This is a genomic window from Lewinella sp. IMCC34191 (assembly GCF_003390935.1).
In the GTDB taxonomy this organism is placed as follows: domain Bacteria; phylum Bacteroidota; class Bacteroidia; order Chitinophagales; family Saprospiraceae; genus Neolewinella.
Genome location: NZ_QNQZ01000001.1, coordinates 461,372 through 519,042, shown reverse-complemented (window position 1 = coordinate 519,042; position 57,671 = coordinate 461,372). Strand labels below are relative to the sequence as shown.

Here is a 57,671-nt window from a genome sequence, read left to right as displayed (position 1 = left end):
GGACCCCCTCAACCCTGCCCTCCTCTACGTAGGCACCGATCACGGATTGTACGTCAGCCTGGATACGGGAAGCACCTTCTCGGCCGTAACCGATTTACCGGCGGTAGCCGTGCACGATGTCGTGGTGCAGACGCAGGCGAAGGATCTGATCGTCGGCACCCACGGGCGCAGCCTCTACCGGGCAAACGTGGAGATGCTGCAGTCTTTGGCCGGAAAAACCGATCCCGTCCTGACCGTTGCCGCCGTCGAACCCCAACGGTACTCTTCCCGCTACGGATCGGCTAGCTGGTTCCGGGAAGATACCGGCCCGGAAGTACGGGTGCAGATTTATAGTCCGAAAGCGGACGACGACGCCACGCTGTCCGTACGGAGTAAGGATGGAAAGGAATGGTCGCAGCAGGAGATCAAGCTTCAACGGGGATTAAACACCGTGACCTACGACCTAACCTTCCCGGCGGGCAAAGCCGGCGAAATGGAGGCTCGACTAAATGACGATCGCAAAGACGATGAGAAGCCCGTCGTAGTGGAAGCCGCCGAAAACGGAGCATATTACCTGCGCCCCGGCAGCTACCAGCTTTCGGTAGAAGCCAACGGGGAAACCGTCTCCACCGATCTGGAGGTCAAATAGGCCGGGTTACGTGCGGTGAACCGCGGCGAAATCCTCCCTACCCATTCCGGCGGCTTTGGCCCGACCGTAGATCTCGCGTGCAAGGGCGGCCAGGAGAGCGGGTTGGTCTTTTTCGTAAGCGGTTTCCACGATGAGGTTGAGATCCTTATGCATCAGTTCCAATGGGAAGGAGGCATCCCCGAAATCATCGCTCTTCATCATGGAGACTTTACCCTGCACGAAGGGTGCGATTACCGGCAGACCGGGCAGGGTGTCGTAAAGGAAGTCCCGGTCCATACCCATGGCCTCCCCCATTTTTATGGCCTCGGAGAAAACCAGCATCGACTGCGCCAGCATACCGTTGACCAGAATTTTGAGCGCCGCTCCCCTATCGGCTTCCGGGCCTACGTGTACGATGGCCGAGGAGTAGGTTTCCAGTACGGACCGTACTTCGTCCAGTGTGGATTTAGCTCCCCCCACCAGGACACGTAATGTTCCGGCGGCGGCAGGCTCCCGGGTTCCAGCTACCGGAATGCCGAGGTAGCGGCATCCGTGAGTTTGCGCCCACTCCGAGGACTGGCGCGCAAAAGCCGGACTAACCGTTGAAGAATCGGCCCAGATGGAGTCTTCGGGCATTGCCTGTAGTACGCCTCCGTCGATCATAACTTCCCGAACCGCTGCGGGGGTGGCCAGCATGGTGATGACCAAGTCGGCAGAAGCGACGGCCTGCTCGGGCGAGTCGGCCACGGTGACTCCGGCCTCCTCAAATTCCCTGGCTGGACCGGGCGAGCGGTTCCATACGGTAAGGGAAAATCCACCGTCCAATATGTGGCGGGCCATGCGGCTGCCCATGATTCCGAGACCTAAAAATGTAACTTTCATCTGAAGCTGATTTTCCACGAATACTCGCTGATTGCTGCTTAAATACAGGAATCAGCGTTCCCGCTAAAGAACGCTGATTTCTGGCACGCTAGAATATAGCAGGCCTGTCACAGACCCGCAGGCGATCAGGGCTTAAGCACCACCTTGATACAACCGTCCTCCTTGGCGCGGAACTTCTTGTACATCTCCGGTGCGTTTTCGAGCGGTTCGGTGTGGGTGATGAGGAAGCTCGGATCGATCTCCCCGGCCTCGATCTTGTCGAGGAGGGGCTGCAGGTAGCGCTGTACGTGGGTTTGACCCATTTTGAAGGTAAGTCCCTTATTCATCGCCGGTCCCATAGGGATGGTTGCCGTAGAGCCGTACACGCCGGGAATGGAAAGGGTACCTCCTTTCCGGCATGCGATGATGGCTTGCTGTAGTACGTAGGGGTGGTCGGATTGCAGGTGCGCCGTCTGCTTGAGCTTGTCGGCGGCGGCACTGACCATGTTCGACGCATGCGATTCCGCACCCACGGCATCAATACAACGATCGGGGCCACGGCCACCGGTCATTTCAATGAGTTCCTGGGCGACATCGTCCACTTTAGAAAAATCGATGATCTCCACGTTGCACTGCTCCTTGGCCATCTTGAGACGCTCGGGTACCTGATCGATCGCGATCACCCGGCCGGCACCCATCATCCAGGCACTCTTCATGGTAAACAGTCCTACGGGACCGCATCCCCAAATAGCGACGGTATCGCCTTCCTGGATCTGCGCATTCTCGGCGGCCATGTAGCCGGTCGGGAAAATATCCGAAAGGAAAAGGACCTTTTCATCTGGCAGGTCGCTTTCAATCTTCACGGTTCCCAGGTCGGCGTAGGGAACCCGGAGGAATTCGGCCTGGCCGCCGGGAATGCCACCCAGTAAGTGGGAATAGCCATACACGGCCGCGGGCGAATGTCCCATAACGGCCGCTGCATTTTCGGGTTTTGGATTGGAGTTGTCGCAGAGGCTGTACAGTTTTTCCTCGCAGAACCAGCAGTGCCCGCAGGAGATCGTAAAGGACACGACCACGCGGTCTCCCTTCTTGATATTCTTAACGTCGGACCCGACTTCTTCCACGATGCCCATCGGCTCGTGGCCGATGATATCGCCGGCTTTCATTTTGGCGATGAAACCATCGTATAGGTGGAGATCCGAACCGCAGATGGCGGTAGAGGTGATGCGAATGATCGCGTCGGTAGGTTTTTCAATGCGGGGATCGGGATGGGTGTCAACGCGGACGTCGCCCTGTCCGTGATAAGTCAATGCTCTCATAGTACTTGCTTTCCTACCTTACCAGGTAGGACCCGAAGTAGTTCGTCAGCCAGTATTGTTAGGTGAAAATTCAAATTCGCCGAACGCAAATCGGCTAGCTAAGCCTTCCGGAAAAGGATTAAAAGGGATATCCGAAACCGATCACCAGGCGCCAGCTGTCATCCACGGGGTCACCCACGAATTTGCGCGGGATCCGGAAATCGGCTACCGTTTCCTCGTAGGGGATCTGGAATGGTTTGGCAAAGTCCAATCGGAAGATGAGGAAGGTCAGGTCGAAACGGAACCCAAATCCATAGTCCATGGCTAACTCCTTGATAAAGGTCGTGCTTCGGAAATCGGTGTTGAGGGGTTCGGCTTCCGTCTTGTACGTCCACACGTTGCCCGCGTCCAGGAAGGCGGCGACCTCGATCAGGGAATTCAGTTTTTGGCGCCACTCAATACTTGACTCCAGCATCAGGTTACCAAAGCCACCGAAGGTCAGCAGGTTATTGTTGACGGGCGCGGTACGGCCGGGGCCGAGCTGACGCGGCACGAAACCGCGCAGGCTGTTAGGTCCGCCCACCGTATAGAGATCGAAGTAAGGAACGATCGCACGGTCGGTAATGGGATAGGCTACTCCCCCGTGCAGTCGCATGGCCAATTGGGAGGAGGCGCTGAAGTTGTGGTAATAGCGCAAATCGGTCTCGACCTGCGGGTAAATACTGGTGATACGCGACGCGTCGACGGCATCGGTGACCGGAAAGATGTTATTCCAGTTCATCGACAGATACTGCTGCCAGAAGAAGTTACTGACGTCTTCTCCATCCAGTCGGGTGTCGTAAGTAAGCGTATAGTTAGGTGAGTACACGAGCATACGGTCGAACCGGCTCGCGCCGGCGGTGGCATCGTCCTGCCCGGGGGCGAGGCCCAGATTGCGGGCGATGTCCAACACTTCGGAATTTCCTACGACGGGATTCTGAAACCGAAAAGAAAATGGATTGAGGATGTGGGATTTCTTAACCCTACGTTGCCAGGTGTAGCCATACTCAGCGCGCAGTTGCAGGAGGCTCACCGTCTCCGAAGCCTCCGGATCTGCTTCCAGGAGAGCCGGAAGTTCGGTCAGCGCCAACTGATCGATCTCCTGGCTGAATTTACTCAGGGTCAGGTCGAGCCGTTCCACTTTTGCTCCCAGCGAAATGCGGGTTCCGCTGGTCATGACCCGGGGGATCAGCTTCCGACGTTTCGGCAACCAGAGCCGCGGGACGTCAAGCGTTGCGGTCAGGCCGTAGATTCCCGAACGGGGTACCCGGATATCGTCGCTGTTGCCCAAGAAAACCGCATAACTGAAGTCACCCTCGAGGCGCAGCAACTCCGCCCCCCGCAGGAGGTTACGGTTGGTGTAGGCCAGCCGGACGTTCGGTCCGATATACTGCGCGTTGTTGTAGGTCAGCCCCAGTTCGCCCTCAAAGCGGCGGCGGGGAAGCGGCTGCATGTAAGCATTGAGAATCAGTAAACTGTCGGAATTGGGTACGGGGTTGTAATCCAGGCTGATGTACCGGAAGGTATTGTAACTGGCCAGCCGCCGCAGCGTTTTGCGGTGTAAATCCGGGCTGTAGAGGAAGCCGGCCTCGGTGGCGAACCCTTCGTCCAAAATCGACGGGCGGAGCGGGCATTCATCGCAGTAAATGTTGAGCCCGCCGACCTGCTGAAGAGGTAGCCGGCTTCGGTTAGAAGTGTCCTGGACGTCAAAATCGGGGTAGACGTTGATCTCCAAGATCCGCTGGCGGATAAGGTGTTCTTCCGGAATTTCCGTTTTCAGCTTGGCCAGCAGGTTGACGTCGTGATTGCCGGCCACCGTATCGGCCAGGAAAATGTAATCGTCCTCGCTGGCGTAAAAATATCCGTTATCCAAGAGAGCCTGCCTCCAGCGTTGCCGCTCCGCCTTCAGCCGATCGAGATCGTACTGCTGGCCTTGCTCCAGAACGGATTCCTCCTGTTGCTCCGTAAGGATTCTCGCTACGGAAGTGTCCAACCACACATGCTGTACGCTATCCAACAAATAGGGACCGCCGACTTCTACATCGTAATGGACTTCGATCTCCCTGGATTCGTAAGCGGTATCGATTGTGTAGGTGACATCATTCTGGAAATATCCGTTGTTTGCCGCGCGGTTCGCCATCAGATTGGTCAGGCCCTCCGCGACCGTAGCGTCGAAAAAGATGGGCTCCTCGCCACGTTCCTCGGTGGGGTCCTCCTCGTACTTTTCGGGCTTGGCCTCCTTCTTAGCCTCAAACTTGTACCACCGCCACACATTCCGGTAGCCGATCACCGGAATTTTGGCGTTGGTACGCTGGTTAGCCGCGGACTCTAATTCTGTGGTCAGCTGGCTGGCGTCTACCGAATCCGGTGCCGTCACGTCAACCGTCGCCCCTGCGTAGAGATATTCATCCGGTGGAAGAAACTGCGTCACGTTACACCCCATCGCGCTAAGCGCGATCAGGGCAAGCCATACTCTACCGATCATTTACCGCTGTTTTTACTGCTCCAAAAGAACCGGTCGAATTCTTTGCTGAAGGTAAGCCGACCACCGTACCGGAGTACGTTTCCGCCGATGAGGACATCGCGGTCGCGGTCGTTGAAAAATTTAAGCCGGAAAGTTCCGTCGTCGTTGATGAGGTACTCCGCGGTGATGTTGTCCAGGTACGTCTGGGAAGTGCCGGCTACTTCGTCGGCATCGTTCCCGGCTACTCCGTCTACGCTTACGATGACCCGGTCGTCAAACAGGGTTTTCTGAAGACTGATGCGCAGATTCGTATTGGTGGTTCCATCGGTATCTTGGTAGCTATCGAGGCCAAAATCCAGGTCGACAAAACCGACATACTGGTCGGCCAGGTTATTCAGGTACCCGCCGAGGGCATTATTGAGCGTGGTGTTGGCGAGGCTCGTACCATCTCCCCCACCCTGGTCGATGAGGGGCACGTTGAAGCCACCAAAGGCCAGCAACCGGAATGCCGTACCGGTGAGGCGACTATCGTCCTGACGTAACTGACCTAATGCGTCGTCCACCGAGCTGATACCCAAGTTACCATATTCGTCTTCCGGATAGGTCACGTCGGTTGTGAGATCACTGGATTGCAGATCACCCTTCAGTCCGATAACCACGAAGAACGTTTGCTTGCGTCGCAGGGCCCCCGCGTCCTGTACATTACCATTCATCGTCTCCACCAAGGGAAGTGCTGAGGTCACTACCCGGTGGCGAATCGTCAGGTCGAGCGTTGGGTTCGCGATGTCACCGTTGAAGGTGACCGTCGAGCCGGGCACGACGGTGAATTCTTTATTGATTACTTGGTAGACGAAGTCGTACGTACCCTCCACCAGCTCTACCCTGCCGGTTGCTTCCTGGCTGCCGTCGGGATTGATCTTCAGGGTCATATCGCCCTCCGCGCGGCCGGTAAAGGTTTGGCCGGTGACCGGGTCGACCACTACGGTCACCTCCAGGTTCGGATCAATGGCCAGATTGAGCGTCAGGTCGAGGCCCGCGCGGCTGACCCCTAGACTGTCGTCCGTGGTGATCGTGTCGCGCCGCAGGATCTCGGCCCACTGGTAGCGTTCCTCGAAATCCACGATTCCCTCGACGTCCACCAGTCCCTGCGAGGGCACGGTGTACACATAGGTGATATCCGATCCTTCGTTCGTGGTAGCATCCACCTCAACGACTGGGAGGGTGGCCGTTCCGCCGATTTCCACGCGGGCATCCACGGACATGTTGCCGTAGTAATCCGGATTCTGGTCCTTGGTAGAATTAATGGCCGTAAAGTCTTCGGCCACTACCAGCAGATCGAGTTGAATGTCATTCAATCCATTAAGCGAGATGTTACCCGAAATTTCCGCGTCGTTTCCTTTCGAGTCAAAGATTTGGAGGCCATTGCTGAAGGTGATGCGGTCACCCTCGAAGATGATGGGGTTCGTACCGAGTTGGAAGCGTTCGCCAAGCAGGCTGATGATCAGACTGGCGTCGTTAAAGGAAAGGCGCCCGTCGAGGCTCGGATCGAGTGCGGTGCCACTGACGGCGATCTGCCCCTCCATGAACCCGCGCGTATCTTGCAGGTAGCCCAGACTAAAGGGTTCGGCGCTCTTCATCTGCAGGGCATTGACGTCGACCATGATGTCCATCGGTCCGTTGAGTTCGTAGGTACCGTCGATGCTTACGTCGTTGCCGCCACCCTGAAGACCGATGTCCAGATCGTAGGTCTGTTCGTTCCCGGAGGTGACGTCCGCCGTAAGATCCCCGAGAAGCGTGCCGGACCAGGCGAGGCTGTCAATGCTGAGGTCCGTACGGATGCCCAGGTTGGTCAGCACGTTATCGAGCCCTACCGTTCCGTTCAGGATACCCGCGGCGGTCTCCTCCTCGGAAAAAATGAGCCGGCTGGGCGTGCGCAGGTTGAAGTCGTTGAAGGTGATCATGACGTCATTCAACTCGGTCGTTTCCGCCTCCAGTGACTGCCCCTGATGACGGAGCGCTAGATCCCGGATCAGTAGGGTCGAATCGACCATCGTGATCTGGTTCGTGGCCGGAACCATCCAGCTTTCGAAGTTGATGATCTGCTCCTCATCCAGCCGGACCAGCAGCGTGTCGCTTGCCTGGTCGATATAGGTGCCCAGGTAGTGCCTTAGGCTGTCGTTTTCGCTGTAGAGCTTGAGCTCCACCAGTAGTTCATTGTCGATCGTTTCACCGGATATTACCGTGCGTCCCAATTCGATCTGCTCATTGTAACTCACGTCGTCCCAGTTGGCATCGAAATTCATCGACACGGTATCGCCGACGGCCGTAAAGTCCAGGCTGCGGGCTTCCAGTCCGGCAAAAACGATTTCAGGAACGGACAACTTCATTAATAGTTCCGGATTCGCGTCGCGGTAGAGGAAGCTAAACTCCAAGGGCGAAAGCTGGGTCAGGCCGGGGACCAAACCGCTGGTCAGTACCTGCGGACGCTTCAGCTGAAAGGCCACGTCTACCCTATCCCCATTCTCCACCGGGTCGGGCTGCCGAAGGCTTTCGTCCCAATAGGCCATGATAAATTGCACGATCTTTTCCGGGGTGACCAGGGGATCGAAGTAACCGAGTACCTCCCCGTCCATCACGTCCGAGCGTAGATAGATTTCATTGTCCCAATCGTGGAGCGAGGCGGTCAGGCGCAGGCTGTCGACAAAGACACTTCCCTCCGGCCCGAGTAGGATAATATCGTCCAGATCGACGAAGGCGTCCATGCCGTATACATCTATGCCTTCGGTCCGCGCCACCACGTCACCCTCGATGACCAGATCGTTCATCAGGTTCCACCGGCCCAGATCGATGCGCTGGATGTCGACGATCGCTTCCGCGAATACGGTGCTGTCCGCGGCGATGATGTACCGGGCACTGCCCTCCGCCAGCATGTCGGGGTGCATCAGGTCGAAGGTGGCCTGGTATCGGCTGTCGGTAATGGAGGCGGCCACGTCAGCCAGCGAATCCCCCTCGAATTGCATCACCGTAGCATCCAGTTCGAGATCCATGGCCGGTTCCAATTGTCCATTCACCTGGGCACGGAAATCGAGCGGACCCAAATCAAGCGACAGAAGAGAATCGCGCATAGGCCCAGTGAATAGGTCGGGCAGATTGACATTGCTCAGATCGGCGTTTACGTCGAGGTCCTGGGGATTATACCGGCCGTTCAGGTTCCAGTCCCCGTTGGTGGTTTCGAGCGGAACGTTGAAGGTCAGATCGGTCAGGGAACCGGAGATGCTGGCGTTACGTACGCGCAGGCTCGGCAGATTGATGTTATCCGGGATAAGGCTATCCGGTAAAATAGACCGTACGTCCGCAATGTTGATCCCCAGATCGGTAACCTCCATATTGAGCGCCAGATTATCCGGATCCAGGGCATTCCGAATGTTGCCGTTGATGCGGGCGTAGGTGCTGTCACCGGGCAGGTTAAGCTGCAGGTTTACGTCCAGGTTGTCCATGGGACCGGTGACCGATCCGCTTCCGCGCACGAAATTGGGAATGGTATAGTCTTCCGGCAGCGTCCCGGGGGGGATGTAGGCCAATATCGTGGCCCGGGTAGCGAGCAGGGTATCGAGCCGTACGTTGAGACGGGTATTGGGGAAGTTCTGCGGTCCGTTGATAACTCCGCTGGTGCGTACCCGGCTGTTGAGCCCGTTACCGAAGGTGCGGTTTTCGATGGCGTACAGGTCCAGTTCGAGGCGCTCGCCCTGGTAGGTGGCGGTTCCTTCGGCTACGATGCGCTGCGGCCAGTCGATATCGGGGGGCAGCGTACCGCTGGGTAGCAGTGGCAGCAGCGGGCCGGGGGTGAGACTGAATTCGCGCAGGTAGAGACGCCCTCCCACTTGTTCGGGATCAAGGACATCCGTAGCGTTACCACTGGCGCGGACCTTGATGCCGGGCCCGTCAATCTGGATACGGCCGATGTCCAGCGCGCGTGTCGTACCGTTAGCCCGCACGGAAAAGGTCACTCGTTGCTCCGTATTGTTACCGACTACGGGCACCTCGGCCAGATCGGGGGCAAGCAGGGCTACGTCCTGCAGACCGAGGTAGCCGTCCAACTGGGCACGGGCTACCATCTCTTCGATATTCGCCGAGGCGAAGTCGTATTTAATGGCGGTGTTGTCGCTGGTGAGCTCACTGTTGTTGGTCCGCAGCAGAAAGCCTTCTAGCCCCAGGTAAGTGGGATCGTATTCTACAATCCCCTCGGTCCGCAGGATCTCGAGCCCGCTACGCTCTTTAGCCTGCAGCTGGCGCAGGTTGAGGTGAAGGGAATCGACGATGTAGGCGATATCGGTTGCTTCGACCTCGACATCGGTAAGCGCCAGGTGGTTATAGTCGATCCCGGGCCCTTCCAGTTCCGGTAGCGGGGTATCCATCCGGAACCCGAATTCGCGCATCTGGAACAACTCGCCGTTGAAGGCCAGGCTATCGCCCAGCAACAGGTCGGCACCTTCAAGGTTGACGTAAGGCAGACCCGTCGTAATATCGAGCGAATCCATACGAATGGAGAAATTGCTCTCGGATATCGTTACCCGGCCCGCGGCCAGGGCCATGGGCGCCGACTCCGCCGTCGTATCGGTGGGCGTACTGCTTTCGCCGATCGCAATGGCGGCATCCGCGCTTTCCAGTTCCAGGTAATCAATGGCGAAATCCATCGTTTCCAGATCGGCTTCGTCGATCTCGCCCTCCAGGCGCTGGGCGGTCACGTCGGCCAGGATCCCCATCGGGTCGTCCTGGTAGTATATGTCCGCATTGGTTAGCAGGAGTTTGGCCCCGTTCAGGTTGATCGTAAAGCCCCCGCCTGCCGTGGTATCGACGGGAGCCGCAGCGGGAGTGGCCGTGGAATCCGTAGCAAACGCCTCCATCAGAAAGGCGATGTTGCTGGTCGAGTCCGTGGTGACCACGTTAGCGTACACGTCATTGATCTCGACGGTAGTGATATCCACCGTGGAGCGCAGCAGCGCGAACATATCCAGCCCCACGCCGAGGTGCCCCAGCCGGGCGATGGTATCGCCGTCGGGGTGATTGACGTAGACGTCGTTGACCGAAAGATTGGAGGGGAATTGCAGGTCGATCTCGCCGATGCCCACGTCGGTTCCCAGGGTACTCGCCGCGATCTTCTCCACCTCCCGTGTCAGCCGGTCCTGAACAAACGGAAGTTGAATGAGCAGGAAAACCAGGACCAGCAGTCCCATTACGGAAACGACCAGCCAGAATATAAACCTGCCTATTTTTTTACCTATGCTTGCAGCCAATTGGGGTATGCTTGTAAAAGTAGTATTGTACCGTAACGGTTAGCCAAAAGGGGTGTTCGTTGGGTCGGGGCAAGGAAAATGCAAAGGCTTACGTCCTGTCATCCCGCTGCCAATACTGGCCTCCGGTTGACCCCGAGTGCCTATCCGATACCGGCAACCTCCCCAAAGCCCCGGGCCCGAGAAGGTTTGGCGGCGGAGCGCAGGTAAAGGGCATTTCCCCGAAGCGGTCAGTCAACTTGCAGGACCAATCCCTTCAGATACTCCCCCTCCGCATGGTATAGGTTCACGGGGTGGTCTGGCCCCTGGCCCAGTCGGTGCAGCACCCGGGCGGAACGGCCGGTCTCCAGGCCGGCGGCCACGATGGTGTCGTAAAATAACTGCCGGTCCACTACCCTACTGCAGCTGAAGGTAAATAGCAGGCCGCCGGGTTTGAGGGCCTGCATGGCCCGTGCATTCAGGCGTTTGTAGGCCTGGACGGCCTTGTGGCGACGGTGTTTGTTTTTCGCGAAGGCGGGGGGATCCACGACGACGATATCGTATTTCGGCTCGCGGCCGTGTTCCTTTAGCCAGTCCATCACGTCGGCGGTATACCCCGCGTGTCGGTCGGCCAAATCCCCGTTGAGGTGGACGTTGGTAGAGGTGAGTTCCATGGCATTCCCACTCAGGTCGACGCTATCTACCTGCGCCGCGCCGCCCAAAAGGGCGTATACGGAGAAGCCACCCGTGTAGCAGAAGGTATTGAGAACGACCTTATCCTGCGCGTAGCCGCCGAGCAACCAGCGGTTCTCGCGCTGGTCCAGGAAGAAACCGGTCTTCTGCCCTCCGGCGATGTCAATGCGGAATCGGCGACCGTTTTCCCGCACGGTTAGCTCCGTCACGGTTTCGCCTCCGAGCATCCCGTCGGAAATCGTATGGGCGTAGCGCTCCGGAAGCACGGCCGCGCTTTTGTCGTATACGGCGGTGATTTGCGGAACCCGCTCCAACAGCGTATCGGCGATCAGCTGCCGCTGGTGGTGCATGCCGATGCTGTGGCACTGGACGACGGCCACCGGCCCGTAGCGATCGACGATAAGGCCCGGAAGCTGATCGCCCGCCGCGTGGACCAGGCGATAGGCATCCGTGAGGGGGTCCGCCGCCAGGCCCAGCCGGGCCCGCAATTCCAGGGCGCGTTCCAGCCGAGAAGCCAGTAGGTCGGCGGGCGCATTGTCGGCACCGAAGTGCAGCATACGTACGCGGATACTGCCCGCCTGGTAGTGGCCCACTCCCAGGGAATTACCCGCGGAGTCGACTACCCGTACGGTGTCGCCATCCTCGATGCCCTCGTCCTCGTGGGCTACCGATCCGGAAAACAGCCAGGGGGAAAAGCGTTGCAGGGCTCCCTCGCGTCCCTTCTTAAGCGTAATGGTTGGATAGGTCATGGCGGCAAGGTAAGGCGCGATGGGTCCGTCGGTGCCAGGGGATCTATTAAGACATACTCCATCGGGCGGACTTCCCGTTATGAGGTACATATTCGCGTAGGTCATTATATGTGACCCGACGAACTCGAATAGATTACCCATATACCATCCGGTGCCTGATGCATTCGGATTGTAAAAATTACTTTATGCGACTCAGTAACCTGAGCGGCGTGGTAACCCTCGCCCTAACCCTTCCTCTCCTGACCTTTAGCTGTAAAGAAGACCCCGCGACGCCCTCCACCGAAAGAGAGGGCGACTTCCGGGTCGAAATGACCGATGCGCCCATCGATGATGCCTACGTAAAGGCCGTCGTCGTAACCGTGGCCGACATTAAAGTAGACGGCGAATCCCTCGAAGGTTTCAACCGCAGTACCGTGGAAGTGTCCGCCCTGGTCAACGGGGAAACCGACCTGCTCTACAGCGGGCAGTTGGCCGCCAAGAACTACAATAAGATCGAGCTGGTACTCGACGACGATCCCAAAGCGGTGAATAACGGCCCCGGCTGCTACTACATCAACCCCGACAACCAGAAGAAAGCCCTCCAGGTAGCCAACGATGGCGTCATCACCATCCAGGAATCCAAGTTCTCCATGGCGGCTGACGCTGCCGTCACCGCGGTCATCGACTTTGACCTAAGGAAGGCGTTCGTACGCACCCAGGACGAAACCGAGCCCTATGCACTGGCCGCGGGCACCCGGCTGAATCAGTCACTGCGTTTCGTCGAAAAGGACCGTACCGGCATGCTGACCGGCACCGTTACCAACAACTCCGAATCGGAGGGGGAAATCGTAGTCTATGCCTACAAGCAAGGCACCTATACCTCCACGGAAGCTTCCGCGGATCGGGACGACGAGCTGTTCCTGAATGCCGTGTCGAGCAGCAAGGTGAACGCGAATAACGAATACACCCTGTCTTTCCTCGAGGCCGGTGCTTACGAACTGATTGCCGTGTCTTACAAAGACCAGGATTCTGACGGTGACCTCGAGATCGAGGCGCAGTTCAAAGTGACCGCCACGGGCGGCCTCGACCTCGGTCTGTTGCAGGTCAAGGCGGAGTCCACGACCACTGCGGACTTCAATCTCTCCTTCCCGGTCGGTTAAAAACGGACCGGGGCGGACGCCAGCCCCACCGTCTTACGTTTTATACCTACTAACTTGTTTCTTTCCAATAAGCGTGAGTCCCCCGCCGGTTTCGACCGGTGGGGGCTCCCTATTTTTGGCCGGGCGGCGGGCGGCGGCTTACCTTGCGGGCAAAACCATCGACTACCTAATCGTCGGACAGGGACTGGCCGGCACCCTCATTGGATTTCGGCTCGAACGGGCGGGGCATTCGGTACACTACCTTGACGCGCCTCACCAGCAATCGGCCAGCCGCGTGGCCGCCGGAATCGTTAATCCCATCACCGGACTCCGCTTCGTGAAAAGCTGGCGTATCGACGAGCTCCTTCCCGAAGCCCGGTCCCTGTACGCGGATCTGGAACGGGAACTGGACGTCCAACTCTGGTATGACCTGCCGCTGGTCCGGACGCTCTTTAACCGGGGCGAGCAGAACGACTGGCTGGCCCGCTCCGGCGACGAGGGATACGCGGACTACCTCGATGACCACCCCGCCCTGGGAGCGATCCCGGAAGTCACCGACCCGGCCTTCGCCTACGCCGGGGTACGGCACTCCGCCCGGGTGGACGTGCGGACGCTGGTCACCCGCTACCGGGAACGGCTCCTCCGCCAGGATCGACTCAGCGAGATCGCCTTCGATTACGATGACCTGGAAACGGAGGGCGACAGCATCAACTGGACCGAAAACGGCCGACAACGGAGTTTCGATCGGGTGATCTTCTGCGAGGGCTGGCGTTCGCGCTTCAACCCCTGGTTCGGCGACCTCCCGTACGGCGGCAACAAGGGCGAGGTGCTGATCGTGAAAACCCAGGCACCTCTCCTCGACCGACTTTTCAAGCACCGCATCTTCCTCGTGCCCCAGGCCGACGGCACCTACTGGGTGGGGGCCACGAGCCACAACCAGTGGGCGGAAGAGGGCCCCAGCCCGGAAAGTCGCCAGTACCTGGAGGACCGTTTACGCGAACTGATGACCGTTCCCTACGAAATCGTGGACCATCGCGCCGCCGTTCGCCCCACCGTGCGCGACCGCCGACCGATCATCGGTCCGCACCCCCGGCAGGATGGACTTTGGATCTTCAACGGCTTGGGAACCAAAGGGGCTTCATTAGCCCCCTTGGTGAGCCGGTGGCTGGAAGCCTGGCTGGCCGGTAACGACAATATTCCCGGGGAGGTAAAGCTCAGTCGCTTTCCGGATCGGAAGTAGAGCCGTAAACGATCTCGTAGTAAAAGGTCCGGTGCCGCCGGCCGTCCAGCAAGAATGCACCATCGATCTCGGGTATCGTGGTTCCCGTCCGGCGGCCGTCCTGGTGTAGGACGTGGACGGTAGCGCCCCGCCGCCACAGCTTCAGGCGTACGACTACCGGCTCGAGCAGCGCGGGAGGACTTCCGGTGTTCGTCAGTATCGATGAATCCTGCCGGTACGTCATGCCCCTATTGCGGGCCCGGGCGATGGTCGTGACCAGACTTCGCTTAGCCGTGCGGATTCCCCTCACGGAATCCAGACTGGTGACCAGCACTACGGAGAATGGATTATCCGTCCTTAAAGTCACGTCGTCCAACGTAATTTCCTCCGCGGGGTAGCATCCTACGACCCCCTGGGTACCGGAAGTATTGATGGTCACGGATCCGCCATCCCCGGGGCTTCGCCTCCAGGTGAGTTGCCCGGTCCTCGATCGGATCGTGTCCGCGGACCGATCGAATCGCCGCTCCCCGTAGACGCCGGTGCTATCGGCAAAACTGACCACTACCCTACCCTCCAGCAGGGCGGAAGGATCCACGAGTCCGGAGATCGATTTTCGGTCGTAGTCCTGTACGACGGTTTCCCGGAAGGGCAGTACACCCTCGTCCAGCGCTTGCAAACTTATGGTTCGGCGGGACACTACCTCCGCCTCGGTCACATCGCCCCGGTGAATCATGGCCACGAGCGCCGGATACAGCGGCAGGTGGGTAGGCCCCGAGACGTTGTAGATCCCGCCGCGGGCATCCACGCCTTCCGTTAACCGGGGAAAATCCATCGCAAAGGCGAAGGAGGCGTCCCACCCCTGCAGCCCCATTCCGTAGGCCGCGATGAGCGGGGCGGCTTCGGCGGTCCACTCGTTAGGGATCAGCGCCATCCACTCCGAAAACTGGAAGGGACGATCGGCCACCTGTTGCAGCCCCGTACTCAGTAGTCCCGAGCCCGGTTCGGCGAGCATCGACCGGTTATCGAACTCCCCCGCGTGCAGGCGGTGTCCGCCACCTGCCCCCCAGTAGTTGTGGCGGTCGATGGGCCCCGTATCGTAGTCGGCGTACAGATTATAGTAGTGGGTGATTCCCGAGCCCGCCTGCCAGCAGCTTCCGATGATCACCCCCAGGTAGCCGGTCTTTCGAATGGCCGCCACCGCTCGCCGGTAGTACGCCAATTGCTCCTCGAAGAGGAAGCGGGCCCGGTCGCTGACGTGCGGCGGCACGGGCCTTCCTTCCGCCGTGGCCCGGCGGTAATGCCCGGAAAACCAACCGTGGTCAGGATTAGGAAATATCGTGTTTGACTCCAGGCTATTGCCATCCGCGATCCCCTGCCCGCCCCACGCTGCTTCCAGTGCGTCGGCCGAGCCGTACTTCTCCCGCAACCAATCGCTGAATTTCGCGCACAGCAGCTTCCGGTAGCTGGGAGCCTGCTCCAGCGCCCGCAGGATGGCACTCCAGAAAATATCATCTTCGTTCTGCAATTCCACGAAAGCCAGGGCGGGATCGTCGGCGTAGCGTAGCCCCGTCACGGGATTCCGGTGCTCGAGCATGTTTACCGTCAGGGCAATGTTGAGGACCTGCAGGTCCTCGGCGAAGTTGACCAGGCCGGAGGTGGATCCGTTCAGGTGCGCCCACGGGTAGTTCAGGTCCCGCACTTCCTGGTAGGCGACCATGCCCGCGCTATCGGCGGCAGCTACGGGGTGCCCGTAGATGTGCGACCACCCGTAGTAGATGCCGGCCGTACGTAGTTGATTTGAAAATCCATCGAGCCGCCGCCAGTGATCGGACGTCAGTTCCGTGGAACGTTCGCCGTCCGTTGCCTCCCAGGTGAATTTGTGGAAGCGTACGGCATTGATGCCGTAGCGGCTCAGGCTTTCGACCCATTCCGCGGCTTCCTCCGGCTCCGGGAAGACGCGGTGGTTAGCCACATTTACCCCCCAGAATTTAACCGGCGTTCCGTCCTCGAAGACATAATCTTTTCCCTCCGCGGTCAGAAAGCCGTGCTTCCCGGCGGGTGCATCCAACCAGTGTCGCATATCGACCGCCGTTCCGGCACGGCTTCTTTCCACCCGTAGTTGGAACCAATCGGCCGTTGGCCGGTCCGGGCTTATTTGGGCGGCGGAGCGCAGGTAAGGTGCTATTCCCAAAACGAAAACCAGCCAATACACCCTCCGTCCCATACCAACCGTTCTTCCCATCACCTCGATAAATTGGTGTGCACCGGCAAGGCCAGGCTACGCAGGGTATCTCCGTAGGTGCCCACCAGTAGATAGCGGCCCTTATCGGTGTTTGTCGTCACTAGCGCGCTCACCTGCCCGGGCAAGTGAGGTCGCGCAATGTGGTGGTCCGCCGAAACCCATTTACCGGCGGGATCGCGGGTAAGCAGGGTTCCGTAATCACCGTCGTACTTGCCAAGCTGGGTGGTCTCGGTTTGGTGCAAATTCCCCGTTACCACTAGATCCGCTTGTCCGTCACCCGTAAAGTCAGCCAGTAGGGAATGACGCAGGGGCCCAAACTGGGCGACCGTCGGTAGCGGGTGCGGGCGATACCGGCCCTGCCCGGTGTTCTCCAGGTAGTAAGAGGTGAAATCCGTCACTTCCAGCTGCCTGCTTCCCTCCCGGTCGGATTCGGTCAGCACTTCGGACAGCGTGGCATTGGCGTAGGTATGGTAATCCGGAAACCGGCGTTTCATGGAAGGGATCTGGCGCAGCAGCAAATCGCGCTCGTGCAGAGGCACGAGCTCATCTCCCGCAAAGTGAAAAAGCAGTGGATCGACGGCCCCGTTTCCGTCGAAATCTTTTGCAAAGAGCGTGACGGGTTGTTCCGCGGAAGCCCGTAGGAAGCTGTTGTGTCCCAGGTTTCCGGCAATCAGGTCCGTGTCCCCGTCGCCGTCCACGTCCGCGGCGTTCAGGTGAAACCACCAGCCGGTTGGGGGCGGAATGGAATGCCCCCCACCGTTGACCAAATTTAGCGGTTCGACTCGCCACCGGCTATCACTCCACCTGAGCTGACGAATAGCTTCCCATTCCGCGGCTACCACCAAAACCGGTTTATTCTCCCCCGGCTCCCGTACCCATCGCGCATCGTGAACCATCCCCAACTCCGCCGACTCCAGTATCGAAAACACCCCATTGTCATTGCGTAACAGCACGCTCGGCGGGGCATCAGGATAATTACCCGGTATAGTCCGGTTACCTACAAATAGGTCGATGTCCCCATCGCCATCAAAATCTGCCGGTCGCACGCAGCTTCCACTGTAGGCAAGTTCGGGAACGGCGCCTGTCCGTAGCCTAAACCGCCCATTTCCTTCATTGCGGTAAAGACGATCCCGGTAACCGGGGGCACCGTCGACGAGATGCGTCCCCCCCAAAACGACGTAAATATCCTTGTCGCCGTCATTGTCGGCATCGAACAGGGCTAGGTCGGCTACGAGCCCTTCCGTCGAATCGATCCGCAAAGCTTGGTAGCCGCCCTCCCCCCGGCATCGTAACCAGCTCAGTCCCTGACCGGGCCCGCCCCCCACAACGACATCGTCCAACCCGTCCAGGTCCAGATCTCCGGAGGCTAGCGTGGGGCCCTGCTGGCCGAAGCCGTGGGGCAACGTAAAGGTGTTTCGGAACTCGTCAAAGTTTACCGCCTCGTGCCTAAAGGAGATGTTGGTTACCGGAGCGATGCCCGCCAATTCCGGGAAGGACGGTGCCGGTTTGGCAAAAGCAGGTGGCGTCTTTCTATCGTACGTTATCGTCAGGACAGTGTCGGCTGCGATGTTGCTGAGACGCTGGCGGTGTCCGTCGTTCCAGACCGTTACCACGCTGTCTATACTGGCCTCTTTTCCCAGGCCAAAGAATAGCCGGGGCTCGACGGATGACAGATACCCCCGGACCGGGAACAGTTCCTGCACCTGCATTTTACCTCCGGCGTACACATACACTTTGCTATGAAAAGGGTGGACGGCATGCGGGCGTCCCGCTAAGTTCACGCTTAGATAGTGCCGTGACGGGCCATTGGCTACCCGATTTTCTAAAATGGTGACCGGCTCATCTATATTACTGACTACCAGATCGATATCCCCATCGAGGTCAAAATCGCCGTAAGCCGCTCCGGTCGAGTAGGTCGGGACGGCTTGCTGCCACTCCTCGCTTACATCGAGATAACGGTGATCGCCCTCGCCACGGAAAAAGTAATTCGGCAGGGGCACCTCTTCGATGGACGCGAGTTGCTTCATCGACCGCAGCTCCTTTTGCCGGGCGTCCCCGAAAATGGCATTGTAGGGGCCATAGCTGATAAAGTCCAGGTTGGTGACGTCCTTCCGGTAGCCATTGGTAACGTAGATGTCCTTTTGCCCGTCGAGATCGTAGTCCGCCAGCAGCACGGCCCAGCTCCAGTCCGTTGCGTTGACGCCGGCGAGTGGGCCGATGTCCGTGAACCGCGGGTGGCCGTCCGCCCGCTTGCCCCTGTTCAGCTGTAGGGTATTGCGCATGTACTGATCCTGGTAACCGAAGTCCGCCTTCAGGGTAAAGCGGTCCCGATTGACGTAGGGGGTCATCATCTTGCGGCGGTAGTTGTCCGCGGGTAACATGTCCAGTTCGAGCACGTCGGGCAGCCCGTCGTTGTTTAGATCGGCCACGTCGACGCCCATTCCATTGTGGCTGGTATGCCGGAAGTATTCCTGGCTTCGGTCGGTGAACGTTCCATCTTGATTATTCACCCAGACCAGGTCATTGGACAGAAAGTCGTTGGCCACGTACAGGTCCGGCCAGCCATCCCCGTTCAGATCGGAAACGGTAACCCCCAGCCCGTAGCCTTCCGCTCCGAGGCCGGCAAGCTGACTGACGTCCGTAAAGGTCCCATCCCCTCCGTTGCGGTACAGCCGGTCGGCGGAAGGTGCCCCTCCGTCCGTCCGGATCGGTCGTAGTCGATTGCGGTTGTATGCTTCCAGGGCATTATTCAGCACGTAGGCATCTAGATCGCCGTCGAGGTCGTAATCCAGAAAGGCGGTCTGCGAGGTATAGGCGGTGTCCGCAAGGCCGGCCGCATGTGCCGACTCAACGAAGCGGGGAATTCCGTTGGGATCGTTCCCCTGATTGAGGAAAAGCAAATTCGCCCGTTCCGTCGGAGGTATCCCAAAGCCCGCTACGGATACGTGAATATCATTCCGTCCGTCTCCGTTGACGTCCGCGATCGAGACCCCGGTACACCAACGTGTGGTTTCCGTTCCACTGGCCTGGGTGACGTCCTCGAAAGCGAGTGACCCCTTATTGAGATACAGCCTGCTACTAACTTGGTTACCAGCAAAATATATGTCCGGCGATCCATCACCGTTTAAGTCAGCAATACCGACGCCCGCGCCGTTGTAAATGTATTCGTACGTGAGCGCGTTGAAGGTGTCGTTTGCTTCGATCCGGTTCACGAATTCAATGCCGGTAGCTGCCGATGGTAGGGAACGGAACGTCATCGCCGGTTGGTCCGTACAGGAAACAGCCGCCAAACAGATCCCCCACACCAGCAGGGGTAGGCCGGTTATTCGGGACGGCTGGCACGTCATCTTCCGGTATAGCATACCTCCAAATTACTATTCCCCCGCAGCCCCACTATGCCGGGCTAGGCTGGGCTTTGTCCGCGCAGGCGTCACACAGTCCGACACAGTTGGCCAAAGCCCCCCGTATATCTTGTTGCCTTTAGCCAAAATCCCTAAGCATGAAAAGCCTGCTGGTCGCCCTACTCATCTGCTCCATGACGATCGGTGTGTTATCGGCTCAGGAAGGAAACAGCGGAACTTACGGGGCGCGATACGTTTGGACGGACACGGATACCTCGGAAATATTTCAGGTCGCATATTTCCGCTTAAGCGTCACCGTCGAAGAGGACCCGCGCAGCGCCGACCTGCACTTGTTTGCGGATAGTCGGTACGTACTCATGGTAAACGGAAATCCGATCAATTTCGGGCCGGCACGTTTCTACCCCGAACATCCGTCCTTCGACAGTTACGATCTGCGGCCGTATCTCAGGCGAGGAAACAACGTCATTGGGGTGAAGGTCCTAAGCAACGGGGCGGCCACCTTTCAACTGCGACGTCACCGTCCGGGCTTCATTGTCTGGGGCGAGATCGTCGGGGATTCCGGAAAGAAAACCGACCTAACCACCACCGGAGAAAACTGGTATGCCCACCGGGCGGAGGGCTACTTACCGGAGACACCTAAAGCGACCTTTGCATTGGGTCCGGTCGAGATACACGATGCGCGTAAGGAAATGGCCTACGGGGACTGGGCAACCACGTCAACCACGCCAGACGGATGGGAGCATCCGGTACCCATTCCCTCCGAAGACTGGGGCGCGCTGACCGCCAGACCCATACCCCCACTTACCCAGGAGTACTTCCGGCCATGGAAGATCTTGGGCCGGGCCACCTTCGACACTTCGCGGACGCTCTACGCCGGACAGGTAGTTGCGCCGGACCAGAGCTGGGACGGGTACCGCACTTCGGCTAATGTTTCCGGATTCACCTACGTATACAGCCCGGCTCAACGGACGGCTACCTTGCTGGCATCTCCGGGTACTTACCGGATAAACGGGGAGGAAGCGGCCGTTACGTACCCACCGGCCGGCATTCAGGAGCAGCAACGCACGCTTAGCCTACGCCTGGCAAAGGGTTGGAACAGGCTGGAAGCCGATCTGGGCCATGCTTTCGGAACCGTACCGATCCAGTTTTTGATTGCAGACAGCCTGGGCATTCAGCTAAGCCCGGACAAGAAGCTGGGGGACGATGCCTTCTTCGCGGTTCGCCCACCGGAGACCGATCCACCGGTCGACTCGGTGATCTGCATGACCAAGGACGGACCGGCCGCCAATCCGGCGCTTGTAATGGCCTGGCAACCCACGCACCAGGAAAGGGATGCGACAGCAGAATATGCCGGCCCCATCTCCATACCGGGGAGTGTGGGAACCGCCCTCGCCTTCGATTTTCGGCACAAACGCCTGGCGCGAATCGTCCTGGAATACGAGGCACCGGCCGGTACGGTATTCGACATCTCGGTAACGGAAGATACCCTCTCCGACGGCTGGCCGTATTTGATGAAGCGTCAGGGTTTGTATATGGCCGTCCGCCACGTCGCGGCCGGCGGTAAGGGACGATTCGAAACGCTGCGCCCTTACGGATTGCGACAGGTCCAGATCCACATCCACGGGCACCACGACGCGGTCCGGCTGAACGAAGTTGCGGTTATTAATCAGGTGTATCCCTTCGAGGAACTCGGGTCGTTCCGTTCCTCCGATCCCCTGCTCAACGATATCTGGGCACTGGGATGGCGGTCCCTGCGCGTATGTGCCGAGGATAGTTATACCGATACCCCTTTCCGGGAAAGAGGATTGTACGCGGGTGATATGCTGCCCCAAATGGCCATCACGCTCACCAACGACACGGATTTACGGCTTGTCCGTCGATCCCTCGATCTGTTCCAGGATATGTACAAGGACCTATTCCGGGAGCAAACGGCCAAACATCCCGACGAAATAGCGCTACTGGAAGACTACCCGCTCCTAACCCTGGATGCCCTGCACTGGTACTTCGGCCGCACGGCAGACACGGCCTTCGTAAGCGACCTGTACCCGGCTTACGACCACCTGCTACGAGCTTGTCTAAACAGGCGGGACACGACCGGGCTGGTACCCAACGACCGGGTGTTCATCGAGTGGACCGGTCTGGAGAAACGCGAGGTGACCAATACGGCCTACCAAGCAATTCTGTATCGTAGCCTGAAACACATTCAGTACTTCGCAGCCCTTTTGGGCAGGGATACGGATATCACCTACTTCGCGCGGGAAGCGGAAGCACTGGCCGGCGCGATTCACCGTCATCTGCGGTTTCCCAGTCGCGGTATATACACCGACGGAATCAAGGACGGGCTACGGATCGAAAACTCCTACCCGATCAGTTCCGTCTGGCCGTATTTAGCCGGCTTAACTACCCCCTCGCAATCCGAAGAAATTTTGAATCACGTGTCCGCCCAACTGCAAGACATCGGAAGCGAGCCCCGGAAAAAGCTGGTTACTCCGTACGGGAGTTTCTACGTACTCTCCGCGCTGCTGGAGGGCGGACATACCGGTGCCGTGGAAAACTTCATCCGCGAACAGTGGTCGCCGATGGTCTATAAACGTAACGATACGGCCTGGGAAAACTTTGACGATGTCGCGCTCGGAACCCTCAGCCACGCCTGGAGTGGTAGCCCGACCTACCTATTATCCGCCTACACCCTCGGCGTTAAGCTAGGTTGGCCGAACCCGGTCCCGATGGATAGCATCCTGATCGAACCACAGGCGGAAACGCTGGACTGGGCGGAGGGCACGGTTCCCCATCCGGCGGGGCTCGTCCACGTCCGCTGGGAACTACGCGGAGATCTGCTCTGGGTGGAGGTAGATGGTCCGGAGGGTGTTCCCATTAGCGTACGGCCCCGCGGCCGGCTGGGGGAGGCTACGCTGTGGGTGAACGGGCAGCGGGGGTGATGGGGGCAGGATGCCGTACAATCCTTATTTTACCACGCTCGGTTGAATACCGATCGCATTTTTATCGATCATGTCGGCATTGCCCATTGAACTATTGAAGCGCATTTTCGGCCCGGCCGTCGCCGTGCTGGCCGTCGTTATCCTATGGACCGGAGAGATCCCCGCGCAATTAACTTTTCATCTGCACCCCGCCCATTCGGAAAATCGACTATCGGAGAATGCCACCCGCGATCTTATCCAGGACAAGCGGGGGCTGTTATGGATCGCCACCATCGACGGGCTGAATCGCTATGATGGCTACCGCTTCCAGGCTTACCGCTACCGCGCCGACGACAGCACCGGCATATCGGACAATTACGTCAGCACCCTTTACGAAGACGCAGCGGGCACACTCTGGGTCGGGACCTACCACGGACTGAATCGGTACCTGCCGTCATGCGATTGTTTTGAGAATTACCTGGAGGGATACGAACGGAATGGTGCACCCGGCACCCTGGTAACCGATATGACGGAAGACGCGGATGGAAACTTTTGGGTAGCCGCGTACAACGGGTTGAGCTACCGCCGCCCGGGAAGCAATACGTTTATTCCATTGCTCGTCAATGCACGCGGCTTACGAGAATCATCCGTTACGGCACTGCAACCCGCGACCGGCGGGGGCATCTGGATCGGATACGGCGAGCAGGGGATCAGCCACTACCGCCACGGAAAGTGGAAACACTACTTCACTAAGAACGACCTCAGCGAAGTAAAGGGCCTGACGGAGGTGGGCCCGGGCATGCTGCTCGTCGCAGCCAGGAAAGGGGCCTACCTGGCCGATACCCGCCTGGGGACGATTCGGAAGTTACGGGACGGACAATTTGCGGGGATCAGTAAAATAGGAGATAAACTAGTGGTACGCTCATTCTTCGGCGGCGTACATGAGTGGGTAGCTGCCGATAGTAGCCTGCGGAAAGTACCGGTCTATTACCGGGGAGAGCGAATAAGCGGTGACATTCATATCTACCTGGAGGACAAAAAAGGTACGGTCTGGGGAGCGCGTCAGGGTCTGGTCAAGCAGGATCCGTACGAGCAACGTTTTCACCGGATCTCGCCCCAGGGGAAGGACGATAACGACCTGTTGCCCAGTCCGGAAGTGGTGGGAATAAAGGGGGATAGCCTTGGAAACCTGGCTATCGCCACGCAGTACACCGGTATCCTTGAACTATCCGGCCCTCCGGGTAGCTGGCAGGGCAAACAGAGCCCCGCGGATGCATTTAACCACACCGTATTCTCGCGGTTCCCGTACCTCGAGGATGAGGTAGCCTGGATCAACGGTATCGATGAATTGTACCGGTACGATCTGCGCACGCATAGGGCAAGGCGGTATGCGGCGGGGAAAGACATCAAAACGATCTTCCGGGACAGCCGCGGCAGGGAGTGGTACGTCGATAAGGTCAGCGGAATTGGGCGTTGGACCGGCACATTCCCACTCGAGCCGCCCTATAACAACTTCGGCTCCGACACGCCAATCGACATCACTGAAAGGGACGGCAAGCTTTGGGTACTCGCCAGTGAATATCTTTACCGCTACGAGGAAGCAGTGGACCGCTTTGAGCGCGTAGCCCGGGTGACACCTGAAATCCGAAGGGACGAGCAACACCGTCACTTTACCATCGACCGCCGTGGGAACGTATGGATTGGGTCCGTCGAAGCACTCTATCGGTATTCGTTCGCTACGGATACCTTCATCGAATACACCGAGCGTTCCGGCATTGCCAATGCCAAAGTTTCGTCGATTATAGAAACCGTTGACGGAATCTGGCTGGGCACAAACGAGGGAATCAGTTACTTCGACTATGCGACGGAATCGTTTCAGAACTTCGACACCAATGACGGGCTGATCAACACGATCCATCTCCCGGAAGCCGCCTATCGTTCTCCGGACGGCTTCCTCTATTTCGGCGGGATCAACGGAATAGATTATTTCCACCCGGATTCCGTAGCGAAGACCGACCCCTTCCCACCGATCCCCGTACTGGAACGAATCACTCCCCACTCACCGATGTTGGGCTATCCCAATAAAATTCTGTGGCCGGATCCTGATGCTTCCGAGCCTATTCGCCTATCCTATAAATCCTTACCCCTACAGTTCGACCTGCTAGCCCTGGGGTATACCCAACCGACGGAGAATCGCTATGCCTTCATCCTCGAAGGAGCGGATGACAACTGGAACTACGTAGGAAGCAATCGAAGCACCATTTACAGTAGCCTTCCGCGCGGAGAGGACCTCGCCTTTCGGATCAAAGTGGCCAGTCACGACGGGGTTTGGAGTGAGCCGGTGGCCTATCACCTTTACATCGTCCCACCATTCTGGGAAACGATCTACTTCCGGCTGGCGCTACTTGCCCTGGGGATTCTCGCGCTCATAGCGGGTTACCGGTTTCGGGTGCGGCAGATTCGGCGGCACAATCGATTCCTGGAAGCGGAGGTAGCGAGAAAGACGCAGCAGGTGGCCAAACAAGCCGAGCGCCTTTCGACCGCGAATGCTGACTTACGCCACCAGGCTTCGGTAATTCAGAGCAAAGCCAGACAGCTCACGCAATTGAATATCGCCCAGTCAAGCCTGTTCACTAACCTCAGCCACGAGTTCCGGACCCTCCTCACGCTTCTGGTCGGCTACCTGGAAGAGTTGGTCTCGGCCGATGACCCGGCGACGGTTCTACCGACCGTGCTGGACCATATGCGCTTGAATTCCGCCGAGATGCTGCGTTTGGTGGATCAATTGATGGACACCGCCCGGCTGGAAAGCGGACAGTATCCGCTGTACATCACCCCGGGCAACCTTCGGGAAGAGGCAAAGAACATCGTTCATTCCTTCCATATCCTGGCCGAAAAATCCCGGGTTAAGCTCGAAATGAATTACGCGGATGACCTTCCCGAATCCGTCTGGTACGATCGGGATGTCGTTTACAAGGTTCTCTCCAATCTGTTATCAAACGCGTTGAAATTTACCCCGGCCGGCGGCGTCGTGACGGTCCGCATAATTGTGCTGGACGACCATATGCAGCTGGCCGTCAGCGACACCGGTCTGGGTATACCCGAAGCGGAGATTCCCCGGATCTTCGACCGCTTTCACCAGGTGAAGCAAGCGAACGGCCAATTCAACGGTACGGGCATCGGCCTTGCCCTGGTAAAGAAACTGGTGAAACGACATCAGGGCCGGATCCGCGTCACCTCCGAGCCGGGCGATGGAACGGTCTTTACGGTCGACTTTCCGCTTAACCCCAGCGTCTATAGTTCCGAAGACATACAGCCGCCGCGCGAGGCTGCGTACTACCTGCCCCAGCGTGCCGGGGCGAATACGGTGTTGGAAGACAGCCCCTCGCGGGATATGTCCGGCAGCGCGGCACCACCCGCCTCCGACCTACAAATTCTGGTTGTGGAAGACAACGCCCAGGCACGGGCTCTCCTCTGCCGGCAGTTGCGTGCGGATTACACCGTGTTCGAAGCTGGAAACGGCGACGAGGGGCTGTCCGAAGCCCTAAAAATCGTGCCCGACCTGATCATTACCGATCGCCTGATGCCGACCAAGGATGGCATTGAGCTGTGCCGGGATATTCGCGCTGACGCCCGCACCAGCCACATCCCCATCATCATGCTGACCGCGATGACGACCCGGGAGCAGAAAATCGAGGGACTGACCAGCGGCGCCGATCTATACCTGCATAAGCCCTTTGACCGCAAGGAGTTTGCCTTGCTGGTGGGCAAGCAGTTTGAACGGCGGGACCGGATGAAAAAGCGCTTCCTCCAGAATTTTTCATCGGATCACCTGCCCGAAGGGCTCAATCAATCGGATGAGGACTTTCTCCGCCAACTGACGGACTTCGTCTCCGATCACTTGGAGGCCGACATCGATCTGAGCGAGCTGGGGCGATCCCTCGGTGTAAGTCGGACTCAGCTATTCCGAAAGATGAAAGCCCTATTGGGCATGTCGGTCACGGAATACATACGGGACTACCGTCTTCGCCGGGCTTTCGAATTGCTTCAATCCCGCGACTACCGAATCGGAGAAGTTATCCAAATGACCGGCTTCAATAGTCGGTCCTATTTCTACCGGTCGTTCAAGACCAAATTCGGTTGCCGCCCTACGGAGGTGAAGGATAGTGATCAGGTGGAAAAGAGTGAGGCACCATAAGGTCTTCACTTGCCTTGCCATCCTTTATAAATAGCTGATTAACAAATAATTGGCCGTACAGCAACATATGTGCACACAATAGGAACAATAGGGTACACTCCGCGAAAAAGGCCCATGTATGTTTGGGGAACACCAGTTTTTCGATCATGCAACAAGCCTTACAATTACGTATTCTCGAGCATTCTCCGCAACCGAAATACATCCAGTTAGCGGAATACTTTAAAAAGCAAATCACCAACCATCAACTTACCGGACACGCCCACCTACCTTCAATCAATCGGCTAAGTGCCCGCTACGACCTGTCCCGCGATACGGTCAGGAAAGCATACCTGGAGCTGAAGCGAAACAACCTGGTCCATGGCGTTCGCGGGAAGGGTTATTTTGTCAGCCCGCTAAGCAAAGCTGAGACGAGGACCGGAACCCTGGCCTTGCTCCAACGACCCGGCCGGGAAAGCCTGACCTGGCAGGAGGCAATCATTTCGGTGCACTCAGCTACGTCGGCAATGGATTACCGCTACCATCAGGGATGTTGCGATTCGCTACAACGTTTAGTGGAACGACACGCCAGGTACTACGAGCGGGTAATCATCTGCGGTAGTTTTACCGGTAACCCGGAGCAAGCACTATCTATCTGTCAGGTCGGCCGAACGTTCGTCTTCCTGGATGGTCACCCGAAGGTCGTTCTTCAGCAACGGGGATGTAATCTGGTATGGGAGGGCATGCTCTACAATGCATTAATGGAGTGTATGCCTGCCCTTCGCGACTATAGCCATCTGGAACTGTGCTTCTCCAAGTCCGACGAACTGCCTAAATGGCTACTGCCCGGATTTCAGCGCTTCTGTATTGAAAACGGAAAACGGGGGAAGATCATCCCCCCGGCAGGACAGCTTGCCCCCGAAAAAGGCCGCGCGTACATCCTCACCGGTGCGTGGCAACTGGCGCAGTTGCTGGACGGTCTCGGGCGAAACGGATTGGTGTGCGGCCAGGACGTCGCGGTGCTCTATATAGGTGACGATCCGGCGCTGGAAACGGTTGGTGGGGGTATAAGCAGTTTGACCATTGATCGTGCCGCGGTCATTGCCCGCTACCTTAAAGGGGATGATGTCTCCACCTCCCGTAGTGTGGTCAGCTCAGGGAACCTTTACCGTAGAAAATCTCTCTAATTCATCTTTTCCTACCGGGGGGACAGCATAGTACGTAACAGCTAGCGCCCCACCCCGCCGGACATTAGAAGCGGATGGCTTTACGCGTCGACCGCATCATTCACTTGTATTGAAACCTTTCGATCATGCTTAAATACACAGCTTATCGCCTTCTCGGGACGGCAGGCATTGCGCTTCTTTCACTGCTCGCTTCGGCCCAGATAACCGTATCGGGTACCGTAGTCGACGATACCGACCAGACTCCCCTTATCGGGGTAACGGTCATGGAGGCCGGCACCACCCAGGGTACGGTTACGGATTTGAATGGACGGTACGAATTGACCGTAGGCGATCCGGATGCCGCGCTCAGATTCAGTTACACCGGCTACGCCTCACAGGAAATACCCGTGAACAATCAGTCGGTCATCGACCTGCAGATGGCCTCCGCAGCCAGCCAACTGGACGAAGTAGTCGTCATCGGCTATGGCGAGGAGCGCCGCCGAAGGGATCTGACGGGATCCATCTCTACGGTAGCCGCGCAGGAGATCGAGCGCGTTCCCTTCGCTTCGGCCGAATATGCCCTCCAGGGAAACACCACGGGTGTTCGCGTGATCAATTCCAGCGGAAACCCATCTGACCCACCCTCCATTTTCGTCCGCGGCATCGGCACCTTCAACGGCGACGCGCAACCCCTCTACGTCATCGACGGGCAGATCATCAACCCGCCGAGTGCCGGCAACCAGGACCTCATCGGCAACCTCAATCTATGGACGTTGGTGAACCCGAACGACATCGCCAGCATATCCGTCCTCAAGGATGCTTCCGCGGCGGCCATTTACGGTAGCCGGGGGGCGAATGGGGTCATTCTGATTACTACTAAAACCGGAAAACGTGGCAGACCCGTCGTCGAACTGAACGTACAGAATACGATCTCCAATATTCCCCAGCACGATCTACTCGGTCCCACCGACTACCTGAATTACGTACGGGAATTGTACACCAACTCCGCAAATCCCGATGTGTCCATCGAGGATGAACTTTACGGACGGACCGAGGAAAACGAAGGAGCCCGCCTCAATAACTTCAACCCGCAACTGGATCCCCAAAGCGCCTACTATATCGGAGACAACGCCACCTTTTATGACTGGCAGGATGCCGTCACGGTGGATAACGCCCTGACGCAGAACTACAATCTGAAGGTATCCGGTGCATCGGAGTCGGCCGATTATTACGTATCGCTGGCCTTCTTCGACCAGGAAAGCAACATTTTCGGCAGTGACCTACGGCGGTATAACCTGACGACAAACCTGAACACCTCTATATCCGACTTCTTGCGGGTGGGGATGACGTACCGGGGAGTCTTTCAGCGGACGTTCGCGGAGAGTAGCGGCTCAGATCTATTTACTGCCGCGAATACCGCTCCCTGGCAGCCCATCTCCGATCCCGCTAATCGGTTCGGGTACGCGCTTCCATTTGACAACTACTACGGTGGAAGCGAGTGGAATCAGGTGCGCCAGTACGGCCTACTGACGCGAACGAACGTATTCGCGGTAGAAGCCATTAACGACAGCCGCTACGAACTCCAGCGCAACGCCGGATCGGGGTACGTGGAAGTGATCCCCCTAACGGGCCTGAGTATTCGCGGAAGCCTGAACGTCGATTACGTCTATCAGTCCCGACAACAATTCCGGAGTACCGAGGCTTTCCCCTTCACGATCAACGCGGAGAACCCGGCTACCCTCGGCGGGGGCGGTTCGCTGGGTAGTTTGAACTACCGCGACAACCGCTTCATCAATTTCCAGATCGATCTTACGGGTACGTACGACCGTACCTTTGGAAAACACACGGTTAACTTACTGGCCGGCATACAGGACCAGTTCTATAAGAACCCCTTCCTTGACATCGGGACGGATTTCCTGACTACCAACGATTTCCGCCGCGTGTCCATTCCGGACAACCGGGAACGGGTATCCGGATTCTCCGGCCAGCAGCAGAAATTTTGGTACGGCTACGTCGCCCGGGCGGGCTATAACTACGCCTACAAATATTATCTGGATCTCTCCTTCCGGCGCGATGCGAGTTCGGGTTTCCCGGACGAGAATCGCTGGGGCAACTTCTACGCCGTTTCGGGTGCCTGGCGAATCAGTAGCGAACCGTTCATGCAGGGCCTCGAATGGCTCTCCGACCTGAAAATCCGGGGCGGATGGGGACAGGCGGGCAATGACGAGGCCGTCGTTGGCAACTACGCCTATCTGTCCCGGGTGGCCGGCACCGGATCCTACGCCTTCGGCTCGGGCAATGGTGACCCGACGGGCAATTATAAGGATGCCGTAACGATCAACGACCTTCCGAATCGTGACCTCACCTGGGAAACGGTAACCACCAGCTACATCGGCTTCGACGCGGCCCTCTTTGAAAACCGCGTGAACGCCACCGTCGAGTTATACGACCGGACCACCGAAGACATCCTGCAGTTTGTTAACCTCCCACCGACCGTGGGAGTCAGCAGCCCGGCTTACAATATCGGATCGGTCCAGAATCGGGGATTGGACCTTCAACTGGGATACACCCAGCGTGTGGGACAACTCGAGCTGGGGGTTAGTGGAAACGTATCCTTCGTCCAAAATAAGGTACTCGAACTGTACGACGGGCAACCCCTTTCCACGGGGGGCTACGGTCGGGTTGAAGAGGGCCGCAGCATCGGCCACATCTGGGGATATAAGCTGGGCGGTATGTTCCAGAGCGACCAGGAAGTGACCGATTTCTACACCAATCTCCCGGACAACAACGTCGGTGACGCTTCCTTCGTGGGGCCCGGCGACCTGTACTTCCTGGACATCGGGGGGAATCCCGACCCGGAAAACCCGAATGAATATTACAGCACGGATCCCGACGGCCAAATCAACAGCTACGACCAGACCGAAATCGGTAACACGATCCCGGGCTACACGTACGGACTCAACCTAAACGCGAAGCTGAAGAACTTCGACCTGAACATGAGCTTCTACGGGGAGGGTAATGTAGACCGGATCAACGAATTCTACCGGACTTACGGTACAACTTCGGCCATCAACCCCCGCTCCACCCTGGTCCTGGACCGGTGGACTCCAAGCAATACCAATACGAACGTACCACGGGCGATAATTGGCGATCCGGCGGGAAACAACCGCTTATCCGACCGCTTCGTGGAGAGCGCCGCTTTCTTCAGGCTGAACACCTGGCAACTCGGCTACAGCCTGCCCGCCAGCATCACGGGCAACACCGAATTCATCAGCAACTTCCGCATTTACGTGGGTGGCCAGAATAATATCTACCTCACCAACTGGTCCGGTATTGACCCCGTCAACGACCTCTATCCCCTGCCCCGCGGATTTTTCGCCGGACTAAGCGCCAAGTTTTGATCATCCATGCCTACCGTTAAAGTCGACACCATGTCTTTTCGCATCTATACTTCCCTGTCCTCCGTCGTGGCCGCGGCCTGCCTGCTGACCTTCTACGCCTGTGATCCCGAACGGGTCGAAACGCCTCCGCTGGGTGTGACGGAGGACAGCTATTTTTCAACGGAACTTGAATTCGAGCGAGCGCTGTTCAACGCCTACGCCAAAATGACCGACTGGTACTGGTTCGGTGGCGGTTCAACCGCTACGCCCAATATGGCGCCTGTTTTTCACCTGATGGGTGACGATATAACGGAGGCTTCCGGGCCCTACGGCCGGTGGGAGTTGTTTTCCGGGATCTCCCCCAGCGACGGCCGGGTAGCTTATATGTGGGAGAAGACTTACGAGCTGTTGCAACGGTCGAATCTGGTGATCCAAAAAACCGAACAGGCTGAACCGGAAAACTTCGATGACCCCTCCTTCCTGGAGGTGCATCGCGGTGAAGCACTTTTCCTGCGGTCACTGGCCAACTTCATGCTATTCAATCTTTACGGGACCGCACCGAATATTAACGAACGCCTTACGAGCGAAAATACCGATCAGCCTCGATCGCAGGGCGTGGACCTGCTCGACCAGATCGTGACCGATTTGCAAACCGCGGCACCGCTCCTGCCCGAATCGTGGGAGGCCCGGGATCTCGGACGAGTCAACCGACCGGCCGCCTACGGACTGCTAACCAAAGCGCTGGTCTTCAGGGGGAACTACACCGGCAACACCGCCGACTATTCGGCAGCCGTTGAGGCATTTAAGAACATAGAGGGGCGTGAACTCACCCCGAATTATACCGACAACTTCAACGCGCTGACGGAAAACAATTCCGAGTCGCTTTTCGAATTTCAGGCTTCCGCTGCGCCCAAGGGAGATAACCCCTGGTTGTACAATGACGGGGCCTGGAGGGGCGTAGAGTCGATGTCGACCTTTTGGGGTTTCTACACCGTGGAGCCGACCGCGGCACGCAACAACTTAGTCGGCACGCCGTGGCGCGTCACCGAGAAAATCTTCAATGCCTACGGCAGCGATCCCCGCATCGCCTACTTCACGGAAGACGACCGAAGCTTTACCAAGTACGGAAAGGCAGGCCTGGAGGTGCTGACGCAAAGTGGCAGGCCAGCCTCCCAGAACAACGTTCGTATCCTTCGGTACGCCGATGCTATGCTGCTGGCGGCGGAAGGAATGGTTCGCTCGGGCGGAAACCTTCCGGAAGCCATCGAACTCGTGAACCGGCTACGGGAAAGGGCAAGTAACTGGGCGACCTCCGATACCATCACGGACGTCACGCTTCCCGAGGCGTACGACACCGCTGAATCTGACCCGGCGGTCGTGCTGGAATGGATTCGGGCGGAACGCATCATCGAACTGTGCGGGGAGAAGGAAAAGCGGTGGTTCGACCTAAAGCGCTACGATGCCGCCGGGGACCTGTCGCTACAGAATTGGGACGGCAGCGATGCCTACTTCAGTTCCGACCTCTCCGCCGAATTCCAGTTCGAATACCCCAAGAATCTGGTCCTCCCCATTCCACAAGCCGAGATAGACCGCAACTCCGCGATTTCGGAAAATAACCCAGGATACTAACGACCCATGATCAATAAGCACCTACCCTATTCCTTCCGCATCCCCCTGACGCTTGTCGCGCTCCTCGCGGCGGTTCCCGCATTTACCCAGTCAGCAACGGTGACCGTCGATCTAAGCAAGAAAGAGCAGATCATCGATGGCTTCGGCGCCTTTCAGGACGGCAACCTGTCAAGAGAGGAATGGGTCACCGATCTCTACTATGATGACCTGGGCGCGTCTATCTACCGCGTGGACATCGTGCCCCAATTCGTTTCCCCTTACGGAGACCTTAATGTCTACAGTCCGTGGTTTATGGGTGGGGGAACCGATAGTCCACTGAACCTGGAAGACCCGGATAATCCGAACGGGCCGGAAGAGAATCGCGCGCGGACCTATACCGGACCGAATGACTACTCGCGGGACTACGGTGGATATAACGCACCGATCGCCGTGATGGGGCCGGATATCGATGTGAATAAGGCGTACTTCACGTACACCGACAATGACCTGATCCAGGTGGGTAAGGCCACGATACAGGATAGTGGCGACTTCAAGTTGATTGCCTCCATGTGGTCGCCGGCTCCGTGGCTGAAGATATCCAGCGGAAACAGTTGGAATCAAAACTGGTGGCCCGGTCCCGTACAGGGTACGCCCTGGCCTTTCGTATGGGGCGGAAACTACGCCGGCGGCATGCTGGACGTTTCTGACGAGCCCCTACCGGTCTTCGACGATACGGAACTGGGCGGAACGGGCCCGACCTCCGCGCTCACCCAGTTTGCGCGAGGCCTGGCTGCTTATCTGCGGGGCTTCCAGCAGTACCACGACGTCAGCTTTTACGCCATCAGTATTCAGAATGAATTGAATTTCGAGCAGTATTACAACAGCGCGACTTACCCGCTCAGCAGTCAATACATCGCCGCCCTCAAGGCCGCCCGGGCCGAGCTGGACCGCCACCCGGATCTACGCCAGATAAAGATCATGGGGCCGGAAGACCTGCTCGGGAATGACGCCTACGGAATGTGGCAGTACGGAGGCGGGGACGACGTGACTCACAAAAACTTACACTACCTCACCGAGATCGCCAAAGATTCCGCTGCGCTCGCCGCCATCGACTTCTTCTGTATCCACGGCTACGGCCGCGACGGCGTCAGCGCTTCCGGCGCCACCTCCACTTCCTGGGACTGGTGGGCCAACGGCTGGGAAGACGGTCCCGCGCCAGGTATCCCCGACAGCATTGCCGGCTTTACCGACTACGGCAAAAAGTCATGGATGACCGAAACGTCCGGAGAAAACGAAGCCTGGTTGTTTCCGACCGATGCTTTCCCCTCACAGGGCGCCTGGAGCCTCGGACTGCGTATTCACCAAGCCCTCACTACGGGCCGCCAAAGCGCCTGGGTGTATTGGACCTTTATCGATGGTGAAGAGGATGGCAGCGTGACGGACTTCGGATTAACCAATGAATCTCAGGGAAATCAGTCCGCGAAATACAACGCCGCTAAACACTTCTTCCGCTACATCCGGCCCGGGGCCTATCGCGTTGCTACTACGGCCTCCGATTCGATACTGTACGTTAGCGCATACACCCGGGACAAGGACGGGATGATAACGGTCGTACTGATTAACGGCAGCCAGGAAAGCATGACACCGGCGATCAGCTTTACCGGACCGGCACCGGCTGATTCCGAACTTTCCGTCTACACCTCCGCTTCCGGAAATTACTGGACATCATCAACCGTCACGATGGCCGACGGGGAAATAAGCGTCACCGTTCCCGCTTACGGGATAGTTACGCTGACCGGTGCCGCGCTTTCCACCGCGGTGTCAGGGGTTCCTCCTATGGATGTCCCAGAAGTAGGGCAACCCGAACCGAATCCTTCCGGTGGTATGACCGCCCTTCCGATCAGGCTCCACCGGCCAGAAAAGGTGCACGCTTCCCTACACGACCTGAACGGAAGGTTGCTCCGCACGGTGTGCAATCAAAGGTTAGCGGTGGGAAACCATCGGCTCCCTATCGATCTGGAAGGGCTTCCACGGGGGTTGTACACTTGTCGCGTGCAGACGGCAAGCGGAACGATCTCCCGCATGCTCGTGAAGCAGTAGAAATGGTCGAGGGTATTACCGTTCTTCCTGTTATTCCAAACTGCTCTTATCCTGCGCACCGCCGCCCCTAAATACGGCCAAAACCGCGGCTAATAAGCCAAGGCCCAGGAGCAAAAGCAAGTCCACCCGGAGTCCCGCCAATGCTTCGGGAATGAAGCCGAGGAGGGAGAACAGAAAAAGGAGGATGGCAAGCAGCGTAGCAACCGGCAGCAGCGTGCCACCAGCCCCCCGACGCGCAAAAATGCCCGTGAAGATCATAGGCGCCAGCAGGGCGGTTCCCGCGAAACTCGTGCGGGCCAGGAGCGCCAGTTGATCGCCCGCGATCAGACTGAAACTCAGCGCCAGTAGGGCGAAGACGACGATACCGACTTTAGTCAACCGCAGCATTGCCCGGTCGTCATCGGAATTCATGAGGGAGCGCAGCTCGGTGCCCAGCGCGAAGATCTGCGAATCGGCCGTAGAGATAGCTGCCGCGAGCAAACCGATAAGTACGAAGGCGGCCAGGGTGGAAGGCTGGTCAACGACCAGGGCCCGGTGTAAAAACTCGAAGGCGGTCAGATCGGGGTAGCGGATCGAGCCGTAAAGACCGATAAAGGCCGTGGGCAGGATGACCAGAATGGCGAATACACCCACTCCGACGGCCATGCGGTACATTGCCCGGTCGGTTTCCATGATGGCCAGGCGAATGCTGACCTGCGGCTGGGTAAAGGGGATCATCAGGATAGCTACCGCCGAGCCGATGAGAAATTGCGGGGTGAACAATCCGTTCGGGCCCGGTACGCTCAGCAGCGCCGGCTCCCGCGCTTCCAGCGTAGCGTAACCGGCCTCGAGTCCGCCCACCTGACCCAGGCAGCTCAGCCCCACGATCCAGATGACCACCAGGAGGATGAGCCCCTGGATCGCGTCGTTGTAGATGATTGCCTTCAGGCCGCCGAGCTCACTGTACAGTAACATGATGGCGACCAGGCCCACCGACCAGGCCCAGACGGGCAGGAAGCCGGGAAAGGCCAGGGCTACGAAATCCGAAACGCCCTTTATCTGGATAGCGACGTAGGGGATGAGGAACACAAAAACGCCGAAAAACGCCACCGCACCCGCCAGGCGGTTACCGTAGCGCAAGTTGAGAAACCCGGCCATGCCCCAATAACCCTGGCGTAGGGCAACACGCCGGAAGTGGTATCCGACCCAGATCACGCCGAAGATCAGTGCCATATCGCTTACGGCCAGAAAGTGCCAGGCCCCTACCCCGTTGACGCGAAAGAGGTCGGGCATTCCAAGCAGCGTAAAAGTGCTGAATAGCGTGGCGGCGAAGGTGAATAGCCCCAGGATGCTATTCAGGCTACCGCCCGCCAGCAGGTAGTCGCGGCTGTCCTCGTTGATGCGCCGCTGCCAGACGGAAACCCCGATGAGCAATGCCACATAGACGCATCCGACAATGATCAGGGATTGTAGCATAGGTTAGGCCGGTTCGTTGTCTGCGGTCTCCACCTTCCTGCGTCCGCCGGGATGGACGATGGTTGCGACGGCGGTCAGTACGACCATCACCATACATAGTCCGATGCCGCTCCAGAGGGTGTACGGCATGCCCGCAAGGCGGGGTTCCGACTCCCCGGCCGGCAGAAATAGCGGCGTAAATGCCGTCAGCATGATGATGATGGCAAGCGCGCAGCAAATCGTCCACCCCGTATGCTTCTTCGTTTCTGCCATGCCTGCTTGAATATAGCGTTTCCGTTCAGAGTCTGGGGATAGTGAGTCCACCGTCGATCATGATGACCTGCCCGGTGGAATAGGGAAAGTCTCCGCGCACGAGGGCGGCTACGGCCCGCCCGACATCCTTTGGCGTTCCCCATCTCGGTTGCAGGGTCAGACCGTCCGCGATCAGCCGGTCGTACTTTTCGGTTACCGCACTGGTCATGTCCGTTTTGATGATTCCGGGGCGTAGCTCGTACACGGGTATGCCCTCCCCGGCCAGCCGGGCGGCGAAAAGCTGCGTCATCATCCCCATACCCGCCTTGGACGTACAGTACTGTCCGCGGTTGATACTGGCTACCGTGGCGGAGATGGAACCAACGTTGATCACGTAGGCCGAAAAGTGATCGTCCTCCCGGCGGTTTGCGACCATCCGGCGGGCGATGGCCTGGGTGAGAAAGAACGGCCCCTTTAGGTTGATTCCCATGACCCGGTCATAGCTATGTTCCGACATGTCGAGTAAATCCCCGCGCTCGCGGGGTGCCACGCCCGCGTTATTGACCAGCACGTTCAGGTGACCCAGTTTACCGTAAACTTCGTCTACGATACGCTCCCGTTCCTCGGTATCGCCGACGTTCCCCTGTACGTAGTGGACGTCGCGCTCGGAGGACTCCCTGAGCTCCGCCAGCAGATCGCCGATGTCGCGCTCCGCACGGACGCCGTTTAGCGCCACTTCGTACCCCTGGCCGATGAGCGACCGTACGATGCCCAGCCCGATGCCCCGGCTGCCCCCCGTCACGAAAGCGGTGTGGTGTGCGGCCATCGGTCAGACGTTTAGTTGGTTGACCGGCAGCATACAGCGCTCTTCCCAGCTCTTCAGCCCCAACTCCGCAAGTTGAACACCCTTCGCGCCCTCCAACAAACCGTAGGGGAAGGGAGTGTCCAGTACCACGTGTTTCAGGAATAGTTCCCATTGGGCCCGGAAGGCATTTGCGTAGGGCTCCTGCTCCGGCACGGTGGCCCAGTCTGCGTAAAAGTCGATGGGTTGGGGGATGTCCGGGTTCCAGACGGGCTTCGGGGTATTGCCATAATGCTGGATGCGGCACTCTCTTAGCCCGGCAACGGCGGATCCACGGGTACCGTCCACCTGAATAGTGAGTAAATCGTCGCGGCGCACGCGGGTCACCCAACTGGAATTAAATTGGGCCACTACGCCGCCGGCCAGCTCGAAGACGGCGTAGGCGGCATCGTCGGCGGTGGCGGAGTAGGTGTCTCCACGCTCGTCTACCCGCTTCGGGATATGGGTGGCGCCCAGGCAGAATACGCTCTTCACGTCCCCGAATAAATTGTCGAGCACGTAGCGCCAGTGGCAGAGCATATCCACCATGATACCGCCGTCGTCCTCCTTACGGTAATTCCAGCTCGGTCTTTGGGCGGGAATGCTGGTCCCTTCGAATACCCAGTAGCCGAAGTCCCCCCGCACGCTCAGGATGTCGCCAAAAAAGTCGGCCTCCATCAGCCGCTTCAGTTTGCGCAGTCCCGGCAACCAGAGTTTATCCTGCACTACCCCATGCTTCACGCCCGCCGCTTCCGCCAGGCGGTATAAATCGAGGGCTTTCTCCAGGCTCGTACCCGTGGGCTTCTCACAGTACACATGCTTGCCGGCAGCGATGGCTTTCTTGACCGCGGCGTACCGTCGCCCGGTGATTTGCGCGTCGAAGTAAATCTGGTAAAAGTCATCGGCTAGTGCTTCGTCCAGCTTAGTTGTCATTCGATCGATGCCTGTGCGCTCGCCGAGTGCACGCAGCTTTTCCAGATTGCGGCCCACCAGGATCGGTTCCGGGTAGACTGTTCCCCCGTCCGGCGTGGCGATGCCTCCCTGTTCCCGGATCGCGACGATGGAGCGCAACAGGTGCTGGTTCGTCCCCATTCGACCGGTTACCCCGTTCATGATGATGCCTACGGTATGACGTTGCTGATCGGTGTCGGGTAGAACGGCGAGTCCGATTGATTTTTCCAAGGTGCTAGATTTTGTCGTGGCTTTTAAATTCAGGATTTTTCGCGGTACGCGCTGATAATTTCTTCCAGATAGCAGTCCTGGTCCTTAGCCCAGTGCGTTTCGGAAAAGATCTCCACTTCGTGGTACCCGTCGAAGCCGGCCGCCTCGACCCAGGAGCGGATAAGCGGCAGGTCGATGCAGCCCTCCCCCATCAGCCCGCGGTCGAGCAACATATCCATAGTGGGTACTTTCCAGTCGCAGATATGAAAGGCGTACAGGTTATTTTGGGCGCCGCAGCGCAGGATTTGAGCCTTTAAGCGGTCGTCCCACCACAAATGGTAGACATCCACTGCCACGCCTACGGCATCATGATCTATGGTCTCGGCCAGGTCATTCGCCTGGTTGAGGGTATTGATGGCAGACCGGGTGTCGGCGTACATCGGGTGCAGCGGCTCGATGGCTAAGCGTACCCCGCTGGCGGTGGCGTGGGGAATTAGGCGTTCGATTCCCTCCCGAATCTGTTCGCGGCTTTCGGTCAATGACTGCGCCGGTTCCGCTCCGCAGACCAGCACCAGGAGCGGCGCGCCGATCTCTGCGGCCTCATCGATCATTTTCCGGTTGTCGGTCACGGCCTGTTCCCGGGCAGCCGGGCTGCTGTGCGGAAAGAATCCACCGCGTACGTAACTGACGACCTCAACCGGTGAGGCGTCAAGTAAGCGCCGCGTTTCGGGAAGGCCCGTGGCCTGGGCGGCATCCTGCCAGATACTTATGCCTCCGACCCCAGCTGCTGCGTAGCGCTCGAGGGCCGTGGCCAGCGGCCAGGGTTTGGTCGTGATACTGTGAATGCACAGCCGGGATAGATCGTGGGGCATGATCGGAGGCTTAGCGGACGCAGTCGTAAAAGTGATAGTCTTTACCATCCAGCAACCGACCCGCGTAGAGGACCGCTTCGCGGACGTGGTAATCGCCCCACATGCTGGATTCGCCGTAGGGAATTTTAGCCCCTCCGTGGACATAGTCCCAGCCATTCGGACGGTGGTAAATCGAATGGAGGATCAATCCCTGGTGATCCGGATCGGTACTCATGTACGGTTCGTCCAGCAAGGTATGGAGGACGGTCAGCCCCGCCTGAAAGTAGCGGTCCGCGTCCCTGGAAAAGCCGTTGCGTAAATACCGTCCCAGGCGCAACAGGCCCTGGCAGCCGATAGCCGCGGCTGAGCTATCGACCGGTTCAAATTCGTTGAAGGGGTCCGCGGGCCGTTCGGTGTAGTCGCCTAGGCGGTGCAACTGAGGGGCACCGGTATCCCAGTAAGGTATGCCGTCGCTGGCTGAGTTGGCGATGTAAAAATCGCAGGTGGCCCGGGCGGCCTTCAGGTAGATGGCCTCGATGGCGGCAAAACCGCCGTACGCGTCCAGGTCGGCGGCATCGAGCGTCCGAAGGTATTGTAGTTGCTCGGCGAACCCCAGCATCGCCCAAGCGAGTCCGCGCGTCCACGTCGTAAAGCCGGAGAATCCCTGTTGGGCATTCGGACAGCGGTAGTTGCCGTCGTTCACGTTGAAGATGCTTTCGTGGGCCGTTCGTCCCCACTCGTCGTAGCTGTCGCGACCTTCGCCGTAGTAAATCGCGTATTTGGCTGTTGCTTTACCGTGTTCGATCGCACGCTCCAACAGACTGGTGTTAAGATCGTTATCCCCCATCAGGGAATGACCCATTTCACGGCTGACGCACAGCGCGCGTACGGTGCGGATGGTATCCACAAACAAGGAATGCGGACCATTAAAGGAGTAGAGATACCCTCCCCCGCCGTTGATTGGTGACCACCGGCGAGCCTGCACGGAACCGCTGATCTTGAGGGCCATCTCGTAGAAATTCCGTTCCCAATCTTGTTCTGGAACCTTACCCTCCCGCATGAGCCGCAGGAGGTTACCGTAGGTACTGACGTTATTGAAGCCGTGATCGTGGACGCCGAAGTGGCTAACGTGGCTGGCCATCTTCTCCACCGTCCCCCGTCGGCCAATCTCCAGAAATTCATCATCTCCCGTCGCGTCGAATTGCAGGATCGCCGAGCCGTATTCGAAACCCTGCGTCCACTCGGTCCAGCCACGGGTGGTGTATTTACCGGCGGCGGTGTAGACCGGGGTGCCCTGTGCGTGGTCGTAGGTGTTGTTGATGGATTCGATCTTTTGACCCGACAATTGCCAGAACCGGTCCATTCGCTCTTTGAGGTCGCCCAAATGGACCCCTTCTTCAATGTGCATGTAATCGACTTCTGAGGCTAATATAATCGAAGCAGTCTTAACACCCGGTTGCCGGTAGGACTTTAGGGACACCATATAGAGTCCTTGGGGTCGGGTAACTATTGGCGTGGATCTTATATAAAGCCTAAAAGGTTATTTCATGCGACTTACCAGCAAGCAAAACACCGCCATTCTTCAGGACGTACTCCTTAACCGCATCGAAGGTCTGAATTGGAGCTACTACGACATCGACCTAAATGCATCCTTTGGTAGTGGCAGCGCCGACGATATGAAAGCCGATTTGGATACCGTCTATGCATTGCTCGATGATGTGGAATACGGCCCTTACGGCAAGTTCAAGTTAAAGGATTGCTATCGTGTATGCGATGATTACGGAGTTCAACGAAATGTTGATTAAGCTGGCCCGCTTTGACGGGTTGCCGAATGTGTATCACATCGATTGCCGCGGAGTGGCCCGATCCGAGGACGACTGGTACGATGAGCTTCATCTTACGTCCGAAGCGTATGGAACGGTTGCCGCGGCCTACACGAAATGTATTGACCACAACCTGCGCCGTGACGAGGCAGCCCGGAAGGGCGATGACAGGGTCTATAAAGCGGCAAATTTCTGGACTTGAGCTATATGTGCTACTAAAACAAAAAAGCCCCCCGGCCATAGGCTGGAGGGCTTGTGATCTTGCGATTTGGCAGGTACTTACTTCCCTTCGACTTCCTCGAACTCGACGTCCTGGACATCGTCGGCTCCACCTTTTCCGGTGTTGCCTGCTCCGGCACCAGCTCCTGCTCCGGGATCACCGGCACCCGCATTTGGGTTGGCTCCGGGCTCCTGCTGGCCCTGGTACATATCCTGGCTGGCGGCGTTCCAGGCAGCGGTCAGTGCTTCGGTTGCGGCATCGATCTTAGCGATATCCTCGGCTTTGTGGGCCTCGCGCAGATCGTTGAGGCTGGTTTCGATGGCGGTCTTCTTCTCGGCCGGGATCTTTTCACCGAATTCCTTCAGCTGCTTCTCGGTCTGGAAGACGAGTTGGTCGGCACCGTTCAACTTCTCGATGCGCTCGCGGGCTTCCTTGTCCGCCTCCTCATTGGCTGCGGCTTCGGCCTTCATGCGCTCGATGTCGTCCTTGCTTAGACCGGTACCAGCCTCGATCTTAATGGATTGCTCCTTACCCGTACCCTTATCCTTAGCGGTCACGCTGAGGATACCGTTAGCATCCATATCGAAGGTTACTTCGATCTGGGGGACGCCGCGGGGGGCGGGGGGAATGTCACCGAGGACAAAGCGTCCTATGGGGCGGTTGTCTTTGGCCATCTGGCGGGCACCCTGCAGAACGTGAATCTCCACGGAGGGCTGATTGTCACTGGCGGTGGAGTACACCTTGGACTTCTTAACGGGGATCGTGCTGTTCGACTCGATCACGGTGTCAAAGACACCACCCATGGTTTCGATGCCGAGGCTAAGCGGGGTAACGTCCAGCAGCAGTACATCCTGTACGTCGCCGCTCAGTACACCACCCTGGATAGCAGCACCGATGGCGACTACTTCGTCGGGGTTCACGCTCTTATTCGCCTTTTTACCGAAGAACTTCTCGACGGCATCCTGGATGGCGGGGATACGGGTCGAACCACCTACGAGGATGACTTCGTCGATGTCGCTGTTGCTGACACCGGCGTCGGTCATGGCTTTCTTACAGGGCTCCAGGGTACGCTGTACCAGCTGGTCGGCCAACTGCTCGAATTTAGAACGGCTGATTTTGACAACCAAGTGCTTGGGCACGCCGTCTACAGCGGTAATGTAGGGAAGATTGACTTCCGTTTCCATGGAGCTCGACAGCTCGATCTTCGCTTTCTCGGCGGCTTCCTTCAGGCGCTGGAGAGCCATGGGATCCTTCTTCAGGTCCATGTTTTCCTGCTTCTTGAATTCGTCGGCCAGAAAATCGATGAGTACGCGGTCGAAGTCGTCACCACCCAGGTGAGTGTCACCGTTGGTGGACTTCACCTCGAATACGCCTTCACCGAGGTCCAGGATCGAGATATCGAACGTACCACCACCGAGGTCATATACCGCGATGGTCATATCCTTACTCCGCTTGTCCAGACCGTAAGCCAATGCGGCGGCCGTCGGCTCATTGATGATGCGGCGGACGTTGAGTCCGGCGACTTCACCGGCCTCCTTGGTGGCCTGACGCTGGGAGTCGTTGAAGTAGGCCGGCACCGTAACGACGGCTTCGGTTACTTCGCTACCGAGGAAATCCTCGGCGATCTTTTTCATTTTCTGGAGGACCATGGCGCTGATCTCCTGGGGCGTATACTTACGTCCGTCAATCTCGACCTGCGCGAGGCCGTTATCACCCTTTACTACTTTATAGGCGCTGCGGTCGACTTCGCTTTGTACTTCGTCGAAGCGCTGTCCCATGTACCGCTTAATGGATGCGACCGTCCGCGTGGGGTTGGTAATGGCCTGCCGCTTGGCGGGCTCCCCGATCTTGCGTTCACCGGCATCCAGGAACGCCACGATCGAAGGCGTGGTGTTACGTCCCTCGTCGTTATAGATCACGGTGGGCTCGTTGCCCTCCATTACTGCCACGCATGAGTTAGTCGTACCTAAATCAATTCCGATAATCTTGCTCATACGATTGTTTTTATAAATTTTGCTTGACAAAAACTGTCGCCCCCTTAAGTGCAATGACCGTGCCATTGTCTAGCGTTCCTGATTTCTGCCGCATTTGCGGGCTGAAGCGCGGGCACAACAATAATTGTCAGAATGCCATGTCGAACGATTGACAATTTGTCAGAAAATAGTCAGTGGTGCCTATTGGCCGGCGTCGTACATTCGATATCCCATACTCGCTATATCCGCCTATGCCCCACATTCTTGTGCTGTTTGTCTCCGCTTGCTTCCTCGCCGGCGGCGTACTTTCTGCGCAGCCCTCACTCGAATGGGCGGTATCGATCCGAGACCGTCACAACGGCTCAGGGCACAGTATTCCCTTTCTGGAGTACCCTCGCCTGGCCGTCGGCAGCCTGGGCGAAGTCTACTTTACCGGATTATCCGCGAGCGGAAACCAAAAGGACCTCATACTCGGCGAAGAAGATCTATCCTCCACCGGAGAGGACGGAACGAACTTTTTCGTCGGGCAAATCGATCCGGCCGGTCGACCTGGGTGGATAAAGCGCTTCTCCGGCTTACGCTATACCCTGGGAAATACCGACACTTCCGTACCCCACGTTCTGGCGCGGCCGTCCGGGGGTAGCCTGCTCGTCGGGACGGTCACCGAAGCGATCGTATACGGCTTGGATACCCTGGCGTCTACGCGGAATGATCAGGTGATGTTGTTCATCGGTGAGCTTAGCGCGTCCGGTGAGATGACCAGCCACCGGTTACTCGATTGGGGCCAGCAGGATTTAGATGCCGTAGCCTATACCGCGGACGGCGACCTGCTGCTTACCGGACGGTTTCAAAACTTCCAAGCACCGCTGGGAGATTCTTTGCTCACGGCTGCCTCATCCCCCGCCTATTTCGTGGCCAGGCTCGCTCCGGAAGGCGACGTACGCTGGACCAAGACGATAAGTGCGACCGAGCAATGGGGTACGGTAGGAAACGCCTATGGCCTGCTCGAAATACGGTCCGGAGAAATTGCGGTCACGCTCGGGCCTGCCGGGCGGCAGTTCGTCATCAACGGTTGTGGTGATCATTGGAAACCCCTGCATTTGGCTTTGCTGTCCGGCGCGAGCGGTGAGCTCCGTTACCTGCGGGAAGTGGCCCAGACAAGATTCGGATACCTCAGCGACCTCGCCGAAGCACCAAACGGCGATCTTTACCTCGCCGGCAGTCAGGGAGGCGGGATACGATCGGCAAACGGGGAAAATAGTGCCGCAGCCGACTTGCAAGACTGCAACGTCGTTGGCGGTTTCATCCTAAAGGTAGATCCGGTAACCGGGGCGGTACAGGACCTGGCCGCCCGGCACGATTATCTACGCGGCACCCGCGTTGTCTTTCTGGCCGACGAAAGTTACGTCGTCAGCGGAGTAGGCAAAGCCGCCACTTGGCATGGTTTGGAGGGAACGGCGTTCGGTGCGATTGTTTCCCACTATGACCGGCAGGACAATCTGCTTTCTTCGGAACAGATCACCGATTACGACGCTTACCGGGGAACCTGGGTCACGATGATCACCACCGGTACGGACGAATTTTATCTGAGTACGCTGTACGGAGGCGCTATTCTGGGGCAAAGGCAGATTTCCGAAGTAGGAGTAGATCAATTGCTAGTTGTAAGCAAGCTTCGCTACGAACCGGAAGCGGTTGCTTCAGCCGCCCCTACTTTGCATGTTTTCCCTAATCCCGTAACGGACATTCTAAATGTATCCTCACCAGGTCTGCCCGGGGAAGAGAATACCTTATTCCTATACGATGCCGTCGGACGGGAAGTCGGTTTCCATCGCATAACCGCCGGTCGGAAGCAGCACAGTATGGACGTGAGCCGTCTTCCGGGCGGCACGTATATGCTGCGCTTAGCATCCGATGGAGAGGTAAGATCGACCAGCGTCATCAAACAATGATGACTGCCTGCCTGCGTAGAAAGGCTTTCACAATCTCCCGGGCCGGTAGTAATTAAAAGACCGCTGCGCCGACGAAGGATTTCGTCGGCGCAGCGGTCTTTAACGATGGGGTTACATGTGTTCCCTTACTGCAGCATAAACCGTAGCGTCTGTACCAGTTGACCGTCGTCGTTACGCAGGGTGACGAAGTACTGTCCGGCAGAGAGATCAGCGGTTTCGATGGGGTATACCGTCCGGTCGCCATTGACGGAGACATCTATCTCCCGACGCAGTTGGCCGATCTGGTTAAAGATCATCAGCCGGCCGTTGAACAGCTCATCGGTATTGAGCTCGTAGGTCAACTGCTGGCCTGCCCCGATCGGGTTGGGATACAGGCGACCGGTGAATCCTGCGGGGATGAAATTCCGTACGCCTACCAATTCACCACGTACCAAACGTACCGTGCTGGCTTCCCCGGGCCGGTAGTTGCTGCCGTCGCTGGCGAGGACGCGATGGTACACCGTAGCGGAATCGGCCATGGCCACTCCGGCACTGTCGAGAAGAACGTCCACGGTACCAATGTCGGTCACGAAGAAGGTATCCTGTCCGGTGTTAGCCGCGAAGATCACGTCGTCAAAATTTTCGTCGGTAGCAAGCTGCCAGATGTACACTACCATGTCCCCACTCGGATCGGTAGCTGGCGTGTAGGTTACCCGAAATTCCTGGCTGCTGTTGCCCTCCAGAGTCAGCGTGTCCCCGGATTCGGGAGAAAGAATCGAACTCATTGCGGGGGGAAGATTCAATTCTCCCAGCATCTGTCCGCGGGCTTCTCCACTGGGAACCATCGTCGTGTGGATGTTGGCATACATCATCCCCATTCGCAGGGTATCGACCTGCTCGGGGGTGAGTGCGAAGGTGTTAGCATCTACCGTAAAGGTGGCTGACTTTAGATCCTCGGAAGGATCGGCATTCAAAGGAATTCTCACCGGACCGTTCGTACCGGCTACGCCGACGTGGAGGTGAGCTCCACCGCCGATGGAAGCGTCGAAGTCGCCCTCGAGCATGGTCACGCTACCGGACACCATCAGTGTGGTATCGATGAGCTCCGCCTTCAACCCACCTCTCGCGGTCGACATCACATACGACGGTTCATTCATACCCGAAAATGTGGTGTGGAAGTAGGATCCGGCCAGGGGCAACATCTGTCCGCGGATGGCGCCACCCCGATTGGCCGCGGTGTGAACATTGGCGTAGATCATTCGCGAGCGAAGGGTATCCAGCATACCGCTACTGATCTGGATGTGGTTGCTGTCCGCAAGCACTTCCCCACTGCGGTTACCGGTATTTATCTCGGTGTTGATGGGGGCTATGATTGACCCGTTTGATCCGGCGATGGCCCGGTGCAGGTGCATGCCACCGGCAACGTCGGCCGCGAAATCGCTATCCAGGTCCTTAAAGGAACCGATCAGGGTAAGCGTGGAATCCACTACTTCGCCGGCAACCATACCGGTTGCATCCGTTACGACACCGTCGGGCTGACTGGCACCGGAAAGGGGCGCCAGAAAGTAGGATTCCGCTTCGGCAAGCACGCTGCCGCGAATCTCCCCACCGGGATAGTCGATCGAGTGAATATTCGCGTAGAAGAAACGATTCGTGAGCGTATCCGCTCCACCCTCGCCTAACATAAAGCGATTGCTGGAGGGCAGATATATCCCCGCCGTATCGGCATCCATCTGGTTGGCCGCGAGTGGGTAAACAACCGGTCCGCTCTGTCCGGGGTAGCCGGCGTGCAGGTGGGAGCCACCGGCAATGGCGGTGTTTAGATCACTCATCAGGCCCTGGAAGCTGCCGGAAGCCGTGATGTAGTCGCCCATCCATTCCACTTTAACCATTCCGCGTCCGGTTGAAATAACGGACGGGATTTGCTGGTTCCCGTTCAGGAAAGCGGTAAAAACCGCCTGACTCTCCGGCAGCATCTGCCCGCGAATTTCGCCGGCGGGGTGCATCATGGAGTGGATATTCGCGTAGATACCCCGCGCAACCAGTTGTTCGATCTGGTCTGCATTGGGCTTATATACGTTATCGGAAAGATTAAAAGTCGCGGATAGCGAGTCTGCGCTGAGATTCAGCGACAGGGGGATAATTACCGGACCGTTCTGCCCCGCCCAACCCGTGTGCAGGTGAGCACCGCCGGCTATGGACGTGGCTACCGGGCTTTCCAGGTCGGAGAAGGAACCGATAACCTGAAGGCTGTCACCAACAAAGTGACCTAATACCTGTCCGGATGCTCCGGTCGTAACGACGGGCCAGTCGTTGGCCCCGGAAAGATGAGCGCGGAAAAGAATGGTGGCGGGCGGTAGGACCTGTCCCCGAATCTCCCCGCTCGGGTACACATCACTGTGTATGTTGGCATAGTAGCCTCCCGACATCAGGGCATCCATTTGGGAATCGTCGAGCGTAAAGGTGTTTACTTCACTATTAAAGGTGCCGCCGGTGCTGTCGTTGTCTTCGTTCAGGGTGGCAACTAGTGGAATATCTACTGCCCCATTCTGACCCGGTAGACCGAGATGCAGGTGAGCCCCACCTCCTACGCGTGTCGCGATGCTGTCTTGGAGGTCCGCAAAGGATCCCGTAACCGTCAGTTGATTACCATCGAGAGCCAACAGCAGAGCGCCGTGCGCGGGTGAAATGATGGATGGGACCTGATTGCTACCAAACAGGTTGACGTAGAAGTAAGCGTCGTAAGCATCTTCCACGATGTTCCCCCTGATCTCTCCGCCGGGATAAGCTTCGGTATGAATATTGACATAGGCGTGCCCGGGTTGGAGGCCGTCATAATCCGTGCGCGCAACCGTAAAGGAATTCTCCTCCGGTTCGAAAGTACCGGAGAGGCCATCTTGACTGAGGCTGGGAGTTAGTTCAATTTCGATATCGCCATTTCGGCCGGGATAGGCGATGTGGATGTGCGCCCCGCCTCGAACGTCCGTGTCAACGGGTGAAGTAAGATCCTGAAAGGAACCGGTAACTACCAGGGTGCCCTGGTCTTCCTCTCCGTCGAAGGTCCAGTCAAGCTGTACCGTTCCGTTGCCGGTTGTCACAACCGGTAAGACTTCCTGTTGGCCGCTTAGAAAAGCCCGGCCATCACGTACCTGCTGGGCAGCCAGCGGGAGGGTGAACAAAAAGATTAGGAGGAAAAGGGAAAGAGTAAAGGTGTATCGTTTCATCTATAAAAGGTTTAAGCATGATCAAAGCCACCGCAGGCAATCACCTTCCGGCGGGCAGTTCCTTATAACAACCATAGGACGGTGCATTTGTGCACTACCCAGTTGATAATCAATTAAATAAATATATAATTACCGGACATTCAACATCAGGCGAACGCTTGGCATTCAGGGCCGCTATTTGAATCATCAGCAAGGACGGCCAAGCCTTAGTACTTCTTCTTGGAGATCTTATTAAAGGTAATCTGCCGCTGAGCGTCGGACTTGAACCGACCAACTGCATCGCGGCGCAGCGCTTCGTGCTTCGTTTTCCTGCCCTGTACCCGCTTGCGCCATCTCCGAAAGCTGCCGGGCTTGAGTTCCCGCCTCATCAATTCGATGACCTCCGCCTCCGAAAGACCAAACTGGTACTCGATCGCCCCGAAGGGGGTGCGATCCTCCCAGGCCATTTCGATAATCCGGTCCGTGTCGCGCAAACTAAGTTCGTGGGGCATACCCGTGTAATGGCATCCCCTGAAGTTGGTTGCGGCCCTGTCGTACTAATTTTCTCGCGAAGGCGGATTTAGCCCTTTTAAGGCACGGCTCGCCGGTGTTCCGCTAGGTGATCAAGGTAAAGGATTCCGTTGAGATGATCGACTTCGTGCTGAAAGATCACGGCGGTAAAGTCGGATACCGTTTCCCGGGCGTGGCTGCCGTCCATCCGGTCATATTCCAAAACGATGGTTTGGGATCGCTCGCAGTCGGCGTTGCGGTTGGGTATGGAAAGACAGCCCTCTCGGTTGATTTGCTTCTCCGCGGAGTATTCTACGATCTCGGGATTGAGATACACTTCGAAGGGCATATCCTCTTCGACCTTGTCCAGCCGTTGGACCCAGATGATGTTCTTCAGAATACCCACCTGCGGCGCCGCGATGCCTAGCCCGAGTGACTGGCTGTCCCGCACCGTCGCAAAAAGCCGGTCGACGAAGAGCTCCAGTAGCGGATCGTCCTTGTCGACCCGTATCGGCAGGCTGGGCGTTCGCAACAGGGTGGAGTCCGACTCACTCGTGATCTTGAATACTCGCATGGGGGTTTGGGCGTCTCCGTTGCGGATCATCACCTGTTGCTCCTCGGTAAAACCCGCCGGGCTGACGGTCGCGCAGCCGGTGAGGAAGAGTAAGCTTACCGCCAGGAAGAAGAAGGTACATTTTGTTACCATAACCGGGTTCAGTTGATTCCGAAGATAAGTGCGCGTGAAGCACAAAAGGGTAGTTGATCCGACCTGTCTTGAAGTTGCAGATCGGTCATCGGTACGCACTACGTATTTTGGGACATGGCTCGTGTACGTTGCGTCTTGATCTTACTATTCGGTTGTTCAATGGGCATGCTTTTGGCTCAATCGCCATCGACATCGACGTCGACCATATCCGATTTTCCCGCCGCAACCTGGACCGCTAACCGCCTCATCGATTCAACTTTCGCGGTCCGGGACCCCGATTCGGGGGGCACGGTCATCCGCATTAGCTCCCCCTTTACCGGTTACGGCAGCGGTGGAGTATACCGGGAACTCCCCGTAAATGCGGAAGAAACGGGAGTTTATGAAATCAACGCGCGGATTCGCACCGAAGAGGTACGCGGCCAGGGTGCTTTCCTTTACGCCTATGGGAAGTCGGATAGCAATCTATCGATCAACTACGTCGCCAGTCCTGGCTTGACCGGACAGACGGATTGGCAGGAAGTCTCCATCCGATTTCTCGCTTCCGCGGGCATGGATTCGGTTCGCATCGGTTGCTTCCTTATCGGAGAGGGGACAGCCAACTTTGGTGAAGTGTCTATAGATTTGATTCCGCCCCAACTTGCTCCGCCGGACACCATCCGAACTTACCTGGACACTTTTTTTGACATTGTCTCGGAAAACGCGCTGGGAAAGGAAGATATAGATTGGGCTATATTGTACGAACGCGTGGTCGGCTTCACCGTAAATGCTCGGCTTACGGCCGACATCTATCCCATCCTGCAATGGGCCCTTCGGGAGATTAATCCGCATTCTTTCCTACTGGACCCCGCTACGGCCAGCCGTTGGTCATCGGGCGACCCGGCTCAGGAATCGGATATCCGGCCCGATACCTCCATCGTAGTCAGTGAAGGGCATTGGATTGATGAGGACGTTGCCTACCTGACCGTCCCCTTCATAAATAGCGGCCACGAACCTACGCTCGGGTATTACGCTTCCGCACTCCAATCGGTTATTCGTCAACTCGATCGACCCGGCCTCAAGGGGTGGGTAGTAGATCTCCGCGAGAACACCGGGGGCAACTGCTGGCCCATGCTGGCCGGCGTCGGTCCGCTGTTGGGAGAAGGCATCTGTGGATATTTTATTAAGCCGGGTGACGACCTGGCGGAGCCTTGGTCGTACCGCGCGGGAACCAGCTACCTGGATTCCGTAGCCCGAGTCAGCGTCGAAGACGAAGTCAAGCCAGTGGACACGCCAAAAATCGCCGTACTCACCGGTCCGAATACCACCAGTTCGGGCGAGGTAGTGACGGTAGCCTTTCGCGGGCTGGCCAATTGCCGCAGCTTTGGCCAACCCACCGGAGGTTATTCAACTAGCAACGGCCAGTTTCACCTGCCGGACGGAGCCATCATCAACCTTACGGTATCCGTATACGCCGACCGCGACAAACATCTATATGGCCGGGCGATACCACCCGACGTGGTCAGCGACCGGCCGTTGAAAAATGCCTTAGAGTGGCTGCGCGAATAAAGCCTAATCCGCTGCGTTTAGGGCTAGGATATAAGCGCCGTAAGGCCCCAGGTTGATCACGATCCGATTATCGTGGCCATCCTGTCCGACGGTCTCGGTCGAGATATCCTCGTAGGTGGGCGCATCGACATTGTGGTCGCTGTAGCCGGACCAATCGCTGTTGAAGACCAGTTTGAAGCGGCTGGGTGCGTCGACGCCGATGGCGTAACCGTCAAAGGTGGTGTTGCTGAAGTTGAGCACGACCAGCACGCCGTCGAGGGCAGGATCGTCGTACCAACGCAAGTATGCGAGCACCTTATCCTGGTCGTCAGCCATAAGTACCTGGGTGTGTTGCCCCTGTAGACCGCGCGTGTTCCCTTCCAGGTTACGGCGCTTATGGATGAGGTCGCGGTACATATCGCGCATGCCCCCGAATTTCTTGAGTCGGGTCCAGTCCAGCGGATCCTGATCGCTGAACCATTTATCCTCGAGCAAGGCCTGTCCCTGGAAAAGCATCGGGACGCCGGGTGCGGTCAGGGTCATTGCTGCACCCAGAGCGGCCCGCTTTACGCTGTAGTAGTTGTTCACTTTTTCGTCCTCACCGGCGATCTCCTCGACTACACGGGCCCGGCCGTTGGAGACCTCATCGTGACTCTCGGTGTAGACTGTCCGGCTGAAAGCGTCTCCGGAGTACCGGCGAAGGAGGGCGTGCTGCAGGGATTCCATGCTGCGATGGCTGTCCTCCCCGGTAATGATGGCTTCCCGAACGGGGTGGACGAAATCACCGTCCCACTGCGTACCGAAGCCGCATCCGCCGTCTTCCGGCGCGTCGGTAACGAAAGCGTTGCCGTGCAGGTCTTCGGCGACCGTAATTTTCTGGGGGTATTTCTCGCGGATGGAAGAGTTGATCCAACGCAGCAGGCTGTAGCCTTCCTCCAGCCGGTCGTCGTCGCCCTCTCCCCCGCTCACGTGGCGCATGTAGGGAATCATATCCATCCGAAGTCCGTCACAGCGGAACTCCTCCAACCACATCATGGCGTTGTCGTGGAGGTAATTGCGGACTTCTTCGCGGCCGTAGTCCGGACGCGTATCGCCCCAGGGGGTGCTGCTGCGCCAGTCGTTGTAGAAGTAGATACCGCCTTTATCGTTTTCGCTCCAGCCATCGATCTGCCAGAGGGCTAGGTCGCTGGGGCCGAAGTGATTGTAAACAACGTCAAGTACGATGGCGATGCCCTGCTCGTGTGCGGCCTTCACCAGCCGTTTCAGGCCATCGGGACCGCCGTAGGCTTCCTCTACCGCGAAAGGATGGGCGGGGTTATAGCCCCAGCTGAAGTCGCCGGCAAACTCGCAGACCGGCATGACGTGGATGCAGTTTATGCCCAGGTCTACTAAAAAGTCAAGTCGCTCGATGACCGAGTCGAACGTGCCGGGCCGTCCCTCTTCCTTCACGTTGAAGGTGCCGACGTGCAGTTCATAGATCACCAGCTCGTTCCAGCCGGGCATGGTGAACTCATCATCCTCCCAGTCAAAGTCATTCGCGTAGACGATAGAGTTTCCTACCGAGTTAGTGACGCGGCGGGCGCGGGGGTCGGTCCGCTGGCGGGTTTCTCCGTCCGCACCGACGATGACGAACTGATATTCGCTGCCGGGCTTAACGCCGGAAACGAGACCGGACCACTCTCCGGAGCCATCATCGGCGAGCTCCAGGGGGGTGCCCTTCTTTTTCCATTTGTTGAAATCGCCGGTGACGGCGACGGATTTAGCGTGGGGTGCCCAGATGCTGAAGTGGACGGCATCGTCCAGAATGGTGGCACCCAGGGGTGCCTTTGCTGTTGCTATCATTAAGGTATATAACCGCTGCTGAGAAGCACGTGTTCCGGATTGATAAGGGTTTGGGACGTTAAAAAACCCGCCGGATAATCGACTGCTCTTTACCTGCGCTCCGCCGCCCAAAGCGCGGCATAGCGGTAAGCCCGCCGTTTCGTTTCTTGTGCGGAGACTCACCGCCATGAAGGATTTCCCAAAAACGCTTGCCCTGCTCGCTGGCCCGCTGGCTTTCGTGCTGGTCCGCATGTTCTACCACCCGGCCGATCTGAGCGCGGAGGCGAACGCGGTGCTGGCCTGCACCATGTGGGTGGCCATCTGGTGGATCTTCGAGGTCATCCCGATCAGCGCGACGGCCTTACTTCCCCTCGTACTTTTTCCCCTCACGGGCGCCGGAGGCCTGGAAGAAACGGCCTCGGCCTACGGACACAAATACGTTTTCCTCTACCTCGGCGGCTTCATCCTGGCCATCGGCATCGAGCGGTGGAACCTGCACCGACGCATCGCGCTCAATATCATCAATCTCTCCGGGACCAGCATCTCCCGCATCATCCTGGGCTTCATGCTGGCTACGGCGCTGCTGTCCATGTGGATCTCCAATACGGCTACCTCGGTGATGATGCTTCCGATCGGCCTGGCCATCGTGACCCAGCTGCGCGACAACCCCGCGACGGAGGAAGACGAGAACCAGCGCTTCGGGAAGAGCCTGATGCTGGCCATCGCTTATTCCGCCTCCATCGGCGGCATCGCTTCCCTGATCGGCACGCCCCCCAATTTGGTACTGGCCGGGGTGGTCGAGGAAACCTTCGGCGTGGAGATCACCTTCGCGCAGTGGCTGAAATTCGGGGTACCGGTATCCGCTACCTTGCTCTTCATCTGCTGGTTCTACCTGACGCGCATCGCTTTCCCATTTAAGCGCGGCGATTTCCCCGGTGGTCGGGAAGAGGTACGGCGCTTGCTGCGGGAGCTTGGCCCGGTACGCTACGAGGAACGGATCGTGCTGGTGGTCTTCGTCACCACCGCGCTCCTTTGGATCCTCCGTTCCCTTATCCTTACCCGCTTCCTGCCCGCGCTGGACGATACGATCATCGCCATTGCCGCCGGCCTCGTGCTCTTTCTACTTCCCACCAAGAATCGCGAGCGGATGCTGATCACCTGGGAAGAAGCGGTGCAACTTCCCTGGGGGATTATTCTGCTGTTCGGCGGCGGACTCGCCCTGGCCTCCGGCTTCGAGACCAGCGGCCTCGCCGCCTGGATCGCCGGCCGCCTCGCCCTGCTGGACGGGATGAGCCTTTTCGTCCTCCTGCTCATCATCGTGGCCAGCGTGAACTTCCTCACGGAAATCACCTCGAACCTGGCCACTACCGCGATGCTGCTGCCCGTCCTAGCGCCAATGGCCCTGACGCTGAACGTGCACCCGTATATACTTCTGGTCGGGGCCACGGTCGCCGCCTCCTGCGCGTTCATGCTCCCGGTCGCCACCCCACCGAACGCCGTAGTTTTCGGCTCGGGCTACCTGCGCATTCCCGACATGGTCCGCCGCGGTATCTGGATGAACGTGGCCTCGATCGTGGTCATCCTGCTCTTCGTATACTTCCTCCTGCCCTGGCTGTGGGGCTTCGATCCGTTCACCTTCCCGGTACGGCTGGAGGATGCGCTTTAGGGGGTAGTGGGTAGGGAATAGGATATAGGATATAGCAGGTAGATCGTAGGCAACCTGGCGCCACCCTTTCCCCTATAACCTATCCCCTATCCCCTAAAACCTACCCCCGATCCTTAGGCACCTCCCCAGCCGCTACCTCCTGCCGCCGGAAGTAATCCAGCACCTTCTTGGCCGTGCTCAGGTTGGTGACCTCCGCAATCTCGCTGGCCAGGGCGTTCTTGACCTTTTTGGTGCTTCCGAAGTGGCTGATGAGTTTTTGGACGGTCTTCTCCCCCACTCCGGGTATGTTCGTCAGCTCGGTCTGGATCATGCCCTTGCTGCGCTTGTTGCGGTGGTGGCGCAGACTGAAGCGGTGGGCCTCGTCGCGCGCCTGCTGAATGATGCGGAGCGACTCGGATTTTTTGTTGATGTGGAGGGGCACCGGGTCGTCCGGGAAGTAGATCTCCTCGAGGCGTTTGGCGATGCCGACCACCGTCATCTTCCCACGCAGCCCGAGCAGGTCGATGCTCTCCATGGCGTGGCTCAGCTGGCCCTTGCCGCCGTCGATAATAACTAACTGCGGCAGCGGCTCTCCCTCATCCATTAGGCGGCGGTAGCGCCGGTGGACGACCTCCTTCATGCTCGCGAAGTCGTCCGGGCCCACCACCGTCTTGATGTTATAGTGGCGGTAGTCCTTCTTGCTCGGCTTTGCATTTTTAAAGACCACGCAGGCGCTGGCGGGATTGCTCCCCTGAATATTCGAGTTATCGAAACATTCGATGTGCATCGGCAACTCGTCCATCTGTAGATCGCTCTGCATTTGCTTCAAAATGCGCTCGGCGGGCGTCTGCCGGTTGGCGTGGCTGATGCGAGCCTTCTTTCGCTGTAGGAGCATGTACTTGGCGTTCTTCTCGCTTAGTTCGAGCAGTTTTTTCTTGTCGCCGATTTTCGGGACGGTCACGGTGGCTTCAATACCACTCAAATCCAGCTCGTGGGCCAGGATGATCTCCGGCGCGATGCTGTTGAAGCGCTCCCGCAGCTCGGGGATGGCGTAGCTGAGCAGACTTTCCTCGTCGTCGTCCAGGTTCATCTCGATCTCCTGGGTGTGGGTGTGGATGACGGCCCCGTTAACGATCTTGATGTAGTTGAGGTAGGCCTCTTTTTCGTCCATGGCCAGCCCGAAGACGTCCAGGTCGCGGATGCTGGTGCTGACGATGGTCGACTTACTCTGGTACTTTTCGAAGGCCTTCAGTTTATCGGCGATCTGCTGCGCCCGCTCGAACTCGAGATTCTCGGCCAGTTCTTCCATCTCCGCCTGGAAGTGCCGCTTCACCTCCGCGAAGTTGCCCTTCAGGATATTCTTGACCTGCTCGATCTTCTCGTTGTAGGACTCCTCGCTTTCTTCGCCGACGCAGGGGCCTTCGCAATTCTTGATGTGGTATTCCAGGCACACCTTGAACTTCCCCTCGGCAATGTTCTCCGGGCTCAGATTCAGGTTGCAGGTGCGCAGGGGGAAGAGCGTTTTGACCAGGTCCAAGATGATCTTCAGCCGCCCCTTGCTGGTGTACGGACCGAAGTAATAGCTCCCGTCTCGCCGCACCTGCCGGGTGATGAAGACGCGTGGAAAACGCTCGTTCTTGATGCAGATGTAGCTGTAGTTCTTATCGTCCTTCAGGTTGACGTTATACCGCGGTTGGTGCGTCTTGATCAGCGCGTTTTCCAGTAGCAGGGCATCGGCCTCGGTTTCCACGATGGTGAACTCCAGACGGGCGGCGTTCTTCACCATCACCCGGGTCCGATTGAGGCGGTCTTTACGGTCTCCGAAGTAGCTGGCCACCCGATTGCGCAAAATCTTGGCTTTCCCCACGTACAGAATGCGGTCTTCGGCGTCGATGAAGCGGTACACGCCCGGCTGGCGCGGTACGGTGTCGGCGATACGCTTGAAATCTTCCGTCTTCATGCTGCAATAACGGCTTGCCCGGCAAAACGTTTTTGCGGCGGAGCGCAGGATAAAAGAGGCCGCCAAAAATCAGATTAGCGATCACAAGATATGTTCCTTTATCTGGCTTGATTACTGGGTGTATCGCTCCTCTCTCAAAGCTTAGCGCTCACAAAGTACGTCCCAAATTACACCTGCTTTATCATCCCCAGATATGGGTTAGCACCCTTTGTGTTCTACTTTTCCGCCATAGCGAGTTCGCCCCACCCCCGCGAACAATTTTAGTCTTCGTAACCCCTAATCACTTGCCAGTCATGAAACTTCGAACAACACCCAGCAGTCTGCTGGTTCCCCTCTTCCTATTGCTCTCGGCGGTGAGCCACGCGCAGTTTACCGCATCCGGTCTGATCACGGACAATGAAGGCACCTCCGTAATAGGTGCCAGCATTTTAATCGAGGGTACCTCCACCGGTACCGTGACCGACATTGACGGCCTGTTTACACTGGACATCCCACGCAACCAGGCGACGCTCATCGTCTCCTACACCGGCTTCGGTTCACAGACTTTCGAT

At 57.9% G+C, this 57,671-nt stretch carries 34 protein-coding genes (2 of these 34 running past the window's edge); 15 read left to right on the top strand and 19 right to left on the bottom strand.

The window, feature by feature from the left end:
- On the top strand, window positions 1-628 hold the final stretch of the coding sequence (locus DRW39_RS02040; protein WP_116105313.1) for a WD40/YVTN/BNR-like repeat-containing protein. The gene continues 2,258 nt to the left of window position 1, outside the view; the window shows 628 of its 2,886 coding nt (coding positions 2,259-2,886); its start codon lies beyond the left edge, outside the window; the stop codon is at window positions 626-628.
- A gap of 6 nt (window positions 629-634) precedes the next feature.
- On the opposite strand, the gene DRW39_RS02035 is transcribed toward DRW39_RS02040, so the two are convergent.
- The 5 genes from DRW39_RS02035 to DRW39_RS02015 all read right to left on the bottom strand — a co-directional run bounded on the left by DRW39_RS02035 (window position 635) and on the right by DRW39_RS02015 (window position 11,981).
- The gene (locus DRW39_RS02035; RefSeq protein ID WP_116105808.1) at window positions 635-1,489 is read right to left on the bottom strand and encodes an NAD(P)-dependent oxidoreductase; all 855 of its coding nucleotides are present in this window, start codon (window positions 1,487-1,489) and stop codon (window positions 635-637) included.
- 125 nt (window positions 1,490-1,614) lie between these two features.
- The gene (locus DRW39_RS02030) at window positions 1,615-2,787 is read right to left on the bottom strand and encodes a zinc-dependent alcohol dehydrogenase (protein WP_116105312.1); all 1,173 of its coding nucleotides are present in this window, start codon (window positions 2,785-2,787) and stop codon (window positions 1,615-1,617) included.
- 118 nt (window positions 2,788-2,905) lie between these two features.
- The gene (locus tag DRW39_RS02025; protein ID WP_116105311.1) at window positions 2,906-5,290 is read right to left on the bottom strand and encodes a BamA/TamA family outer membrane protein; all 2,385 of its coding nucleotides are present in this window, start codon (window positions 5,288-5,290) and stop codon (window positions 2,906-2,908) included.
- Window positions 5,287-10,563, bottom strand: coding sequence for a translocation/assembly module TamB domain-containing protein (locus DRW39_RS02020; protein WP_157975865.1), 5,277 nt, complete (start codon window positions 10,561-10,563; stop codon window positions 5,287-5,289). Before DRW39_RS02020 ends, DRW39_RS02025 begins: the two co-directional genes overlap by 4 nt.
- Window positions 10,564-10,790: 227 nt before the next feature.
- A complete protein-coding gene (locus tag DRW39_RS02015; RefSeq protein WP_116105309.1) occupies window positions 10,791-11,981 on the bottom strand; it encodes a class I SAM-dependent rRNA methyltransferase in 1,191 nt (396 codons plus the stop codon).
- 185 nt (window positions 11,982-12,166) lie between these two features.
- Between DRW39_RS02015 and DRW39_RS02010 the strand changes: the two genes are divergently transcribed.
- Both DRW39_RS02010 and DRW39_RS02005 read left to right on the top strand, forming a co-directional pair.
- Window positions 12,167-13,120, top strand: coding sequence for a DUF4382 domain-containing protein (locus DRW39_RS02010; protein WP_157975864.1), 954 nt, complete (start codon window positions 12,167-12,169; stop codon window positions 13,118-13,120).
- A gap of 73 nt (window positions 13,121-13,193) precedes the next feature.
- Window positions 13,194-14,339, top strand: a complete 1,146-nt coding sequence (locus DRW39_RS02005) for an NAD(P)/FAD-dependent oxidoreductase (protein ID WP_232830039.1) — start codon at window positions 13,194-13,196, stop codon at window positions 14,337-14,339.
- Here the strand turns inward: DRW39_RS02005 and DRW39_RS02000 are convergent.
- Entirely contained in the window at window positions 14,314-16,398 is a 2,085-nt protein-coding gene (locus DRW39_RS02000) for a beta-galactosidase (protein WP_198664754.1), read from the bottom strand. The two genes, DRW39_RS02005 and DRW39_RS02000, sit on opposite strands and share 26 nt — an antisense overlap.
- Before the next feature lie 161 nt (window positions 16,399-16,559).
- Window positions 16,560-19,922, bottom strand: a complete 3,363-nt coding sequence (locus tag DRW39_RS01995; protein ID WP_116105306.1) for a VCBS repeat-containing protein — start codon at window positions 19,920-19,922, stop codon at window positions 16,560-16,562.
- Window positions 19,923-20,059: 137 nt separating this feature from the next.
- Here DRW39_RS01995 and DRW39_RS01990 point away from each other — a divergent pair, with 137 nt between their 5' ends.
- The 6 genes from DRW39_RS01990 (at window position 20,060) to DRW39_RS01965 (ending at window position 35,268) form a co-directional block, all read left to right on the top strand.
- Window positions 20,060-22,861: an alpha-L-rhamnosidase C-terminal domain-containing protein gene (locus tag DRW39_RS01990; protein WP_116105305.1), complete on the top strand. Its 2,802-nt coding sequence runs from the start codon at window positions 20,060-20,062 to the stop codon at window positions 22,859-22,861.
- A gap of 70 nt (window positions 22,862-22,931) precedes the next feature.
- Window positions 22,932-27,038: an ATP-binding protein gene (locus tag DRW39_RS01985; protein WP_116105304.1), complete on the top strand. Its 4,107-nt coding sequence runs from the start codon at window positions 22,932-22,934 to the stop codon at window positions 27,036-27,038.
- A gap of 146 nt (window positions 27,039-27,184) precedes the next feature.
- Entirely contained in the window at window positions 27,185-28,201 is a 1,017-nt protein-coding gene (locus tag DRW39_RS01980; RefSeq protein ID WP_116105303.1) for a GntR family transcriptional regulator, read from the top strand.
- Window positions 28,202-28,326: 125 nt separating this feature from the next.
- A complete protein-coding gene (locus tag DRW39_RS01975) occupies window positions 28,327-31,581 on the top strand; it encodes a SusC/RagA family TonB-linked outer membrane protein (protein WP_116105302.1) in 3,255 nt (1,084 codons plus the stop codon).
- Between the two features lie 30 nt (window positions 31,582-31,611).
- Window positions 31,612-33,189 (top strand): RagB/SusD family nutrient uptake outer membrane protein, encoded by a 1,578-nt coding sequence (locus DRW39_RS01970; protein ID WP_198664753.1) that lies wholly within the window; start codon window positions 31,612-31,614, stop codon window positions 33,187-33,189.
- 6 nt (window positions 33,190-33,195) lie between these two features.
- Complete coding sequence (locus tag DRW39_RS01965) at window positions 33,196-35,268, top strand: T9SS type A sorting domain-containing protein (protein WP_116105300.1); 2,073 nt, start codon at window positions 33,196-33,198, stop codon at window positions 35,266-35,268.
- A 30-nt stretch (window positions 35,269-35,298) separates the two neighbouring features.
- Here DRW39_RS01965 and DRW39_RS01960 read toward each other — a convergent pair whose 3' ends face one another.
- The 6 genes from DRW39_RS01960 to DRW39_RS01935 form a co-directional block, all read right to left on the bottom strand.
- Window positions 35,299-36,723: a sodium:solute symporter gene (locus tag DRW39_RS01960; RefSeq protein ID WP_116105299.1), complete on the bottom strand. Its 1,425-nt coding sequence runs from the start codon at window positions 36,721-36,723 to the stop codon at window positions 35,299-35,301.
- Between the two features lie 3 nt (window positions 36,724-36,726).
- Window positions 36,727-36,975 (bottom strand): hypothetical protein, encoded by a 249-nt coding sequence (locus DRW39_RS01955; protein WP_116105298.1) that lies wholly within the window; start codon window positions 36,973-36,975, stop codon window positions 36,727-36,729.
- A gap of 25 nt (window positions 36,976-37,000) precedes the next feature.
- On the bottom strand, window positions 37,001-37,780 hold the full coding sequence (locus DRW39_RS01950) for a 3-ketoacyl-ACP reductase (RefSeq protein WP_116105297.1): 780 nt from the start codon (window positions 37,778-37,780) through the stop codon (window positions 37,001-37,003).
- Between the two features lie 3 nt (window positions 37,781-37,783).
- Complete coding sequence (locus DRW39_RS01945; protein ID WP_116105806.1) at window positions 37,784-38,908, bottom strand: Gfo/Idh/MocA family protein; 1,125 nt, start codon at window positions 38,906-38,908, stop codon at window positions 37,784-37,786.
- 98 nt (window positions 38,909-39,006) lie between these two features.
- Window positions 39,007-39,828, bottom strand: a complete 822-nt coding sequence (locus tag DRW39_RS01940; protein WP_116105296.1) for a sugar phosphate isomerase/epimerase family protein — start codon at window positions 39,826-39,828, stop codon at window positions 39,007-39,009.
- A 10-nt stretch (window positions 39,829-39,838) separates the two neighbouring features.
- On the bottom strand, window positions 39,839-41,215 hold the full coding sequence (locus DRW39_RS01935) for a glycosyl hydrolase (RefSeq protein WP_116105295.1): 1,377 nt from the start codon (window positions 41,213-41,215) through the stop codon (window positions 39,839-39,841).
- 139 nt (window positions 41,216-41,354) lie between these two features.
- Between DRW39_RS01935 and DRW39_RS01930 the strand changes: the two genes are divergently transcribed.
- Window positions 41,355-41,612 carry a hypothetical protein gene (locus tag DRW39_RS01930; RefSeq protein ID WP_116105294.1) on the top strand — a complete coding sequence of 86 codons (258 nt, stop codon included), beginning with the start codon at window positions 41,355-41,357 and terminating at the stop codon, window positions 41,610-41,612.
- Window positions 41,581-41,832: a hypothetical protein gene (locus DRW39_RS01925; protein ID WP_157975863.1), complete on the top strand. Its 252-nt coding sequence runs from the start codon at window positions 41,581-41,583 to the stop codon at window positions 41,830-41,832. Before DRW39_RS01930 ends, DRW39_RS01925 begins: the two co-directional genes overlap by 32 nt.
- A 77-nt stretch (window positions 41,833-41,909) precedes the next feature.
- Here the strand turns inward: DRW39_RS01925 and dnaK are convergent, their stop codons facing one another.
- A complete protein-coding gene (dnaK, locus tag DRW39_RS01920; protein ID WP_116105292.1) occupies window positions 41,910-43,844 on the bottom strand; it encodes a molecular chaperone DnaK in 1,935 nt (644 codons plus the stop codon).
- A 230-nt stretch (window positions 43,845-44,074) separates the two neighbouring features.
- Here dnaK and DRW39_RS01915 point away from each other — a divergent pair, with 230 nt between their 5' ends.
- Window positions 44,075-45,772, top strand: a complete 1,698-nt coding sequence (locus tag DRW39_RS01915; RefSeq protein ID WP_116105291.1) for a T9SS type A sorting domain-containing protein — start codon at window positions 44,075-44,077, stop codon at window positions 45,770-45,772.
- 125 nt (window positions 45,773-45,897) lie between these two features.
- Here DRW39_RS01915 and DRW39_RS01910 read toward each other — a convergent pair whose 3' ends face one another.
- From DRW39_RS01910 to def, 3 genes are all read right to left on the bottom strand, one after another.
- Window positions 45,898-48,975, bottom strand: coding sequence for a CHRD domain-containing protein (locus DRW39_RS01910; protein WP_116105290.1), 3,078 nt, complete (start codon window positions 48,973-48,975; stop codon window positions 45,898-45,900).
- A 206-nt stretch (window positions 48,976-49,181) separates the two neighbouring features.
- Window positions 49,182-49,466: a TIGR03643 family protein gene (locus DRW39_RS01905; RefSeq protein ID WP_116105289.1), complete on the bottom strand. Its 285-nt coding sequence runs from the start codon at window positions 49,464-49,466 to the stop codon at window positions 49,182-49,184.
- Window positions 49,467-49,543: 77 nt separating this feature from the next.
- The gene (gene def / locus DRW39_RS01900) at window positions 49,544-50,170 is read right to left on the bottom strand and encodes a peptide deformylase (protein WP_116105288.1); all 627 of its coding nucleotides are present in this window, start codon (window positions 50,168-50,170) and stop codon (window positions 49,544-49,546) included.
- Between the two features lie 165 nt (window positions 50,171-50,335).
- Between def and DRW39_RS01895 the strand changes: the two genes are divergently transcribed.
- Window positions 50,336-51,715 (top strand): S41 family peptidase, encoded by a 1,380-nt coding sequence (locus DRW39_RS01895; protein ID WP_157975862.1) that lies wholly within the window; start codon window positions 50,336-50,338, stop codon window positions 51,713-51,715.
- Window positions 51,716-51,718: 3 nt separating this feature from the next.
- Here DRW39_RS01895 and DRW39_RS01890 read toward each other — a convergent pair whose 3' ends face one another.
- The gene (locus tag DRW39_RS01890; protein WP_116105286.1) at window positions 51,719-53,536 is read right to left on the bottom strand and encodes an alpha-amylase family glycosyl hydrolase; all 1,818 of its coding nucleotides are present in this window, start codon (window positions 53,534-53,536) and stop codon (window positions 51,719-51,721) included.
- A 166-nt stretch (window positions 53,537-53,702) separates the two neighbouring features.
- On the opposite strand from DRW39_RS01890, the gene DRW39_RS01885 reads away from it, so the two are divergent.
- Complete coding sequence (locus tag DRW39_RS01885) at window positions 53,703-55,181, top strand: SLC13 family permease (RefSeq protein ID WP_116105285.1); 1,479 nt, start codon at window positions 53,703-53,705, stop codon at window positions 55,179-55,181.
- 100 nt (window positions 55,182-55,281) lie between these two features.
- On the opposite strand, the gene uvrC is transcribed toward DRW39_RS01885, so the two are convergent.
- Window positions 55,282-57,120, bottom strand: a complete 1,839-nt coding sequence (gene uvrC, locus DRW39_RS01880; protein WP_116105284.1) for an excinuclease ABC subunit UvrC — start codon at window positions 57,118-57,120, stop codon at window positions 55,282-55,284.
- A 293-nt stretch (window positions 57,121-57,413) separates the two neighbouring features.
- Between uvrC and DRW39_RS01875 the strand changes: the two genes are divergently transcribed.
- Window positions 57,414-57,671, top strand: the start of a protein-coding gene (locus tag DRW39_RS01875) for a SusC/RagA family TonB-linked outer membrane protein (protein ID WP_116105283.1). It continues 2,763 nt past the right edge of the window; the window shows 258 of its 3,021 coding nt (coding positions 1-258); it begins with the start codon at window positions 57,414-57,416; the stop codon falls past the right edge of the window.

What these genes read in the sequence shown, in the direction of transcription:
- DRW39_RS02035 (WP_116105808.1), bottom strand. Translation starts at nt 1,489, where the DNA reads ATGAAAGTTACATTTTTAGGTCTCGGAATCATGGGCAGCCGCATGGCC.
- DRW39_RS02030 (WP_116105312.1), bottom strand. Translation starts at nt 2,787, where the DNA reads ATGAGAGCATTGACTTATCACGGACAGGGCGACGTCCGCGTTGACACC.
- DRW39_RS02025 (WP_116105311.1), bottom strand. Translation starts at nt 5,290, where the DNA reads ATGATCGGTAGAGTATGGCTTGCCCTGATCGCGCTTAGCGCGATGGGG.
- DRW39_RS02015 (WP_116105309.1), bottom strand. Translation starts at nt 11,981, where the DNA reads ATGACCTATCCAACCATTACGCTTAAGAAGGGACGCGAGGGAGCCCTG.
- DRW39_RS02010 (WP_157975864.1), top strand. Translation starts at nt 12,167, where the DNA reads ATGCGACTCAGTAACCTGAGCGGCGTGGTAACCCTCGCCCTAACCCTT.
- DRW39_RS02000 (WP_198664754.1), bottom strand. Translation starts at nt 16,398, where the DNA reads ATGCGACACTGGTTGGATGCACCCGCCGGGAAGCACGGCTTTCTGACC.
- DRW39_RS01995 (WP_116105306.1), bottom strand. Translation starts at nt 19,922, where the DNA reads ATGCTATACCGGAAGATGACGTGCCAGCCGTCCCGAATAACCGGCCTA.
- DRW39_RS01990 (WP_116105305.1), top strand. Translation starts at nt 20,060, where the DNA reads ATGAAAAGCCTGCTGGTCGCCCTACTCATCTGCTCCATGACGATCGGT.
- DRW39_RS01985 (WP_116105304.1), top strand. Translation starts at nt 22,932, where the DNA reads ATGTCGGCATTGCCCATTGAACTATTGAAGCGCATTTTCGGCCCGGCC.
- DRW39_RS01980 (WP_116105303.1), top strand. Translation starts at nt 27,185, where the DNA reads ATGCAACAAGCCTTACAATTACGTATTCTCGAGCATTCTCCGCAACCG.
- DRW39_RS01975 (WP_116105302.1), top strand. Translation starts at nt 28,327, where the DNA reads ATGCTTAAATACACAGCTTATCGCCTTCTCGGGACGGCAGGCATTGCG.
- DRW39_RS01970 (WP_198664753.1), top strand. Translation starts at nt 31,612, where the DNA reads ATGTCTTTTCGCATCTATACTTCCCTGTCCTCCGTCGTGGCCGCGGCC.
- DRW39_RS01965 (WP_116105300.1), top strand. Translation starts at nt 33,196, where the DNA reads ATGATCAATAAGCACCTACCCTATTCCTTCCGCATCCCCCTGACGCTT.
- DRW39_RS01960 (WP_116105299.1), bottom strand. Translation starts at nt 36,723, where the DNA reads ATGCTACAATCCCTGATCATTGTCGGATGCGTCTATGTGGCATTGCTC.
- DRW39_RS01955 (WP_116105298.1), bottom strand. Translation starts at nt 36,975, where the DNA reads ATGGCAGAAACGAAGAAGCATACGGGGTGGACGATTTGCTGCGCGCTT.
- DRW39_RS01950 (WP_116105297.1), bottom strand. Translation starts at nt 37,780, where the DNA reads ATGGCCGCACACCACACCGCTTTCGTGACGGGGGGCAGCCGGGGCATC.
- DRW39_RS01945 (WP_116105806.1), bottom strand. Translation starts at nt 38,908, where the DNA reads ATGAACGGGGTAACCGGTCGAATGGGGACGAACCAGCACCTGTTGCGC.
- DRW39_RS01940 (WP_116105296.1), bottom strand. Translation starts at nt 39,828, where the DNA reads ATGCCCCACGATCTATCCCGGCTGTGCATTCACAGTATCACGACCAAA.
- DRW39_RS01935 (WP_116105295.1), bottom strand. Translation starts at nt 41,215, where the DNA reads ATGCACATTGAAGAAGGGGTCCATTTGGGCGACCTCAAAGAGCGAATG.
- DRW39_RS01930 (WP_116105294.1), top strand. Translation starts at nt 41,355, where the DNA reads ATGCGACTTACCAGCAAGCAAAACACCGCCATTCTTCAGGACGTACTC.
- DRW39_RS01925 (WP_157975863.1), top strand. Translation starts at nt 41,581, where the DNA reads ATGATTACGGAGTTCAACGAAATGTTGATTAAGCTGGCCCGCTTTGAC.
- dnaK (WP_116105292.1), bottom strand. Translation starts at nt 43,844, where the DNA reads ATGAGCAAGATTATCGGAATTGATTTAGGTACGACTAACTCATGCGTG.
- DRW39_RS01915 (WP_116105291.1), top strand. Translation starts at nt 44,075, where the DNA reads ATGCCCCACATTCTTGTGCTGTTTGTCTCCGCTTGCTTCCTCGCCGGC.
- DRW39_RS01910 (WP_116105290.1), bottom strand. Translation starts at nt 48,975, where the DNA reads ATGAAACGATACACCTTTACTCTTTCCCTTTTCCTCCTAATCTTTTTG.
- DRW39_RS01905 (WP_116105289.1), bottom strand. Translation starts at nt 49,466, where the DNA reads ATGCCCCACGAACTTAGTTTGCGCGACACGGACCGGATTATCGAAATG.
- def (WP_116105288.1), bottom strand. Translation starts at nt 50,170, where the DNA reads ATGGTAACAAAATGTACCTTCTTCTTCCTGGCGGTAAGCTTACTCTTC.
- DRW39_RS01895 (WP_157975862.1), top strand. Translation starts at nt 50,336, where the DNA reads ATGCTTTTGGCTCAATCGCCATCGACATCGACGTCGACCATATCCGAT.
- DRW39_RS01890 (WP_116105286.1), bottom strand. Translation starts at nt 53,536, where the DNA reads ATGATAGCAACAGCAAAGGCACCCCTGGGTGCCACCATTCTGGACGAT.
- DRW39_RS01885 (WP_116105285.1), top strand. Translation starts at nt 53,703, where the DNA reads ATGAAGGATTTCCCAAAAACGCTTGCCCTGCTCGCTGGCCCGCTGGCT.
- uvrC (WP_116105284.1), bottom strand. Translation starts at nt 57,120, where the DNA reads ATGAAGACGGAAGATTTCAAGCGTATCGCCGACACCGTACCGCGCCAG.